This window comes from Roseomonas sp. E05, from assembly GCF_030063475.1.
In the GTDB taxonomy this organism is placed as follows: Bacteria; Pseudomonadota; Alphaproteobacteria; order Acetobacterales; family Acetobacteraceae; genus Pseudoroseomonas.
The window spans coordinates 54256-110742 of sequence record NZ_JASIRT010000001.1 but is presented as its reverse complement, the minus strand read 5'-3'; the positions used below and the strand labels follow the sequence as shown (position 1 = coordinate 110742).

Annotated in this window: 49 protein-coding genes (1 of these 49 only partly in view); 29 read left to right on the top strand and 20 right to left on the bottom strand. The window is 70.5% G+C overall.

What is annotated here, in order from left to right; all coding sequences use genetic code 11:
- Window positions 1-461 carry the 5' portion of a DUF1489 family protein gene (locus QMO56_RS00530; RefSeq protein ID WP_283523063.1) on the bottom strand. The gene continues 13 nt to the left of window position 1, outside the view, so 461 of the gene's 474 nt are visible here — the first part of the coding sequence; the start codon lies at window positions 459-461; its stop codon lies off the left edge, out of view.
- Between the two features lie 132 nt (window positions 462-593).
- Here QMO56_RS00530 and QMO56_RS00525 point away from each other — a divergent pair, with 132 nt between their 5' ends.
- From QMO56_RS00525 to QMO56_RS00500, 6 genes are all read left to right on the top strand, one after another.
- Window positions 594-1628, top strand: a complete 1035-nt coding sequence (locus QMO56_RS00525; RefSeq protein WP_283523062.1) for an aspartate-semialdehyde dehydrogenase — start codon at window positions 594-596, stop codon at window positions 1626-1628.
- Between the two features lie 124 nt (window positions 1629-1752).
- Complete coding sequence (locus QMO56_RS00520; RefSeq protein ID WP_283523061.1) at window positions 1753-2046, top strand: hypothetical protein; 294 nt, start codon at window positions 1753-1755, stop codon at window positions 2044-2046.
- A gap of 198 nt (window positions 2047-2244) precedes the next feature.
- The gene (gene sdhC / locus QMO56_RS00515; protein WP_283523060.1) at window positions 2245-2691 is read left to right on the top strand and encodes a succinate dehydrogenase, cytochrome b556 subunit; all 447 of its coding nucleotides are present in this window, start codon (window positions 2245-2247) and stop codon (window positions 2689-2691) included.
- A gap of 10 nt (window positions 2692-2701) precedes the next feature.
- The gene (gene sdhD / locus QMO56_RS00510) at window positions 2702-3097 is read left to right on the top strand and encodes a succinate dehydrogenase, hydrophobic membrane anchor protein (protein WP_283523059.1); all 396 of its coding nucleotides are present in this window, start codon (window positions 2702-2704) and stop codon (window positions 3095-3097) included.
- A 128-nt stretch (window positions 3098-3225) separates the two neighbouring features.
- A complete protein-coding gene (gene sdhA / locus QMO56_RS00505; RefSeq protein ID WP_283523058.1) occupies window positions 3226-5034 on the top strand; it encodes a succinate dehydrogenase flavoprotein subunit in 1809 nt (602 codons plus the stop codon).
- 17 nt (window positions 5035-5051) lie between these two features.
- Window positions 5052-5834, top strand: a complete 783-nt coding sequence (locus QMO56_RS00500) for a succinate dehydrogenase iron-sulfur subunit (protein WP_283523057.1) — start codon at window positions 5052-5054, stop codon at window positions 5832-5834.
- Between the two features lie 197 nt (window positions 5835-6031).
- Here QMO56_RS00500 and QMO56_RS00495 read toward each other — a convergent pair whose 3' ends face one another.
- Window positions 6032-6304 carry a DUF2171 domain-containing protein gene (locus QMO56_RS00495; protein ID WP_283523056.1) on the bottom strand — a complete coding sequence of 91 codons (273 nt, stop codon included), beginning with the start codon at window positions 6302-6304 and terminating at the stop codon, window positions 6032-6034.
- Window positions 6305-6461: 157 nt separating this feature from the next.
- On the opposite strand from QMO56_RS00495, the gene zapE reads away from it, so the two are divergent.
- The 7 genes from zapE (at window position 6462) to odhB (ending at window position 15773) form a co-directional block, all read left to right on the top strand.
- Window positions 6462-7649 (top strand): cell division protein ZapE, encoded by a 1188-nt coding sequence (gene zapE / locus QMO56_RS00490; protein WP_283523055.1) that lies wholly within the window; start codon window positions 6462-6464, stop codon window positions 7647-7649.
- 36 nt (window positions 7650-7685) lie between these two features.
- Complete coding sequence (locus QMO56_RS00485) at window positions 7686-8102, top strand: hypothetical protein (protein ID WP_283523054.1); 417 nt, start codon at window positions 7686-7688, stop codon at window positions 8100-8102.
- A 140-nt stretch (window positions 8103-8242) separates the two neighbouring features.
- Window positions 8243-9196 carry a malate dehydrogenase gene (gene mdh / locus QMO56_RS00480; protein WP_283523053.1) on the top strand — a complete coding sequence of 318 codons (954 nt, stop codon included), beginning with the start codon at window positions 8243-8245 and terminating at the stop codon, window positions 9194-9196.
- Window positions 9197-9275: 79 nt separating this feature from the next.
- Window positions 9276-10472 (top strand): ADP-forming succinate--CoA ligase subunit beta, encoded by a 1197-nt coding sequence (sucC, locus tag QMO56_RS00475; protein ID WP_283523052.1) that lies wholly within the window; start codon window positions 9276-9278, stop codon window positions 10470-10472.
- A 2-nt stretch (window positions 10473-10474) separates the two neighbouring features.
- Window positions 10475-11365 (top strand): succinate--CoA ligase subunit alpha, encoded by an 891-nt coding sequence (gene sucD / locus QMO56_RS00470; protein ID WP_283523051.1) that lies wholly within the window; start codon window positions 10475-10477, stop codon window positions 11363-11365.
- A 207-nt stretch (window positions 11366-11572) separates the two neighbouring features.
- A complete protein-coding gene (locus tag QMO56_RS00465) occupies window positions 11573-14446 on the top strand; it encodes a 2-oxoglutarate dehydrogenase E1 component (protein WP_283523050.1) in 2874 nt (957 codons plus the stop codon).
- A gap of 49 nt (window positions 14447-14495) precedes the next feature.
- Window positions 14496-15773, top strand: a complete 1278-nt coding sequence (odhB, locus tag QMO56_RS00460) for a 2-oxoglutarate dehydrogenase complex dihydrolipoyllysine-residue succinyltransferase (RefSeq protein ID WP_283523049.1) — start codon at window positions 14496-14498, stop codon at window positions 15771-15773.
- Window positions 15774-15914: 141 nt separating this feature from the next.
- Here the strand turns inward: odhB and QMO56_RS00455 are convergent, their stop codons facing one another.
- Window positions 15915-16898 (bottom strand): tripartite tricarboxylate transporter substrate binding protein, encoded by a 984-nt coding sequence (locus QMO56_RS00455; RefSeq protein ID WP_283523048.1) that lies wholly within the window; start codon window positions 16896-16898, stop codon window positions 15915-15917.
- 225 nt (window positions 16899-17123) lie between these two features.
- On the opposite strand from QMO56_RS00455, the gene lpdA reads away from it, so the two are divergent.
- The 3 genes from lpdA (at window position 17124) to QMO56_RS00440 (ending at window position 19420) form a co-directional block, all read left to right on the top strand.
- Window positions 17124-18515: a dihydrolipoyl dehydrogenase gene (gene lpdA / locus QMO56_RS00450; protein ID WP_283523047.1), complete on the top strand. Its 1392-nt coding sequence runs from the start codon at window positions 17124-17126 to the stop codon at window positions 18513-18515.
- Between the two features lie 102 nt (window positions 18516-18617).
- Window positions 18618-19088: a Cys-tRNA(Pro) deacylase gene (ybaK, locus tag QMO56_RS00445; RefSeq protein ID WP_283523046.1), complete on the top strand. Its 471-nt coding sequence runs from the start codon at window positions 18618-18620 to the stop codon at window positions 19086-19088.
- 83 nt (window positions 19089-19171) lie between these two features.
- Window positions 19172-19420: a PGPGW domain-containing protein gene (locus tag QMO56_RS00440; protein WP_283523045.1), complete on the top strand. Its 249-nt coding sequence runs from the start codon at window positions 19172-19174 to the stop codon at window positions 19418-19420.
- Window positions 19421-19502: 82 nt separating this feature from the next.
- On the opposite strand, the gene QMO56_RS00435 is transcribed toward QMO56_RS00440, so the two are convergent.
- The 3 genes from QMO56_RS00435 to fsa form a co-directional block, all read right to left on the bottom strand.
- Entirely contained in the window at window positions 19503-20414 is a 912-nt protein-coding gene (locus QMO56_RS00435; RefSeq protein WP_283523044.1) for a tyrosine recombinase XerC, read from the bottom strand.
- Window positions 20411-21010, bottom strand: a complete 600-nt coding sequence (locus QMO56_RS00430) for a DUF484 family protein (protein ID WP_283523043.1) — start codon at window positions 21008-21010, stop codon at window positions 20411-20413. Before QMO56_RS00430 ends, QMO56_RS00435 begins: the two co-directional genes overlap by 4 nt.
- A 78-nt stretch (window positions 21011-21088) precedes the next feature.
- Entirely contained in the window at window positions 21089-21745 is a 657-nt protein-coding gene (fsa, locus tag QMO56_RS00425; protein WP_283523042.1) for a fructose-6-phosphate aldolase, read from the bottom strand.
- A gap of 117 nt (window positions 21746-21862) precedes the next feature.
- Here fsa and QMO56_RS00420 point away from each other — a divergent pair, with 117 nt between their 5' ends.
- The 10 genes from QMO56_RS00420 to QMO56_RS00375 all read left to right on the top strand — a co-directional run bounded on the left by QMO56_RS00420 (window position 21863) and on the right by QMO56_RS00375 (window position 32852).
- On the top strand, window positions 21863-24049 hold the full coding sequence (locus QMO56_RS00420; protein WP_283523041.1) for a primosomal protein N': 2187 nt from the start codon (window positions 21863-21865) through the stop codon (window positions 24047-24049).
- Window positions 24050-24258: 209 nt separating this feature from the next.
- Window positions 24259-24840 (top strand): F0F1 ATP synthase subunit delta, encoded by a 582-nt coding sequence (locus tag QMO56_RS00415; protein WP_283523040.1) that lies wholly within the window; start codon window positions 24259-24261, stop codon window positions 24838-24840.
- Between the two features lies 1 nt (window position 24841).
- Window positions 24842-26377 (top strand): F0F1 ATP synthase subunit alpha, encoded by a 1536-nt coding sequence (atpA, locus tag QMO56_RS00410; RefSeq protein ID WP_283523039.1) that lies wholly within the window; start codon window positions 24842-24844, stop codon window positions 26375-26377.
- Window positions 26378-26398: 21 nt separating this feature from the next.
- The gene (locus QMO56_RS00405) at window positions 26399-27283 is read left to right on the top strand and encodes a F0F1 ATP synthase subunit gamma (protein ID WP_283523038.1); all 885 of its coding nucleotides are present in this window, start codon (window positions 26399-26401) and stop codon (window positions 27281-27283) included.
- Between the two features lie 17 nt (window positions 27284-27300).
- Entirely contained in the window at window positions 27301-28731 is a 1431-nt protein-coding gene (gene atpD / locus QMO56_RS00400) for a F0F1 ATP synthase subunit beta (RefSeq protein ID WP_283523037.1), read from the top strand.
- Window positions 28732-28753: 22 nt separating this feature from the next.
- Window positions 28754-29167: an ATP synthase F1 subunit epsilon gene (atpC, locus tag QMO56_RS00395; protein WP_283523036.1), complete on the top strand. Its 414-nt coding sequence runs from the start codon at window positions 28754-28756 to the stop codon at window positions 29165-29167.
- A gap of 109 nt (window positions 29168-29276) precedes the next feature.
- Window positions 29277-30131, top strand: coding sequence for a ferritin-like domain-containing protein (locus QMO56_RS00390; protein ID WP_283523035.1), 855 nt, complete (start codon window positions 29277-29279; stop codon window positions 30129-30131).
- Between the two features lie 44 nt (window positions 30132-30175).
- Entirely contained in the window at window positions 30176-31249 is a 1074-nt protein-coding gene (locus QMO56_RS00385; protein WP_283523034.1) for an endo-1,4-beta-xylanase, read from the top strand.
- An 89-nt stretch (window positions 31250-31338) separates the two neighbouring features.
- Complete coding sequence (locus QMO56_RS00380) at window positions 31339-32394, top strand: alanine racemase (RefSeq protein ID WP_283523033.1); 1056 nt, start codon at window positions 31339-31341, stop codon at window positions 32392-32394.
- Entirely contained in the window at window positions 32391-32852 is a 462-nt protein-coding gene (locus tag QMO56_RS00375) for a RidA family protein (protein WP_283523032.1), read from the top strand. Before QMO56_RS00380 ends, QMO56_RS00375 begins: the two co-directional genes overlap by 4 nt.
- A 97-nt stretch (window positions 32853-32949) precedes the next feature.
- Here the strand turns inward: QMO56_RS00375 and QMO56_RS00370 are convergent, their stop codons facing one another.
- From QMO56_RS00370 to QMO56_RS00360, 3 genes are all read right to left on the bottom strand, one after another.
- A complete protein-coding gene (locus QMO56_RS00370) occupies window positions 32950-33945 on the bottom strand; it encodes a tripartite tricarboxylate transporter substrate binding protein (protein WP_283523031.1) in 996 nt (331 codons plus the stop codon).
- 213 nt (window positions 33946-34158) lie between these two features.
- Window positions 34159-35235: an aminotransferase class I/II-fold pyridoxal phosphate-dependent enzyme gene (locus QMO56_RS00365; protein ID WP_283523030.1), complete on the bottom strand. Its 1077-nt coding sequence runs from the start codon at window positions 35233-35235 to the stop codon at window positions 34159-34161.
- A 5-nt stretch (window positions 35236-35240) separates the two neighbouring features.
- Window positions 35241-37019, bottom strand: coding sequence for a S9 family peptidase (locus QMO56_RS00360; RefSeq protein ID WP_283523029.1), 1779 nt, complete (start codon window positions 37017-37019; stop codon window positions 35241-35243).
- 101 nt (window positions 37020-37120) lie between these two features.
- Here QMO56_RS00360 and thrC point away from each other — a divergent pair, with 101 nt between their 5' ends.
- Window positions 37121-38527: a threonine synthase gene (gene thrC, locus QMO56_RS00355; RefSeq protein ID WP_283523028.1), complete on the top strand. Its 1407-nt coding sequence runs from the start codon at window positions 37121-37123 to the stop codon at window positions 38525-38527.
- Window positions 38528-38646: 119 nt separating this feature from the next.
- Here the strand turns inward: thrC and QMO56_RS00350 are convergent, their stop codons facing one another.
- Window positions 38647-39102 (bottom strand): septal ring lytic transglycosylase RlpA family protein, encoded by a 456-nt coding sequence (locus tag QMO56_RS00350; RefSeq protein ID WP_283523027.1) that lies wholly within the window; start codon window positions 39100-39102, stop codon window positions 38647-38649.
- 212 nt (window positions 39103-39314) lie between these two features.
- Window positions 39315-39803 carry a septal ring lytic transglycosylase RlpA family protein gene (locus QMO56_RS00345; protein ID WP_283523026.1) on the bottom strand — a complete coding sequence of 163 codons (489 nt, stop codon included), beginning with the start codon at window positions 39801-39803 and terminating at the stop codon, window positions 39315-39317.
- Window positions 39804-40028: 225 nt separating this feature from the next.
- Between QMO56_RS00345 and QMO56_RS00340 the strand changes: the two genes are divergently transcribed.
- Together QMO56_RS00340 and QMO56_RS00335 are read left to right on the top strand one after the other, a co-directional pair.
- A complete protein-coding gene (locus QMO56_RS00340) occupies window positions 40029-41294 on the top strand; it encodes a pitrilysin family protein (RefSeq protein WP_283523025.1) in 1266 nt (421 codons plus the stop codon).
- Window positions 41291-42616 carry a TldD/PmbA family protein gene (locus tag QMO56_RS00335; protein ID WP_283523024.1) on the top strand — a complete coding sequence of 442 codons (1326 nt, stop codon included), beginning with the start codon at window positions 41291-41293 and terminating at the stop codon, window positions 42614-42616. Before QMO56_RS00340 ends, QMO56_RS00335 begins: the two co-directional genes overlap by 4 nt.
- Before the next feature lie 59 nt (window positions 42617-42675).
- Here QMO56_RS00335 and QMO56_RS00330 read toward each other — a convergent pair whose 3' ends face one another.
- The 9 genes from QMO56_RS00330 to QMO56_RS00290 form a co-directional block, all read right to left on the bottom strand.
- On the bottom strand, window positions 42676-44355 hold the full coding sequence (locus QMO56_RS00330; protein WP_283523023.1) for a methyl-accepting chemotaxis protein: 1680 nt from the start codon (window positions 44353-44355) through the stop codon (window positions 42676-42678).
- Window positions 44356-44479: 124 nt separating this feature from the next.
- Window positions 44480-44950 (bottom strand): RNA pyrophosphohydrolase, encoded by a 471-nt coding sequence (locus QMO56_RS00325; protein ID WP_283523022.1) that lies wholly within the window; start codon window positions 44948-44950, stop codon window positions 44480-44482.
- Between the two features lie 3 nt (window positions 44951-44953).
- Window positions 44954-46159 (bottom strand): divergent polysaccharide deacetylase family protein, encoded by a 1206-nt coding sequence (locus QMO56_RS00320; protein ID WP_283523021.1) that lies wholly within the window; start codon window positions 46157-46159, stop codon window positions 44954-44956.
- A gap of 40 nt (window positions 46160-46199) precedes the next feature.
- Window positions 46200-47582 (bottom strand): S41 family peptidase, encoded by a 1383-nt coding sequence (locus QMO56_RS00315; protein ID WP_283523020.1) that lies wholly within the window; start codon window positions 47580-47582, stop codon window positions 46200-46202.
- Between the two features lie 144 nt (window positions 47583-47726).
- Window positions 47727-49019: a murein hydrolase activator EnvC gene (locus QMO56_RS00310; protein ID WP_283523019.1), complete on the bottom strand. Its 1293-nt coding sequence runs from the start codon at window positions 49017-49019 to the stop codon at window positions 47727-47729.
- Window positions 49019-50554 (bottom strand): 2,3-bisphosphoglycerate-independent phosphoglycerate mutase, encoded by a 1536-nt coding sequence (gene gpmI / locus QMO56_RS00305; protein WP_408906489.1) that lies wholly within the window; start codon window positions 50552-50554, stop codon window positions 49019-49021. Before gpmI ends, QMO56_RS00310 begins: the two co-directional genes overlap by 1 nt.
- Before the next feature lie 113 nt (window positions 50555-50667).
- A complete protein-coding gene (locus QMO56_RS00300) occupies window positions 50668-52968 on the bottom strand; it encodes a glycosyl hydrolase (protein ID WP_283523017.1) in 2301 nt (766 codons plus the stop codon).
- A 692-nt stretch (window positions 52969-53660) separates the two neighbouring features.
- The gene (locus tag QMO56_RS00295; RefSeq protein WP_283523016.1) at window positions 53661-54689 is read right to left on the bottom strand and encodes an ABC transporter substrate-binding protein; all 1029 of its coding nucleotides are present in this window, start codon (window positions 54687-54689) and stop codon (window positions 53661-53663) included.
- Between the two features lie 77 nt (window positions 54690-54766).
- Window positions 54767-56359: an ABC transporter substrate-binding protein gene (locus QMO56_RS00290; RefSeq protein WP_283523015.1), complete on the bottom strand. Its 1593-nt coding sequence runs from the start codon at window positions 56357-56359 to the stop codon at window positions 54767-54769.
- Between the last annotated feature and the right edge of the window lie 128 nt (window positions 56360-56487).

The following is a 56487-nucleotide window of genomic DNA, read 5'->3' as shown; positions in this document are numbered from 1 at the left end:
AGAAGCTGCAGTTCGCGCCGCAGCGCGGGTGGCAGGGCGGCGATGCCGGAGGCATCCTCGGCGGGCGCGGCGAGGTCGGGCGGGGCGGCTTCCGCCTCCAGGTAGCGCCAGCCCTGGAAAGGCTTCACCGGCCGCCCGGCGACGGCGACCAGGGCGGCATCCAGCACCAGCGCGGTGCGCGCCGAGCCGTCCGCCGCCGCCTCGGCGCGGATGTCCAGGATGCGCTGGCGGACGCAGACGAAGCCGGCCACCACCCAGTAGAGCGAGCCGCCGTCCAGCACCTCCGCGGCCCGCTTGGGCGCCATGCGGGTGAGGTGGCGGAGCGGCGGGTCGAGCTGGGCGCGGCGCTCCTGGCCGGCCTGGAGGGTGGCCACGTCGCGCGGGCCGACGCAGAGCTTGATGAGGTGCAGCACGGCCGGAGATGTACGCCGCCGCGCCGGCGCCACAAGGGGCGGCGGCATGCGCCGGCCGGCCGGCGCGGCGGGTGTGGCGTAAAACAGTTGCGCGCGCCGCCGCGCGAGCGGTAAGGCAGCGCACTTTTCGGTCCCGCGCGGGCGGGCCTGCAGGAACCCCCAGGGGAAGGAAGTAAAGCGATGGGCTACCGCGTCGCGGTCGTCGGCGCCACCGGCAATGTGGGTCGCGAGATGCTGAAAACCCTCGCGGAACGGGAGTTCCCGGTCAGTGAGGTCATCGCGCTGGCCTCCGGCCGGTCGGCGGGGCAGGAGATCTCCTTCGGCGAGAAGACCGTGCTGAAGGTGCAGAACCTGGAGAAGTTCGACTTCGCCGGCACCGATATCGGCCTGTTCTCCCCCGGTGCCTCGGTCTCGGCGGTGCATGCGCCGCGCGCGGCGGCGGCCGGCTGCGTGGTGATCGACAACACCAGCCAGTTCCGCATGGACCCCGACGTGCCGCTGGTGGTGCCGGAGGTGAATCCGCGGGCGCTGAAGGGCTTCCGCAAGCGCAACATCATCGCCAACCCGAACTGCTCGACCATCCAGATGGTGGTGGCGCTCAAGCCGCTGCACGAGATCGCGCGGATCAGGCGGGTGGTGGTCTCCACCTACCAGTCGGTCTCCGGCGCGGGAAAGGAGGCGATGGACGAGCTGTTCACCCAGACCCGCGGCGTCTACGTGAACGACGCGGCGGCGCCCGAGGTGTTCACCAAGCCGATCGCCTTCAACTGCATCCCGCATATCGACAAGTTCATGGACGACGGCTTCACCAAGGAAGAGTGGAAGATGGCCGTCGAGACCCGGAAGATCCTCGACCCGGACATCCAGGTGGTGGCGACCTGCGTGCGCGTGCCGGCCTTCATCGGCCATGGCGAGGCGGTGCATGTCGAGTTCGAGCAGCCGATCACCGAGCAGCAGGCCTGGGAGGCGCTGCGCGAGGCGCCGGGCATCACGGTGCTCGACCGGCGCGAGGACGGCGGCTACGCCACCCAGGTGGACATCGCCGGCGAGGACCCGGTCTTCGTCTCGCGCCTGCGCAAGGACCCGACGGTGCCGAACGGCCTGGCCTTCTGGTGCGTGGCCGACAACCTCCGCAAGGGCGCGGCGCTGAACGCGGTGCAGATCGCCGAGGAGCTGGTGCACAGCGGTCTGCTGGAGCGGGCGGCGGCTGGCTGAAGCGCGGCCTTTCACGCAAGCGTGTTGAATTGTGGCGGCGGCGACATGCCGCCGCCACACGGCGGACCTGCATCCCCGCCATGCCTCCTGGCGTTCCAAGGGAACAACAAAGGAGGTTCGAGTCATGCGAAAGACCATCATGCGGCTGGGCCTGGCGGGCGGCGTCATGCTGGGCCTGGCGGCCTGCAGCGACCCCTACAGCCCAGGCCAGCGGGCGGTTGGTGGCGGCCTGCTGGGGGCGGGCGTCGGCGCGGGGGTGGGCTCGCTCTCCGGCAATGCCGGCACGGGCGCGCTGCTTGGCGGCGCGGTCGGCGCGGCCGGCGGGGCACTGACCACGCCGGAACGCCCGCGTGACCCCTATTACGGCGCACCCTATGGCGCGCCGCCGCCCGGCGCCTATCGCGGCTACGGGTACTGAGTCCGGCGCCGGGAGCGCATGGCGGCGGCGGCCTGTCCTGCCGCCGCGGGCGCGGCCTTTGCAGGCCGCAGGGCCCCGGGGCGCCCCGGGGCGCGTTGACGCTACAGGGCACCGCACCATAAAAGATCCCCACTGCCTCGCCCGCCGCTGCCCCGGCGGGAGTCGGGGCGTTTGGAAATTGCGGAGCGGGATCGGTCCATGTCGATTGAGAACAACGCGCGCGACGCGACCATGGTGGGCCGCCGCACGGACGGGACGGCGATCCGCCGCCCGCTGTCGCCCCACATGCAAGTCTACGACATGTTCCAGATCACCAGCGGCATGTCGATCGCGCATCGCATCACCGGCTCGATCTGGGCGGTCGGGCTGCTGTTCCTGGTGTGGTGGCTGGTGGCCGCCGCCTCGGGACCGGAAGCCTTCGCCACGGCGCAATGGTTCTTCAGCTCCTTCATTGGCATGCTGGTTCTGTTCGGCCTCTCGGCGGTGGCCTGGTACCACACGCTGGCGGGCGTGCGGCACCTGATGTGGGATGCCGGCTACGGCTACGACATCCCGACCGTGCACCGCACCGGCCGCATCGTGCTGATCGGCACCGGGGTGCTGACCGTGCTGACCTGGTTCATCGCCATCATCGCCTGGGCCTGAGGAGCGGATCATGAGTGACAAGAACGTATCGATCCGCCTGCGCTCGCCCCTCGGGCGCGCGCGCGGCATGGGCTCGGCCAAGCAGGGCTCGCACCACTGGTGGATGCAGCGCGTCTCCTCCATGGCGCTGCTGCCGCTGATGCTCTGGTTCGTGATCTCGGTGGCGAGCCTGGCCGGGCACAGCTATGCCGACACCATCCTCTGGATCGGCCACCCGTTCAACGCCACCCTGCTGCTGCTGACCATCGCGATCGGCTTCCAGCACACCGCCTCCGGCCTGCAGGTCGTGCTCGAGGACTACGTCGCCGACGAGATGTCCCGCACGGCCTATATCCTGGTGGTGAAGGCGGCCTGCGCGCTGTTCGGCGTGCTGGCGGCCCTGGCCGTGCTCAAGATCGCGGTCTGAGGCGCCCCACACGCATGGCAGGGTGGAGGCTGGCAAGGTACAACTCCGCCCTATCTTCACGATGACAGCTTTCTGCAAAGGCGGCGCCTTCCTCTGCGCGCCGCGCAAGTGACGGACGGATCGGGACGATGAACGCGATCACCATGCCTTCCTCGGGCGCCTACCGCGTCGTGGACCACACCTATGACGTGGTCGTCGTCGGCGCCGGCGGGGCCGGGCTGCGCGCCACCTTCGGCATGGGCGCCGCGGGGCTGAAAACCGCCTGCATCACCAAGGTCTTCCCGACCCGCAGCCACACCGTGGCGGCACAGGGCGGAGTCGGCGCCGCGCTCGGCAACATGGGCGAGGACGACTGGCGCTGGCACATGTACGACACCGTCAAGGGGTCGGACTGGCTGGGTGACCAGGACGCCATCGAGTACATGTGCCGCGAGGCCGTCCCCTCGATTATCGAGCTGGAGCACTTCGGCGTGCCCTTCAGCCGGACCGAGGACGGCAGGATCTACCAGCGGCCCTTCGGCGGCCACATGCAGAACTACGGCAAGACCCCGGCGATGCGCGCCTGCGCCGCCGCCGACCGCACGGGCCATGCCATCCTGCACACGCTCTACCAGCAGTCGCTGAAGCACCAGTGCGAGTTCTTCGTCGAGTATTTCGCGCTCGACCTGATCATGGAGGAGGGCGCCTGCCGCGGCGTCGTCGCCTGGTGCCTGGAGGACGGCTCGATCCACCGCTTCCGGGCGCAGACCGTGGTGCTGGCCACCGGCGGCTATGGCCGCGCCTACTTCTCCTGCACCTCCGCCCACACCTGCACGGGCGATGGCGGCGGCATGGTGCTGCGCGCCGGCCTGCCCCTGCAGGACAATGAGTTCGTGCAGTTCCACCCGACCGGCATCTACGGCTCGGGCTGCCTCGTGACCGAGGGCGCCCGCGGCGAGGGCGGCTACCTCACCAACTCCGAGGGCGAGCGCTTCATGGAGCGCTACGCGCCGACCGCCAAGGACCTGGCGAGCCGCGACGTCGTCTCCCGCGCCATGTCCATGGAGATCCGCGAGGGGCGGGGCGTCGGCCCGCACAAGGACCACATCCACCTGCACCTGGAGCATCTCGGCGCGGACCTGCTGCATGAGCGGCTGCCCGGCATCTCCGAGACGGCGAAGATTTTTGCGGGTGTGGACGTGACGAAGGAGCCGATCCCGATGCTCCCGACCGTCCACTACAACATGGGCGGCATCCCGACCAACATCCACTGCGAGGTGCTGGCCGCGACCGGCACCGACCAGGACCGGGTGGTCCCCGGCCTGATGGCGGTGGGGGAGGCGGCCAGCGTCTCGGTGCATGGCGCCAACCGCCTGGGCACCAACTCGCTGCTCGATCTCGTGGTCTTCGGGCGCGCCGCCGCGCTGCGCGCCGCCGAGACGATCAAGCCGGGCGCCAGCCAGGCGCCACTGCCGCCGAAGGCCGGCGAGATGGCGCTGGACCGCCTGGACCGCGTCCGCCACGCCAAGGGCAGCACCGCCGTGGCCGAGCTGCGCGGGCAGATGCAGCGCACCATGCAGACCCATGCTGCCGTCTTCCGCACCTCCGATCTGCTGAAGGAAGGCTGCGAGAAGATGGCGAAGGTCGCCCAGGGCTACAGCGACATCCGTATCGCCGACCGGGGCCTGATCTGGAACAGCGACCTGATGGAGGCGCTGGAGCTGGACAACCTGATCGGCAACGCGCTGACCACCGTGGTGGGGGCCGAGGCGCGGCACGAGAGCCGTGGCGCCCATGCCCATGAGGACTACCCCGAGCGCGACGATCAGAACTGGATGAAGCACACCCTCGCCCGGGTGAACGAGAAATACGAAGTCTCCCTCGACTACCGTGACGTGAAGATGCGGACCCTCACCAACGAGGTTCAGGTCTTCCCGCCCAAGCCGCGCGTGTACTGAGGAAAGAGCCGCATCCCATGGCCACTTTCACGCTTCCGAAGAACTCGACGATCGGCACCGGCAAGACCTACAAGGCCGAGCCGGGCGCGAAGAACGTCAAATCCTTCAAGATCTACCGGTTCGACCCGGATACCGGCGAGAATCCGCGCTACGACACCTACGAGATCGATCTCGACAAGTGCGGTCCGATGGTCCTGGACGCGCTCATCAAGATCAAGAACGAGGTGGACACCACGCTGACCTTCCGGCGTTCCTGCCGGGAGGGCATCTGCGGCTCCTGCTCGATGAACATCGACGGGATGAACACCCTCGCCTGCCTCAAGCCGATCGAGGATGTGAAGAAGGACGTCCGCATCACTCCGCTGCCGCACATGCCGGTGGTGAAGGACCTGGTGCCCGACCTGACGCATATCTACGCCCAGCTCCGCTCGATCGAGCCCTGGCTGAAGAGCGACACCCCGCCGCCACCGGATGAGGAGCGCCGCCAGTCCAAGGAGGAGCGCGCCAAGCTGGACGGGCTGTGGGAGTGCATCCTGTGCTTCTGCTGCTCCACGGCCTGCCCCTCCTACTGGTGGAACGGCGACCGCTACCTGGGCCCGGCGGTGCTGCTCCAGGCCTATCGCTGGATCGCCGACTCGCGCGACGAGTACACCGGTGAGCGCCTCGACAACCTCGAGGACCCGTTCCGCCTGTACCGCTGCCACACCATCATGAATTGCGCCGCCACCTGCCCGAAGGGGCTGAACCCGGCGCAGGCGATTGGCGAAATCAAGAAGCTGATGATCGAGCGGCAGGGCTGAACCACCCTCGCCGCACAAGAAAACGGCCCGCCGGGGAAGCCTGGCGGGCCGTTTTGCATGAAAAGGCCCGGCGGAAGAAATTCCCCCCGGACCCCGGTCTTCCTTTTTGTCAGCTTGTGGCTGTGCTCGCCGGCAGCGCGGAAAACGCAAAAGAAAAAAGAAGGGGGTCTGGGGGAATTCATTCCCCCAGCCTTCTTTCAGGAACCAGTAACGAAATTGCTGCCCGGCTCGCCGGGTTCCGGGCTGTCCTGCAACAGGGACTGTGCGGCGGCGTGGTTCATCAGGGTGGTCAGCTTACCGTCGGTCTGCTCGGCCACGGCGCTGGCGGGCAGGTAGTGGTGCCGGCCATCCGCGGAGTCGCCCTTCGTCAGTTTGATGAAGTCGCCCTCCACCCCGTCCACGGTCCCGATATGGATGCCATCGGAGCCGACGATCTCGGTGTGCGGCGCGATCTGTGACTTGTCGATCATGGCGGAGGCCCTCGCTGCTCTGAAGGTTAACGGTGAAGATGGCGCGGGGATGCAGCAACGCGCCGTAAGCCCTTGCCGGCCAAGGCCGCGCTGCGGTGCAAAAAGGCTGCGGATGCCCGGTTGTCGGGTTGCGCATTAACCTTTAAGCCGCACTGCGATGGATGGCCCCATGAAGCCGGGGCAGGCCGCGGGCCTGCCCTGTTCCGCCGACGGTCCGCTGCCCGCCTACCGCGCGAAGGTGGCGGCGGGCGAACTGCGTTCCGACCCTGCCCAGGCGCAGGCGGCCGAGATCCTGCAGGATCTCTGGCGCCGGTTGCGCGGCTATGAGCCGAAGCAGGAGCCCCCGACGCCCGAGGGTGGCGGCTTCATGAGCCGCTTCTTCCGCCGCAAGCCGGTGGACGAGGCGCCGGGCAACGCGCCGCAGGGCCTTTATCTCGTGGGCGAGGTAGGGCGCGGCAAGTCCATGCTGATGGACCTTTTCTTCGCCTGCGCCGACGTGCCGCGGAAGAAGCGCATCCACTTCCACCAGTTCATGCAGCAGTCGCACCAGCGCATCCATGCCTGGAAGAAGCAGCATGGCGACAGCGCGGACCCCATCCCGCCGCTGGCCGACCAGGTGACGGCCGAGGCCTCGCTGCTCTGCTTCGACGAGTTCCAGGTGCATGACATCGCCGATGCGATGATCCTGGGCCGGCTGTTCGAGGCGCTGTTCGCCCGCGGCACGGTGGTGGTGGCCACCAGCAACACGGCGCCGGACGACCTGTTCAAGGGCCGCCCCGGGCGGGATGCCTTCCTGCCTTTCATCGCGCTGATCAACCGGCATGTCGCGGTGCTGCACCTGCAGTCGGCGCAGGACTACCGGCGCGGCCGCATTCATGGCCTGCCCACCTGGCACAGCCCTGTGGACGGGCGGGCCGAGCGGGCGCTGGACGCCGCCTTCAAGGAGCTGACCGGCAAGGCGCATGGCGAGAAGCAGGCGCTGACCGTGCTGGGCCGCCGTGTCGAGGTGCCGCAGGCGCTGGGCGGCGTGGCGCGGGCGGATTTCGAGCAGCTCTGCGGCCTGCCGCTCGGCCCGGCCGACTATCTGGCGCTCTCCACCCACTTCCACACCCTCATCCTGGACGGGGTGCCGCGCCTCGGGCCCGACAATTTCGACAAGGCCCGCCGCTTCATCACGCTCGTGGACACGCTTTACGAGCACCGCTGCAAGCTGGTCGCCTCCGCCGCCGCGGAGCCGGACCGGCTCTACGAACAGGGCGAGAACGCGGCGATGTTCCAGCGCACCGCCTCCCGCCTGATCGAAATGCAAAGCCACGACTATCTCGGCCTGCCGCACCTCACCTGAGGGGCGGGCGCGCCACAACCGGAAGAAGGAGCTGCCATGCGACGACTGATCCCGCTCTGCCTGCTCGGCCTCCTGAGCATCGCCCTGGTGCCCACGGCGGATGCCGCCACCGGCCGCCGTGAGAGCCATGCCGCCGGCAGCAAGTCGGCCAAGGCCAGCACCCCCAACCGCACCGCCGCAGCCCGGCCGGCCGCGCAGCCGCAGCGCAGCGCGTCCCGCCAGTCTGCCGCCAGTGTCCGCTCGGCCAAGGCCCGGCCGGCGCAGATCCTGCGCAAGGGCAAGGTGCAGCGCACCGCCAGCCGCGTGGCGCAGCGCCCGGCCGCCGGTCCGCGCCTGACCTCCTGGCAGGCCGGCCTGCCCGCCGCCGCGGGGGAGCAGCGCGAGTGCCCGGTCGGCACCATGTCCACCCTGGCGCGCGGCCATGATGACGTGGTGCGCTGCCTGCCGCTCTGACGCCGCCTGACCCGATCCGCCGCGCCGGTCACCGAATAGGCTCGCGCCCCGCCTTGCCGGGGCGGTTGGGCAAGAGTAGGTAGCCGGTGCAAGACCTCCCAATTCCGCCTTCGTTCGCAAGCTCGGGAAGGAGCCTCCTCATGGCCCGCAAGAAGATCGCGCTGGTTGGCGCTGGTAACATCGGTGGCACGCTCGCCCATCTGATCGGCCTCAAGGAGCTGGGCGACGTCGTCATGTTCGACGTCTTCGCCGGCGTCGCCGCCGGCAAGGCGCTCGACATCATGCAGTCCGGCCCGGTCGATGGCTTCGACAGCAAGATGGTCGGCACCAGCGAGTATTCGGCCATCGAGGGCGCCGATGTGGTGATCGTCACCGCCGGCTTCCCGCGCATGCCCGGCATGAGCCGCGACGACCTGCTGACCAAGAATGCCGGCGTCATCGGCCAGGTGGCCGAGGGCATCAAGACCTATGCCCCGAACGCCTTCGTCATCTGCATCACCAACCCGCTCGACGTGATGGTGTGGGTGCTGCAGCAGAAGTCCGGCCTGCCGCCGGAGAAGGTCGTCGGCATGGCCGGCGTGCTGGACAGCTCGCGCTTCCGCCTGTTCCTGGCCGAGGAGTTCGGCGTCTCCGTCGAGGACGTGACGGCCTTCGTGCTGGGCGGCCATGGCGACACCATGGTGCCGCTGACCCGCTACTCCACCGTCGCCGGCATTCCGGTGCCCGACCTGATCAAGATGGGCTGGACCACCCAGGAGAAGATCGACGCCATCGTGGCGCGCACCGCCAATGGCGGCGGCGAGATCGTCAAGCTGCTGGAGAAGGGCTCGGCCTTCTACGCCCCGGCCGCCTCGGCGATCGCCATGGCCGAGAGCTACCTGAAGGACAAGAAGCGCGTCCTGCCCTGCGCCGTGCTGCTGCGCGGCGAGTACGGCATGAGCGACTTCTATGTCGGCGTCCCCGTCGTGATCGGTGAGAAGGGCGTGGAGAAGATCGTCGAGGTCCAGTTCACCCCTGAGGAGAAGGCCGCCTTCGACAAGTCCTGCGACGCGGTGAAGAAGCTGATCGCGGACTTCAAGAAGCTCGGCGTCTGATTATCCGGGGCCGGGGCGGGCGCCCCGGCCCCCGTCCCGGCCGCGTTTTGGCCGTCCAGCCCATGCGAAGGGTGAGCGGATGAACATCCACGAGTATCAAGGTAAGGAGCTGCTGCGGCGCTATGGCGTCGCGGTGCTCGACGGGCATGTGGCCTGGACGGCCGACGAGGCGGTCGAGGCGGCGAAGAAGCTGCCCGGCCCCGTCTATGTCGTGAAGTCGCAGATCCATGCCGGTGGCCGCGGTGCCGGCTGCTTCAAGGAGGACCCGAACGGCAAGGGCGGCGTGCGCGTCGTCAAGTCGGTCGAGGACGTGAAGGCGGCCGCCGAGGCGATGATCGGCAAGACGCTGGTGACCAAGCAGACGGGCCCGGCCGGCAAGGTGGTCAGCCGCGTCTATGTCGAGGACGGCTGCGACATCAAGCGCGAGCTGTATCTCTCCCTGCTGGTGGACCGCGAGACCTCCCGCATCACCATCATGGCCTCGACCGAGGGCGGGATGGAGATCGAGGAGGTGGCCGAGAACCACCCCGAGAAGATCCTGAAGGTCGCCGTGGATCCGGCCTCCGGCATCTCCGGCTGGCATGCCCGCAAGCTGGCCTTCGGGCTGGGCCTGGAAGGCAAGCAGATCGGCGCCTTCGGCAAGTTCGTGGCGGCCATGTACCAGGCCTTCACCGAGCTCGACTGCGCCATCGTCGAGATCAACCCGCTGGTGGTGACCGGCGCGGGGGACGTGGTGGCGCTCGATGCCAAGGTCTCCTTCGACGACAACGCGCTGTTCCGCCACAAGGACCTTGAGGCGCTGCGCGACGAGTCCGAGATGGACCCGAAGGAGCTCGACGCCACCAAGCACGACCTGAACTACGTCGCGCTGGACGGCGAGATCGGCTGCATGGTGAACGGCGCCGGCCTGGCGATGGCCACCATGGACATCATCAAGCTCTACGGCTCCTCGCCCGCGAACTTCCTCGACGTCGGCGGCACGGCGACGGCCGAGCGCGTCACCGAGGCCTTCCGGATCATCACCTCCGACAAGAACGTCAAGGCGATCCTGGTCAACATCTTCGGTGGCATCGCCAAGTGCGACATGATCGCCAACGGCGTCGTCGCCGCCGCGAAGAACCTGACGCTCTCCGTGCCCCTGGTGGTGCGCCTGGAGGGCACGAATGTTGAACTCGGCAAGAAGATCCTGGCCGAATCCGGCCTGAAGATCATCCCCGCCGACAATCTGGCCGACGCCGCCGAGAAGGTGGTCCGCGCCGTGAAGGAGGCCGCATAACCATGGCCATTCTCGTCGACGCGAACACCAAGGTGATGACCCAGGGCTTCACCGGCTCGCAGGGCACCTTCCACGCCGAGCAGGGCATCGCCTACGGCTCCAAGTATGTGGGCGGCGTGACGCCGGGCAAGGGCGGGCAGACCCACCTGAACCTGCCGGTGTTCAACACCGTGGCCGAGTGCGTGGAGCAGACGGGCGCCGACGCCTCCGTCATCTACGTGCCGCCGCCGTTTGCCGCCGACTCCATCCTGGAGGCGATCGACGCCGAGGTGCCGCTGATCGTCTGCATCACCGAGGGCATCCCGGTGATGGACATGATCCGGGTGAAGCGGGCGCTCTCCGGCTCGAAGTCCCGCCTCGTGGGGCCGAACTGCCCGGGCGTGATCACCCCGGACGCCTGCAAGATCGGCATCATGCCGGGCCACATCCACAAGCGCGGCTCGGTCGGCATCGTCTCCCGCTCCGGCACGCTGACCTACGAGGCGGTGGCGCAGACCACGGCGGCCGGCCTCGGCCAGTCGAGCTGCGTCGGCATCGGCGGCGATCCGGTGAAGGGCATGGACTTCATCGACGTCCTGGAGCTGTTCCTGAAGGACGACGAGACCAAGCAGCTGATCATGATCGGCGAGATCGGCGGCCAGTCCGAGATCATCGCGGCCGAGTTCCTGGCCCGCGAGAACAAGCCGGGTTCGGCCAATTACAAGCCGGTGGTCGGCTTCATCGCCGGCGCCACGGCGCCTCCGGGCCGCCGCATGGGCCATGCCGGCGCCGTGATCTCCGGCGGCAAGGACACCGCGGAAGCCAAGATGGACGCCATGCGCAAGGCCGGCATCCATGTGGCGGAAAGCCCGGCGGCGCTCGGCTCGACCATGGTGAAGGCCCTCAAGGGCTGATGCATGCTGCGGCGCAGCAGAATGCGGCGATGAGGCCGGCGCGCGGGTCTGTCATGCAGACCCGCCGCGGATCGTCGCAATGTTGCGCAAATAACCTCTGTGTTAATCAGCGCCGTCCCTATATCGGGGGCGGCGCTGCATTTTGTGACGCCCGGTTGGTGAGATGACGCTGCCGCGCCAGGACAGGGCGCGAGCGAGGAGGAGATGATGGCCGGTATCGACATCCTGGCAAGCGCGATGACGGGGGCGAATGCCACCTTCCTCGCCGACCTGTATGCGCGCTGGGTGGAAAATCCGGACAGCGTGGACGCCTCGTTCCAGGAGCTGTTCGCCGCACTGAACGACGATGCGCGCGCCGTCCTGCACGACGCCGTCGGCGCCTCCTGGGCGCCGCGCCCGCGCGGCGGCTTCGCCCCCGAGGAAGCGCCCGCGCCCGAGAAGAAGGGCGCCAAGGCGGCCCCGGCCGCCGAGGCCGGCATCGGCCGCCAGCAGGTGCTGGACTCGCTGCGCGCCCTGATGCTGATCCGGGCCTATCGCGTGCGCGGCCATCTGGAGGCCCAGCTCGACCCGCTGCACCTGCAGACGCCGAAGCCGCACCCGGAGCTGGACCCGAAGACCTACGGCTTCAGCGCCGCCGACCTGGACCGGCCGATCTTCATTGACGGCGTGCTCGGCAAGGAGACGGCGACGGTCCGCGAGATCCTGCAGATCCTGCGCGCGACCTATTGCGGGCCGATCGGCGTCGAGTTCATGCACATCCAGGACCCAGGCCAGAAGGCCTGGATCCAGCAGCGGGTGGAGGGCGCGCCCTGGACCCGCGCCTTCGACGCCGGCGCGCGCCGCGGCATCCTGCAGCAGCTCACCGAGGCCGAGGGCTTCGAGGCCTTCTGCGCCCGCAAGTATGTCGGCACCAAGCGCTTCGGCCTTGAGGGCGGCGAGGTCACCATCCCGGCGCTGCAGACCATCATCGCCGCGGCGGTCGATGGCGGCGTCAGGGAGATCGCGATCGGCATGCCGCATCGCGGCCGCCTGAACACGCTGGTCAACGTGGTGAAGAAGCCCTTCACCCAGGTCTTCTCCGAGTTCAAGGGCACGCCCGCGCATCCGGATGACGTGCAGGGCTCGGGCGACGTGAAGTACCACCTCGGCACCTCGACCGATGTCGAGATCAACGGCCGCCAGGTGCATCTCTCGCTGCAGCCGAACCCCTCCCATCTCGAGGCGGTGGACCCGGTCGTGGTCGGCAAGGTGCGCGCGCGGCAGGACATGGCGGGCGACACCAAGGGCCGCCGCAGCGTCATGGGCATCCTGCTGCATGGCGATGCCGCCTTCGCCGGCCAGGGCGTGGTCTATGAGACCCTGGCGATGAGCCAGCTCATCGGCTACCGCACCGGCGGCACCGTGCATGTCGTGGTGAACAACCAGATCGGCTTCACCACCGTGCCGGCGCATGCCTATTCCGGCCTCTACTGCACGGACGTGGCCAAGAGCGTGCAGGCGCCGATCCTGCACGTGAACGGCGACGACCCGGAGGCGGTGGTCTTCTGCGCGAAGCTCTGCGCCGACTACCGCATGGAGTTCGGCGCCGACATCGTGCTCGACATCGTCTGCTATCGCCGCCACGGCCACAACGAGACGGACGAGCCGGCCTTCACGCAGCCGATCATGTACGGCCGCATCAAGGAGACCAAGACCACCCGCACGCTTTATGCGGAGCGGCTGGCGCAGTCCGGCGCCATCCCGGCCGAGGACAGCAAGGCGATGCTCGACGCCTTCAATGCCCGGCTGGAGGAGGCCTATCAGGCCGCGCAGACCTTCAAGCCGAACAAGGCGGACTGGCTGGAGGGCCACTGGGCCGGGATGAAGGCCGCCGGGTCCGACTGCGAGGAGAAGGAGGACGGCACCGCCGTCTCGCTCGACATGCTGCGCGAGGTTGGCGCCGCCCTGGCCCGCGTGCCGGAGGGCTTCAACGTCAACTCCAAGATCGCCCGCCAGCTCGAGGCCAAGCGGCAGGCGATCGAGAGCGGCGAGGGCATCGACTGGGCGACCGGCGAGGCGCTGGCCTTCGGTTCGCTGCTGGCGGAGGGCCACCGCGTCCGCCTCTCCGGCGAGGACGTGCAGCGCGGCACCTTCAGCCATCGCCACGCCGTGCTGGTGGACCAGCAGACCCAGGCCGAGTACGTGCCGCTGAACAACATCCGGGAGGGGCAGGCGCGCATCGAGGCCTTCAACTCGCTGCTCTCCGAGTTCGGCGTGCTGGGCTTCGACTACGGCTACTCCCTGGCCGACCCGCACTCGCTGGTGCTGTGGGAGGCGCAGTTCGGCGACTTCGCCAATGGCGCGCAGGTCATCATCGACCAGTTCATCGCCAGCGCCGAGACCAAGTGGCTGCGCATGTCCGGCCTCGTGATGCTGCTGCCGCACGGCTATGAGGGCCAGGGGCCGGAGCACTCCTCCGCCCGCCTGGAGCGCTACCTGCAGCTCTGCTCCGAGAACAACATGCAGGTCTGCAACTTCACGACGCCGGCCAGCTACTTCCATGCGCTGCGCCGCCAGCTCAAGCGCAACCACCGCAAGCCGCTGGTGGTGATGACGCCGAAGTCGCTGCTGCGCCACAAGCTGGCGGTCAGCTCGCTGGCCGATTTCGCGCCGGGCAGCACCTTCCGCACCGTGATCCCCGAGATCGACGCCATCGCGCCGGCCGAGCAGGTCAAGCGCGTGGTGCTCTGCACCGGCAAGGTCTATTACGACCTGCTGCAGGAGCGCCGGGACAAGGGCGTGCGGGATGTGGCGATCATCCGCCTGGAGCAGCTCTATCCTTTCCCCGCGGTCAGCCTCGCCAAGGCGCTGGCCGAGTACAAGCAGGCCGAGGTGGTGTGGTGCCAGGAGGAGCCCGAGAACATGGGCGCCTGGAACTTCGTCGACCGGCGGATCGAGAAGGTGCTGAAGGAGTTGGACATCAAGGCGAAGCGCCCCGACTACGTCGGCCGCGCCGATGCGGCGAGCCCCGCCACCGGCCTCGCCAAGGTCCACCAGCAGCAGCAGGAGGCCCTGGTGCGCGACGCCCTGGGGCTCTCCTGAGCCTTCCCTGAATTCCTCAGCATCGCACCGGTAAAGAGGCGACGGCAGAATGACTGAAATCGTGGTGCCCACCCTGGGTGAAAGCGTGTCCACCGCCACGGTGGCCAAGTGGATGAAGAAGGCCGGTGACGCCGTTGCCGCCGACGAACCGCTGGTGGAGCTGGAAACCGACAAGGTGACGGTGGAGGTGAACGCCCCCGCCGCCGGCGTGCTGGAGGCGATCGCCGCCGATGAGGGCGCCGAGGTCGAGCCGGGCGCGGTGCTCGGCACCATCTCGGCCGGCGAGGGCAAGGTCTCCCCCAAGGCGACCGAGAAGCCCGGCACCGAGAAGCCGCCGGCGCCGCCGGCCTCCGGCGCCACCGCCGGCACGCCCGCCGGTTCCGCTCCGGCGGCGCCGAAGGTCGAGGAGCCGCGCCGCGAAACCGGCCCGGTCGCGCGTCCGGGCGGCGCTCCGGCGCCGCTGCCGGCCGCCACCAAGATGATGGCCGAGAACAACCTGTCCGCCGGGCAGATCGGCCAGGGCACGGCGAAGGACGGCCGCATCAGCAAGGGCGACGTGCTCTCCTACCTCTCCCGCCCGGCGCCCGAGGCGCCGAAGCCCGCGGCCAAGGCGCCGCGCGCGCTGGAGGGCGGCGAGGAGCGGGTGAAGATGACCCGCCTGCGCAAGACCATCGCCAACCGGCTGAAGGAGGCGCAGAACACCGCCGCCATGCTGACCACCTTCAACGAGGTGGACATGGGCGCGGTGATGGCGCTGCGCAGCGAGTACAAGGACGTCTTCGAGAAGAAGCAGGGCGTGAAGCTCGGCTTCATGTCCTTCTTCGTGAAGGCCTGCATCGCCGCCCTGAAGGAGTTCCCGGCCGTCAACGCCGAGATCGACGGCGACGACCTCGTCTACAAGAACTTCGTGCATATGGGCATCGCGGTGGGCGGCCCGTCCGGCCTCGTCGTGCCGGTGGTGAAGCACGCCGATCAGATGTCCTTCGCCCAGATCGAGAAGGCCATCAACGGCTTCGGCAAGAAGGCGCGCGACGGCCAGCTCAAGCTCGATGAGCTGTCGGGTGGCTCCTTCACCATCACCAATGGCGGCATCTACGGCTCGATGATGTCCACCCCGATCCTCAACCCGCCGCAGTCCGGCATCCTCGGGATGCACGCGATCAAGGAGCGGGCGATGGTGGTCGGCGGCAAGGTCGAGATCCGCCCGATGATGTACCTGGCGCTCTCCTACGACCACCGCATCGTGGATGGGAAGGAGGCGGTCTCCTTCCTGGTCCGCGTGAAGGAGAGCATCGAGGACCCGCGCCGGCTGATGCTGGACATCTGATCGCCCCAGGGGCGGCAGCTCGGGGGCCAGGACCGGAAGCGGTCCTGGCCCTTTCTTCTTTCCGGATGGCGGGGTCCGGGGTGGCACGGCCACCCCGGCGGGAGGGGGTCGGGGAGGGCGGCGCCCTCCCCGGAGGCGGGCTCAGCCGTCGGTGCTGAGCTTCAGCCGCTCCACCATGGCCTTTTCATAGGCCGCCCGCTGCATCGTGAAGTCCCGGTAGGCTTCGGTGTCCATGTAGCTCAGCGGCATGTCCCATTTTTCCCGGATGGCGGTGTTCTCCGGACTGAGCAGGGCGGCCTTGAAGGCGTCGTGCAGCACCCGCACCACGCCCGGGTCCATCCCCTTCGGCCCGGCGATGCCGTAGGGCGAGGTCACCACCAGATCGATGCCCAGGTCACGCAGGGTCGGCACCTCCGGGAAGCGCTTCGCCCGCTCCGGGGACCAGACGCAGAGCAGGCGGAACTTGCCGGCCTCCACCTGCGGCACCCAGGCGGAACTGTCGGCGATGCTGTCGATCTGCCCGCCCAGCAGGGCGGTGACCCCCTCCGTGGTGCCGCGGAAGGGCACATGGGTCATCTCGATGCCCAGCCGGGCGCAGAGATCCTCCATGGCGATGTGGTTGCTGGTGCCGATGCCGCTGGTCGAATAGGTCATCCGCCCCGGCTTCGCCCTGGCGGCCGCGACGTAGCCGGCCCAGTCACGGATCGGGCTGTCGCTGCGCACCACCACGCCGAAGAGCCAGCCGGTCAGGCCGATGACGGGGGTGAAGTCCTCCACCGGGTCCCAGGACCTGGCCTGCGTCATGAAGGGGTGGCGCAGGACGGAAAGATGGTGCTGCGAGAGCATATAGCCGTCGGGCGCCGCCTGCAGCAGTGCCTGGGCGCCGAGCAGGCCGCGCGCGCCGGAGCGGTTCTCCACCAGCACGGTCTGGCCGAGCGCCGTGGTGGCGAGGTCGGCCAGCGAGCGGAGCTGGGAATCGGCCGAGCCGCCGGGCGGCCAGGGGACGATGAGCCGGATCGGGCGGCTGGGGAAGCGCTCGGCGCGGGCGATGGCGGGGGCAGCCAGGGTGGCGGTGCCCAGGGCCAGCGCAGCACGCCGGGACAGGCCGGGCGCGGAAGGCGGCATGGACGTTGGTTCTCCCTTGCATCGGGGCGCCCTCTTGGGCGGGGCGCCGCCTTGTCCGCGAGGGTGGCAGAGTGGGGCGGCCACCTGCAAGCATCCCGCCAGGCAGGCCGGTCGCCGGACGAAGCGCCGCCCCGCGAATGGCTGCCCGGCACCCGCCCCCCCTTGCCGGCTGCGCCCGGGCGGGCCAGTTTGCCGCACCGTCCATTGCGAGCAGGTTGTTTGTCCATGCCCGAGAGCTTCGACGTTATCGTCATCGGCGCCGGCCCCGGCGGCTATGTCTGCGCCATCCGTGCTGCCCAGCTCGGCATGAAGGTCGCCTGCGTCGAGAAGCGCGCGACGCTCGGCGGCACCTGCCTGAATGTCGGCTGCATCCCCTCCAAGGCGCTGCTGCAGTCCTCCGAGAACTTCGAGGAGACCCGCCACAAGTTCGCCGAGCACGGCATCATCGTGGATGGCGTGAAGCTCGACCTGGCGCGGATGCAGGCCCGCAAGGGCGAGGTCGTCGGCGCCAACGTCAAGGGCGTCGAGTTCCTCTTCAAGAAGAACAAGGTCACCTGGCTGAAGGGCGCCGGCAAGATCACCGCCCCCGGCAAGGTCGAGGTCGAGGGCCAGACCTACGAGACCAGGAACATCGTCATCGCCACCGGCAGCGACAGCACGCCGCTGCGTGGCGTCGAGGTGGACGAGAAGCAGGTCGTCACCTCCACCGGCGCGCTGGAGCTGGAAAAGGTGCCGGGCCACATGGTGGTCATCGGCGGCGGCGTGATCGGGCTGGAGCTGGGCAGCGTCTGGCGCCGCCTGGGCTCGGAAGTCACGGTGATCGAGTATCTCGACCGCATCGTGCCGGGCATGGACAACGAGATCGCCCGGCAGTTCGAGCGCGTGCTGACCAAGCAGGGCATCAAGTTCAAGCTGAAGTCCAAGGTGACGGCGGCGAAGAAGGATGCCTCCGGCGTCACCCTGACCGTCGAGCCCGCCGCCGGCGGCGCGGCCGAGGAAGTGAAGGCGGATGTGGTGCTGCTTTCCATCGGCCGCCGTCCCTATACCGAGGGGCTGGGGCTGGCCGAGGCGGGCGTCGAGCTGGACGAGCGCGGCCGGGTCAAGACCGACAGGCACTACGCCACCAACGTGCCGGGCATCTACGCCATCGGCGACGTGATCGCCGGCGCCATGCTGGCCCACAAGGCCGAGGATGAGGGCGTCGCGCTCGCCGAGATCCTGGCCGGGCAGGCCGGGCATGTGAACTACGGCGTCATCCCCGCCATCGTCTACACCTGGCCCGAGGTGGCCAGCGTCGGCGAGACCGAGGAGGAGCTGAAGGCGCGCGGGCAGGCCTACAAGGTCGGCAAGTTCCCCTTCACCGCCAATGGCCGCGCCCGCGCCATGGGCGACACCGACGGCTTCGTGAAGATCCTGGCCGACAAGGAGACGGACCGGGTGCTCGGCTGCCACATCCTGGGGCCGGACGCGGGCGGGCTGATCGCCGAGGTCGCCATCGCCATGGAGTTCGGCGCCAGCGCCGAGGACGTGGCGCGGACCTGCCACGCCCACCCGACCCTCAGCGAGTCCGTCAAGGAGGCGGCGCTCGCGGTGGACGGGCGCGCACTGCACATCTGAAGGCCGCATATCTGAAGACCGGCCAGGGAGGGCGCCGCCCTCCCTGGACCCACCCGCCGGGGGGATCGTATCCCCCCGGACCCCGCCGTCAGTGTGAGCCCCATGTCCAAGGCGACGCGGGCGACGCAGGCGCTGCAACAGGCCGGCATCGCCTTCACCCTGCACAGCTATGATTACGACCCGAACGCCGAGCGCATCGGGTTGCAGGCCGCCGAGGCCATCGGCGAGCCGCCGCACCGCGTGCTCAAGACGCTGATGGCCGAGGTGGACGGCAAGCCCGTCTGTGTCGTCATTCCCGCGGACCGCGAGGTCAGCATGAAGCGGCTGGCCGCGGCCTTCGGCGGCAAGTCGGCGCAGATGATGCGCCCCGCGGAGGCCGAGCGCCTCACCGGCTATCACGTCGGCGGCATCAGCCCCTTCAGCCAGAAGCGGAAACTGCCCACGGCCATCGAGGAATCGGCGCTGGAGCCCTATGTCTTCGTCAACGGCGGGCAGCGCGGGCTGCAGATCCGGCTGGCGCCGGAGGCGGCGCGTGCCGCGCTCGGCGGCAAGGCGGCGCCGCTGGTCGCCTGAGCCGGATGCTGCACTTGAGGATGGCGGGACGGAGCGCCATCTCAGCATCCATGCAGCTGCAGCGCTCGTCCTGGAAACGCAAGGTGGCCGGCTGGTCACTGCTGACGGTCGGCGTGGCCGGAATCGTCCTGCCGCTCCTGAACGGCACGGTCTTCCTGCTGCTGGGCCTCTTCGTCCTGCGGGACCAGCACGGCTGGTCACGGCGCTGCCTGGACTGGTGCGACCGCCGCTGGCCCGGCCAGATGGGCCGGCTGGAGAAGCTGGAGGCCAAGGCCGCCGCCCGTTTCGATACCAGCTCCCGCTGGCTGCGCCGCAAGCTCGGCAGGGCGTAACCCCCGCCTTCCCGTGACTCAAACTGATAGAGAAAAGATGGGGGGGTCGGGGGGAATTCCTTCCCCCCGGCCTTTCCTTCCGTCACTCCGCGCGCGGATGCGCTTTCCGCCAGGTCTCCAGCAGCCTCACCGCGTCCACGCTGGTGTAGCGCTGCGTGGTCGAGAGGCTGGCATGCCCGAGCAGCTCCTGGATCGCCCGCAGGTCGCCGCCGGCGCCCAGCAGATGGGTGGCGAAGGAGTGCCGCAGGGCATGCGGCGTGGCGCTTTCCGGCAGCCCGGCGAGGCGCCGGTAGTTGCGCAGCGCGCGTTGCGCCACCGCCGGATCGAGCCGGTCCCCGCGTGCGCCGAGGAACAGCGGCTGCCCTGGCGGCGGCCCGCCCCGCGCGCGCAGATAGGCCGCCACCGCCGCCTCGACGGCCGGCAGCACCGGCACGATCCGCTCCTTGTCGCCCTTGCCGCGCACCTTCAGCCCGGTGCCGGCGCGTGGCGCCTCGCCCACGTCGAGGTCCAGCGCCTCGGAGATCCGCAGCCCGCAGCCATAGAGCAGGGTGAAGAGGGCGGTGTCGCGCAGGGCCAGCAGGGCGGAGTTCTCCACGCTGCCCGCTTCCGCGGCCACGTCCCGCGCCTGCTCGGGCGTGAGGGCGCGCGGGGCAGGGGGGCGCACCCGGGGGCCGCGCAACCCGGCCAGCGCCAGAGGGGTGAGCCCGTGCCGCTTGGCCAGGAAACGCAGGAAACCGCGGATCGCGGCCAGTTGCCGGGCGCGGGTGGCGTTGCCGACGCCATCCTTCACCGCCCGCTCGGCGAGGAAGGCGCGCAGATCGGCCGGGCGCAGCGCGCCGAGCGCGGCGAGGTCCGGCTCGGCGCCCAGATGCCGCGCGAGAAAGCCAAGAAAGTCGGCCAGGTCGGCGCCATAGGCGGCGAGGGTGCGGGGGCTGGCCCGGCGCTCCCGCGCCAGCCAGTCCAGCCAGGCCGCGCGCGCCCCGGCCCCGGTCATCGTTCCAGCGCGGTGGCCACGGCGCGGGCCAGGAACAGCAGGTGCGGTGCCGCCCCCCGGCTGGGGAGCGCGGCGGCATGACGGGCGCCAAGCACCAGCAGGGCGGGAGCCTCCGCCAGGGGCACGCGGGCCAGGGCGTCGCGGCAGACCAGCCCCGCCGCCTCGGCATGCAGCAGGGCGAGCTCGGTGGGGGAGGCGCGCACCATGGTGTCGCGCCCGGTGGGCAGCAGCCGCGCCACGCTGCCCGGCGGCAGCGCCAGGCGCTGCGCCGCGGGCACGCCCTCGGCGGCCAGGGCGCAGTGCTCCAGCCCGAGCAGCGCCGGCCACTCGTGGCTGATCGTCTCCAGCGGATCGCGGCTGGCGATCAGCGCCAGCACGGCGTCATGGGTGCGGGCGGCGAAGCCGTCGCCCTCCCGCGCCGCCTCGGCGAGGCTGCGCGTCGCGGCGCGCTCGGCGGAGAGCATGGCCGCCATGTGGTCGGCCAGCTCCTCGCCATGGACGCGCCGCGGCGGGGTGAGCATGCGGTAGAGGTCCGGGCGCGAGGCCAGGAAGCCCGGATGCGCCCGCAGCCAGGCCGCGATGTCCTCCTCGGTCATCCGCCGGCCGCACCCAGGAGGCCGGGAACGCCCATCCTGGGCGCCTGCCGCGTCATGCCGCGCCTGGTCCCGCTGACCTCAGAGGATGCTCTGGCCGGTCTTCTTCCAGTCGGCCAGGAAGGCTTCGAGGCCACGGTCGGTCAGCGGGTGCTTGATGAGCTGGCGGATCACCGCCGGCGGCAGGGTGGCGACATGGGCGCCGAGCTTGGCCGCCTGCAGCATGTGCAGCGGGTGGCGGACGGAAGCCACCAGCACCTCGGTCTTGAGGTGGGGATAGTTGCCGTAGATCTGCATCACGTCGGCGATGAGCTGCATGCCATCCTGCGCCAGGTCGTCGAGGCGGCCGACGAAGGGCGAGATGTAGGTGGCGCCCGCCTTGGCGGCGAGCAGCGCCTGGGTGGCGGAGAAGCACAGCGTCACGTTGACCGGGGTGCCCTCGTTGGAAAGCGCGCGGCAGGTGCGCAGCCCGGCCTCGGTCAGCGGCACCTTGACGGCGACGTTCTTCGCGATGTCGCGGAGGTAGCGGCCCTCGGCCAGCATGCCCTCATAGTCGGTGGCCGTCACCTCGGCCGAGACATGGCCCGGCGTGAGCTCGCAGATCTCGGCAATGACCTCGGCCATCTTGCGGCCGGACTTGGCGATCAGCGAAGGATTGGTGGTGACGCCATCGACCATGCCGATTTCGGCAAGTGCCCGGATCTCGGACACCTCGGCGGTGTCGACGAAGAACTTCATAATGGGATTCCTGTGATGCGGCGCATGTCGGAGGCGCCTAGGCGGTTTCCGTTCGGGGAGCAGTTGTAGCGGATGGCGGTTGTCCAACGAAAGGCTGCAACACCGGAGAGGGCGGGCATGGCTCGTCTGCGCGTGCTGCTGCCCCTGCCGCTGGCCGGCGCCTATGACTACCGCGTGCCGGCCGGCATGCCGGTGCCGCCGCCGGGCAGCTTCGTCGCGGTGCCGCTGGGCAACCGCGGCAGCATCGGCGTGGTCTGGGACGGCGAGGCGGACCCCGCCCTGCCGGAGAAGCGGCTGCGGGACATCGAGGGCGTCTTCGACGTGCCGCCGATGACCGAGAGCCTGCGCCGCTTCGTCGAATGGGTGGCGGCCTACACGCTGAGCCCGCCCGGCGCGGTGCTGCGCATGGCGATGAGCGCGCCGGCCGCGCTGGAGCCGCCCGCCGCCAAGGCCGGCTGGCGCCTCTCGGCGGCCGGGCAGCGGGCGCAACGCGGGGAGGGCGGGCGACTGACGGAAAGCCGCCGCCGGGTGCTGGATGCGATGGAGCCGGGCACCGTCTATGCGCCCGCGCCGCTGGCCGCCGAGGCGGGTGTCTCGCCCGGCGTGGTGCGCGGCATGGCGGATGCCGGGTTGCTGGAATCCGCCCTGCTGCCCCCCGGCGAGAGCTTCCCGGTGCCCGACCTGGAACGCCCCGGCCCTGAGTTGGGCCCGGAGCAGGCCGAGGCCGCCGCGGCGCTGCGCGAGGCGGCCGCCGCGAAACGCTTCGGCGTCACGCTGCTGACCGGCGTCACCGGCTCGGGCAAGACGGAGGTCTATCTGGAGGCGGTGGCGGAGTGCCTCCGGCAGGGGCGGCAGGCGCTGGTGCTGCTGCCGGAGATCGCCCTCTCGACACAGTGGCTGGAGCGCTTCGAGCGCCGCTTCGGCGTGCCGCCGGCGCTGTGGCACTCGGAACTTGGCAGCCGCCGCCGGCGCGACACCTGGCGGGCGCTGGCGGAGGGGCGGGTGCAGGTGCTGGTCGGCGCCCGCTCGGCGCTGTTCCTGCCCTTCCCCGATCTCGGCCTGATCGTGGTGGACGAGGAGCACGAGACCGCCTTCAAGCAGGAGGAAGGCGTCGTCTACAACGCGCGGGACATGGCGGTGGTGCGCGCCCGGCTGGCCGGGGCCTCCTGCGTGCTGGTCTCCGCCACGCCCAGCCTGGAGACCATCACCAACGCCGAGACCGGCCGCTACGCCGCGCTGCACCTGCCGGTGCGGCATGGCGGGGCGGAACTGCCTGATGTCGAGATCATCGACCAGCGCCGCGCGCCGCCCGAGCGTGGCCGCTTCCTCAGCCCGCCGCTGGTGCAGGCGGTGCGGGACACGCTGGCCGAGGGGCAGCAGGCCATGCTGTTCCTCAACCGGCGCGGCTATGCGCCGCTGACCCTCTGCCGGGCCTGCGGCCACCGCATGCGCTGCCCGAACTGCACGGCCTGGCTGGTGGAGCACCGGGTGCAGCGCCGCCTGCAATGCCACCACTGCGGCCATGCCGAGCCGATTCCCGAGACCTGCCCGGAATGCGGCGCCGAGGCCAGCCTGACCCCCCTCGGCCCCGGCGTGGAGCGGGTGCAGGACGAGGCGGCGGCGCTGTTCCCCGAGGCGCGGCTGCTGGTGATGGCCAGCGACACCATCCCTGGCCCCGCCGCCGCCGCCGAGGCGGCCCGCGCCATCGCCGCGCGGGAGGTGGACCTGATCATCGGCACGCAGATCGTCGCCAAGGGCTGGCACTTCCCGCATCTGACGCTGGTGGGGGTGGTGGATGCCGATCTCGGCCTCGCCGGCGGCGACCTGCGCGCCGCCGAGCGCACCGTGCAACTGCTGCACCAGGTGGCCGGACGCGCCGGGCGCGCCGAGGCGCCGGGGCGGGTGTTGCTGCAGTCCTGGAATCCTGAGCACCCGGTCATGCAGGCCCTGGTCTCGGGCGACCTGGAAGGCTTCATGGCCGCCGAGGCGGAGCAGCGCCGGCCCGGCCACTGGCCGCCCTTCGGCCGGCTCGCCGCGCTGATCGTCAGCGCCGAGGACGAGCGGGAGGCGGACCGCACGGCGCGCGACCTCGGCCTCGCTGCGCCGCAGGGGGAGGGGGTGGAGGTGCTCGGCCCGGCTCCGGCGCCGCTGGCGCTGCTGCGTGGCCGGCACCGCCGCCGGCTGTTGCTCAAGACCCGGCGGGACGTCGCGGTGCAGCCGATTCTGCGCGAGTGGCTGGGGCGGGTGGCGGTGCCGGCCAGTGTGAAGGTGCAGGTGGACGTCGACCCTGTCGGATTCCTCTGATGCTTTGCGACGAATTGTGCCGGTACGGTGAAACCACGGTAAGGAATCGCGCCCGCCCCCCGTTGCCGCCCTGTAAGACACTGTGTTAATGCCCGGGCACCGCGGCGGGCTCCGTCCGCCGCATTCATATGATGTCCAGCCGCGCGGCCCGGTCGGCGACGACCGGGGCGCGCGGCAGGGCGCCGGGATAGCAGAGAACGGGATCCTCCGTGGCCTCCGAAGCGACCAACGTCTCGCCCAGCACGACCCATCCCTCCGGCCTTGCCCAGCGCTATGCGCTGGCCCTGCTGGAACTGGCGAAGGAAAAGAAGGCAGTGGACGCCATCGCCGGCGACCTGGATCGCCTGCAGGATCTCGTGGCGGAGGATGCGGGCTTCCGCGCCTTCATTCATGACCCGCGCCTGGACGCTGCCTCGCAGCAGCGCGGCGCCTTCGCCGTGCTCGATCGCATCAAGATCGGCGGCGACGTGCGCAAGCTGGTCGGCGTGCTGATCGCCAACCGCCGCCTCGGCACCCTGCCGGACGTCATCGCCGCCTTTGGCGGGCTGCTCGCCGAGCAGCGCGGTCAGCAGACCGCCGAGGTCGCCACTGCCCACCGGCTGACCGACGTGCAGCGCACGCAGCTCACTGCGCGCCTCACCGAGGCCGGCTATTCCAACGTGAAGCTGGTCGAGCGCGTCGATCCCACCCTGCTGGGTGGGCTGGTCGTCCGCCTCGGATCGCGCCTCTACGACAGCTCGATCAAGTCCAAGCTGCAGCGCCTGCAGTACGCCATGAAGGGGGCCGCCTGATATGGAGATCCGTCCCGCCGAGATCTCGGAGATCCTGAAGCAGCAGATCGCCGGCTTTGACGCCGAAGCGAATGTTGCCGAGGTCGGCACCGTGCTAACCGTGGGCGACGGCATTGCCCGCGTCTATGGTCTGCAGAACGTCATGGCCGGCGAGCTGGTGGAGTTCCCCTCCGCCGGCCTGAAGGGCATGGCGCTGAACCTCGAGACCGACAATGTCGGCGTCGTGATCTTCGGTGACGACAGCCACATCCGCGAGGGTGACACCGTCTCCCGCACGGGTGACATCGTGCAGGTTCCGGTCGGCAAGGGGCTGCTCGGCCGCGTGGTCGATGGCCTTGGCAACCCGATCGACGGCAAGGGCCCGCTGACCGACGTCAAGCAGGCGCTGGTCGAGGTGAAGGCCCCGGGCATCATCCCGCGCAAGTCCGTGCACGAGCCGATGCAGACCGGCATCAAGGCGATCGACGCCCTGATCCCGATCGGCCGCGGCCAGCGCGAGCTGGTGATCGGCGACCGCCAGACCGGCAAGACCGCCGTGCTGGTGGACACCATCATCAACCAGAAGCCGATCAACGCCGGCGACGACGAGGCGAAGAAGCTCTACTGCATCTACGTCGCCATCGGTCAGAAGCGCTCCTCGGTCGCCCAGCTGGTCAAGACGCTGGAGGAGAACGGCGCGATGGAATATTCCATCGTCGTCGCCGCCACCGCCTCCGACCCGGCGCCGATGCAGTTCCTGGCGCCCTATGCCGGCTGCGCCATGGGCGAGTTCTTCCGCGACAACGGCATGCACGCGCTGATCATCTATGATGATCTGTCGAAGCAGGCCGTCGCCTATCGCCAGATGTCGCTGCTGCTGCGCCGTCCGCCGGGCCGCGAGGCCTATCCGGGCGACGTCTTCTACCTGCACTCCCGCCTGCTCGAGCGCGCGGCGAAGATGAACGACGACCACGGCGCCGGCTCGCTGACCGCGCTCCCGGTCATCGAGACGCAGGCCGGTGACGTCTCCGCCTATATTCCGACCAACGTGATCTCGATCACGGACGGGCAGATCTTCCTGGAGACGGAACTCTTCTTCAAGGGCATCCGCCCCGCCGTGAACGTCGGCCTCTCGGTCTCCCGCGTCGGTTCCGCCGCGCAGATCAAGGCGATGAAGCAGGTCGCCGGCAAGATCAAGCTGGAGCTGGCGCAGTACCGCGAGATGGCGTCCTTCGCCCAGTTCGCCTCCGACCTCGACGCCTCCACCCAGGCCCTGCTGGCGCGCGGCGCGCGGCTGACCGAGCTGCTGAAGCAGCCGCAGTTCCAGCCGGTGCCGGTCGAGGAGCAGGTGATCTCCCTGTTTGCCGGCGTGCGCGGCTATCTCGACAAGATCGAGGTGGGCAAGGTCGGCGCCTTCGAGCGGCAGCTGCTCTCCTCGGTGAAGGCCAATGCGCCGGAGATCCTGGCGAGCGTCCGCGAGAAGCGGGAGATCACCAAGGAGAACGAGGCGAAGCTGGTGTCCTTCATGGACGACTTCGCCAAGTCCTTCGCGGGCTGAGGCCGGGCCAGGGAAGGCAGCATGGCCAACCTCAAGGAACTCCGGGGGCGCATCAACAGCGTCAAGTCCACCCGGAAGATCACCCAGGCGATGAAGATGGTCGCGGCGGCGAAGCTCCGCCGCGCCCAGTCCCAGGCCGAGGCGGCCCGCCCCTATGCCCAGCGCATGGCGCGGATGCTGGCCTCCCTCGGCGCCGCCGTCGTCGGCGATCCGGATGCGCCGAAGCTGCTGGTCGGCACCGGCCGCACGCAGGTGCATCTGCTGGTCGTCGTCACCGGCGACCGCGGTCTGGCCGGGCCGTTCAACACCAATGTGGGGCGCTTCGCGCGCAACCGCATCCGCGAACTCGAGGCCGAGGGCAAGACGGTCAAGGTCATGACCGTCGGCCGCAAGGGCGCCTCCTACCTGAAGCGTGAATTCGCCTCCCGCTTCGTCGGTGAGATCACCTTCCAGGGCAAGCGGCGCGTCGGCTTCAAGGAGGCGGACGAGATCGCGCAGCGCCTGACCGGCATGCTGGAGGCGGGCGAGTTCGACGTCTGCACGCTGATCTACAACCAGTTCCGCAGCGTCATCAGCCAGGTGCCGACGGGCCAGCAGCTGATTCCGGCCGAGCTGCCCCAGGCGGGCTCGGCCGAGGCGAACGGGGCGGCGACCTGGTACGAGTACGAGCCGGACGAAGCCACCATCCTGGCCCAGCTGCTGCCGAAGAACCTGGCCATCCAGATCTACCGCGCGGTGCTGGAGAATGCGGCCGGCTTCTTCGGGTCGCAGATGAACGCGATGGACAACGCGACCCGCAACGCCGGCGACATGATCAACAAGCTGACCCTGACCTATAACCGCACGCGTCAGGCGAACATCACCCGCGAGCTGATCGAGATCATCTCCGGGGCCGAGGCGCTCTGAGGGGAATGAGCACAGCCATGAAGAACAACGTTGGCAAGGTCACGCAGGTGCTGGGCGCCGTCGTGGACGTGCAGTTCCCCGCCGAACTGCCTTCCATGCAGAACGCGCTGCAGGTGAAGATCGGCGATCGTACGCTGGTTCTGGAGGTCGCGCAGCATCTCGGCGAGCGCACCGTCCGCACCATCGCCATGGACACGACCGACGGCCTGATCCGCGGCGCCGAGGTGGTGGACACCGGCAAGGGCATCGCCGTGCCGGTGGGCGAGGGCACGCTGGGCCGCATCCTGAACGTCATCGGCGAGCCGATCGACGAGCGCGGCCCGGTGAAGGCCGAGAAGACCTACACCATCCACCGCGAGGCCCCGGCCTTCGAGGACCAGGCCACCTCGGCCGAGATCCTGGTCACGGGCATCAAGGTCATCGACCTGCTGGCGCCCTACCTGAAGGGCGGCAAGATCGGCCTGTTCGGCGGCGCCGGCGTCGGCAAGACCGTGACGATTCAGGAGCTGATCAACAACATCGCCAAGGGCCATGGCGGCGTGTCGGTCTTCGCCGGCGTGGGTGAGCGCACCCGCGAGGGCAACGACCTCTACCACGAGATGATCGACGCCGGCGTCATCAAGCTGAACGACGACGGCTCGACCGACGGTTCCAAGGTGGCGCTGGTCTATGGCCAGATGAACGAGCCGCCGGGCGCCCGCGCCCGTGTCGCGCTCTCCGGCCTCTCCATGGCGGAGTATTTCCGCGATGAGCAGGGCCAGGACGTGCTCTTCTTCATCGACAACATCTTCCGCTTCACCCAGGCGGGCGCCGAGGTCTCGGCGCTGCTGGGCCGCATCCCCTCTGCGGTGGGCTACCAGCCGACGCTGGCCACCGACATGGGCGCGCTGCAGGAGCGGATCACCTCGACGAAGAAGGGCTCCATCACCTCGGTGCAGGCCATCTACGTCCCCGCGGACGACCTGACCGACCCGGCGCCCGCCACCTCCTTCGCCCACCTGGACGCGACGACCGTGCTCTCCCGCTCGATCGCCGAGCAGGCGATCTTCCCGGCCGTCGATCCGCTGGACTCCACCAGCCGCGCGCTCGACCCGCGCATCGTCGGCGAGGAGCACTACGCGACCGCCCGCGAGGTGCAGCGCATCCTGCAGACCTATAAGTCGCTGCAGGACATCATCGCCATTCTCGGCATGGACGAGCTCTCGGAAGAGGACAAGCTGGTGGTGGCGCGCGCGCGCAAGCTCCAGCGCTTCCTCTCCCAGCCCTTCCACGTGGCCGAGGTCTTCACCGGCACCCCCGGCGTCTTCGTGAAGCTGGAGGACACGGTCCGCTCCTTCGCCGCCATCTGCAAGGGCGAGTACGACCACCTGCCGGAGGCCGCCTTCTACATGGTCGGCACCATCGAGGAGGCGGTGAAGAAGGGCGAGTCCCTGAAGGCCGCGGCCTGAGCCCAGGGGAGGGAACCGATCCATGGCGAGTTTCGACCTGGAACTGGTCAGCCCGGAGAAGCTGCTGCTCTCCCGCCCCGTCGAGATGGTCATCATCCCGGCGGCCGAGGGCGAGATGGGCGTGCTGCCCGGTCAGGCGCCGATGATCGTCGCCCTCAAGGGCGGCGTCATCCGGGTGCAGGAGAACGGGCAGGTCACCGAGCGGCTGTTCGTCATGGGCGGCTTCGCGGAGATCACCCCGGCCCGCGTCACGGTGCTGGCGGACGAGGCGACTCCGGTCGCCCAGCTCTCCCGCGCCGCGGCGGCGACCCGGGTGCAGGAGGCCGAGGCCGCCTATGCCGCGACCACGGCCGAAACCGTGCCCGAGGAGCGCGAGGCCATCATGGCCCGCCTTCTTGCCGCGCGGGAGATGGCGGGAGCGGCTGAGGCCGCCTGACACGCGCCCCCGCGTTCCGGGGGCATGACTTGATTTCCGGCGCCATTCGCGGATCATCCCGCGAATGGCGCTTTGTTTTTTCGCGCCCTTGGGACCTGATGGGAGCGGCATGAAGCACTGGCACATCGAGCAGGTGGCGTGGAACCGGTTCGACCCCGCGCGGCTCGATCCGGGCATCGTCCCGCTGGTGAAGGCCGCGGCCATGGTCGAGAAGAACGGCCTGGACTATGCCGTCTACCTCAACCGCGTCTTCGTGGATGACCCGGACTTCCGGCAGGCCGCCGACAACTGGGCGGTCGAGGAGGTCCAGCACGGCGATACCCTCGGCCGCTGGGCCATGCTGGCCGACCCGAACTGGGATTTCGACGCCGCCTTCACCCGCTACCGGGAGGGCTACAAGATCGACGTCAACGCCGATGCTTCGGTCCGCGGCAGCCGCACCGGCGAGCTGATCGCCCGCTGCATGGTCGAGACCGGCACCTCCTCCTACTACACCGCGCTCGGCGAGGCGGCCGAGGAGCCGGTGCTGAAGGAGGTCTGCAAGCTGATCGCGGCGGACGAGTACCGCCACTTCAAGCTCTTCTACGACCATATGAAGCGCTATCTGGCGCGCGAGAGGCTCTCCTTCCCGCAGCGCCTGCGGGTGGCCGCCGGCCGCATCGGCGAGTCGGAGGATGACGAGCTGGCCTTCGCCTTCCACTGCGGCAATGAGGCCGAGGGCGCGCCTTTCGATCACAAGCGCTGCACCGCCGCCTATATGGGCCGCGCCATGGGCTACTACCGCTTCCGCCACATCGAGCGCGGGATGGGCATGATCTTCAAGTCGGTCGGGCTGACACCGCGCGGGCGGATGGCCGACCTCGCCGCCAAGGGGGCGTGGCGCCTGCTGCAATGGCGGCATGGCCGCTATCAGCGCGAACTCGCCGCCGCTCCGCCGGCCGGCGCGCAGCAGGTGGCCGCCTGAGCCCGCGCCTGACGCGCCGCGCGGCCGGCGGCTTTCTCGCGACAGTGGCGGCCGGCCTGACGCCTGGGGTGCTGCGCGCGCAGCCGGAGGCCTCCGGCCTCGGCGCCATCGCGCGGCAGCACGGCGTCACCTTCGGTGCGGCGGTGCAGGACTCGCTGCTGCAGAAGGATGCGGACTATGCGCGCGCCTTCGCCACCGAGCCGGCCATGCTGGTGCCGGAATGGGCCGCCAAATGGGCCGCGCTGCAGCCTGAGGAAGGCCGCTTCGAGACCGCCGCCCTGGACACCATCCTCCGCTGGGGCCAGGCGCATGCGCAGCCCGTGCGCGGCCATGCGCTGGTCTGGCACAACTCCCTGCCGGACTGGGTGGTCGCGGCGCTGGGGGAAGGGCGCGAGCGCGCCCTCTCGGTGCTCGGCGCCCATCTGGACCATGTGCTGGCCCATACCCGCACGCAGATCCGCGACTGGGACGTGGTGAACGAGCCGATCGCCAATCCGCCCGGCAGCGACGAGCCGCAGACTGCCCCCGGCGACCTGCGCGACACGCCCTGGCTGCGTGCCCTCGGCCCCGGCTATGTCGAAACGGCGCTGCGCATGGCGCGCGAACGCGACCCCACGCTCCGCCTGACCCTCAACGAGTATGGCGTGGCGGAGGACACCCCCGCCGCGGCCGAGAAGCGGCGCCGGCTGCTGGCCCTGGTGCGCGGCCTGCTGTCGCGCAATGCGCCGCTGGATGCGGTGGGCATCCAGGCGCATCTGCAGCTTGCCAATCCCTTCCGCCCCGAGCCCTTCGCCGCCTTCCTGGGCGCGCTGCGCGAGATGGGGCTGGCCGTCCTGATCACCGAACTCGATATCCGCGAGTCCTGGCAGGCGCCGCAGGACCTCGCCGCGCGGGACGCCCTGGTCGCCGAGCGGGCCAGTGCCTTCCTCGCCTGCGCCCTTGGTGCGGGGGTGCGGACGGTGCTCACCTGGGGCCTGACGGACAAGTATTCCTGGCTGGCCACCGAGCCGGCCGTCGCCCTGCCAGGCGGGCGTGCCCATCGCGGGCTGCCGCTGGATGCCGCGTTCCGCCGCAAGCCGATGTGGGATGCCATGGCGCGCGCCTTCCGGGGCGCATGAGGCCCGCGGCCGGATTTGAGGGGGAGGGGGAGGCGACAAGACGCCCCATCCGGTGTTTTCTGGCCACCACACGGACAGCCGGAGCGCCCATGGACCTTGCCAGCCTAGAAACACCCGTTCCCGTCGTCGATCTCGACATCGTCGAGGCCAACCTGAAGCGGATGCAGGACTACTGCGATGCGCATGGCCTCGCCCTGCGCCCGCACATCAAGACGCACAAGATTCCGGCCCTGGCGAAGCGCCAGGTGGAGCTGGGCGCCAAGGGCATCACCTGCCAGAAGCTGGGCGAGGCCGAGGTGATGGCCGATGCCGGGCTGGACGACATCCTGATCTCCTATCCGCTGATCGGCGAGGCCAAGGCGGAGCGGCTCGCCGCCCTGGCGCGCCGGGTGCGGATGCGCGTCTCGATCGACAACCCGCTGGCGCTCGAAACCGTCGCCCGCGCCGGGCGCCATGGGCATGAGATCGGCGTGCTTGTCGAGTTCGACAGCGGCAATGGCCGCACCGGCGTCACCAGCATCGACGGCGTCGTCGAGCTGGCCCGCGCCATCCGCGCCACCCAGGGGCTGCGCTTCGACGGGCTGATGAACTACCCCGTCAGCGCCCGCACCGGCGAGATCCTGCGCGACATGCTGCCGCGCCTGAAGGCCGAGGGGCTGGAGCCGGCGGTGATCTCCGGCGGCGGCACGCCCAACGCCTTCCGCACGCACGAGATGGCGCCGGTGACGGAGCTGCGCGTCGGTACCTATATCTACAACGACCGCATGACGGTCGGCGCCGGCCATGCCCGCTGGGACGACTGCGCGCTGACGCTGCATGTCACCGTCATCAGCCGGCCGGAGCCGCACCGCGCCATCGTCGATGCCGGCTCCAAGACCTTCGCCGCCGACATCATGCCGGGCGGCCCGGGCGAGGGGCATGGCTACTTCCCCGCCTATCCCGGCGCGAAGCTGCACAAGCTGAGCGAGGAGCACGGCATGGTGGATCTGTCCGCCTGCGAGCGCAGGCCCGCGCTGGGCGAGCGGCTGCGCGTGGTGCCGAACCATGTCTGCCCCGTCAGCAATCTGGCGGACCGCGTCGCCTTCACGCGCGGGGAGGTCTTCCAGGGCTTCACCGACGTCGCCGCCCGGGGGCGCAGCCAGTGAGCCCGGCGGAGGAGCGCCTGAAGGCGCTGGGCCATGCCCTGCCCACGGTCGGCAAGCCGCTGTTCAGCTACGTGCCGTTCCGCCGTGCCGGCGACGTCGCCTACATCTCCGGCCAGGTGCCGCGCCACCCCGACGGCTCGCTGACCACCGGCAAGGTGGGCGAGGCTCTCGGGCTGGAGGAGGCGCGCGCGGCGGCGGTGCTGTGTGGGCTGCACATCCTCGCCGTGGCGAGGGAAGCGGCCGGCTCGCTGGAGAAGGTCGAGGTGCTGAAGGTCTTCGGCATGGTCAACGCCGTGCCGGATTACGGCGACCAGCCCAAGGTGATCGACGCCTGCTCCAACCTGCTCGTCGAGGTGCTGGGCGAGCGCGGGCGGCACGCCCGCTCGGCCGTCGGGATGGGCTCGCTGCCCTCCAACGTGCCGGTCGAGATCGAGGCGGTGATCCGCATCCTCGACTGACGGCGGGGTAAAGGTCGGGGGAAGGAATTCCCCCGAACCCCCATCTTCTTTTTGGCAGGGAGGGATCAGGAGCGGGCCTGCCCGGCGGCGGGACGGGCTACGAGTCCGCGGTGATGCCGGCCTTGCGGATCACCGCGCCCCATTTCTCGATCTCGGCCGCCAGGAAGCTGCCGCACTGGTCGGGGCCGGAGGCAACGACGTCAGCGCCCTGCTCCTCGATCTTGCTTTTCACGGCCGGCTCGCGCAGGACCTGGGTCAGGGCCGCGTTCATCCGCTCGACAATCGGAGCCGGCGTCCCGGCACGGCCGAGCATCGCCCACCAGGTCAGCGCCTCGAAGCTCCCGAAGCCCTGTTCGGCGAAGGATTTCGTGCCGGGAACATGGGGGCTCTCCCCGCGCGTCGTGACGCCGAGCGGTCGCAGCAGGCCGGACTTCAGGTGCTGCGAGACGGCGGGAAGGTTCGTCATGAAAAGCGGAACATGCCCCGCAACGGCATCCTGCGTCGCCGGCCCCGCCCCCTTGTAGGGGACATGGACCATGCGGAAGCCGCCCTCCTGCTGCAGCAGCGTCGTTGATACATGGGCGAGGCCGCCGACGCCGCTCGTCGCATAGTTCACCGTGTCCGGCGCCTGTTTCGCGGCCGAGACGACGTCTCCGAAGGTCCGGTAGGAGGTCGAGTGGTGCGTCACCATGGCGAGCGGGCCGGTGGCGATCAGGCTCACGGGAACAAAGGCCTCAAGCGTCCGGAAGGGGAGCTTCATGACGCTCTCATTCGTCGCCTGGGTATCGTAGACCACGATCCAGGTATTGCCGTCGGGCGCCGCGCGGGCGGCCTCGATGGCGCCGATGGAGCCTGAGGCGCCGCCACGGTTCTCGATGACGACGGGCCTGCCCAGCACCTCCTGCAGCCGGGGCTGCAGGATGCGCGTGACGGTATCGACCGATCCGCCGGGCGGCCAGGGCACGATCATGCGGATGGGCCGGTCAGGCCAGGCGGTCTGGGCGCGCAGCACCGCCGGGGCGAAGAGCCCGGGGACGGCAGCGGCGAAGAGGCCACGGCGGCGGAATGCGGATGCACGCGCAATACCAGCCATCTGGATCGAGTCTCCCGGTATTTTCATTGCGTGGGAGAGTGCACTCTGCTCTGCCGGTTTGGGAACGACCAAAGAGGCTGACCAGCCTTCGGTGCCGCGAACGGCATTCATCGGCTCCGGCGGCGCTTCACTCGTGGCGGGCCGTTGGGCCGGGTTTCCCGGCCGGGGCCGCATCGCCAAGCCGGCAGAAAAAAGAAGGGGGTCTGGGGGAATTCATTCCCCCAGAACTTCCGCCAGGATGCGCAGCCCGGCTTCCAGCCGCGCCGGATCGGCCTCTCCGCCCAGCGAGAGGCGGAACAGCGGCGCCTCGCGGTCCAGATGGTGGAAATGCTTGGCGGGCGCGATCGAGACGCCCGCCGCACGCGCCCGCGCCAGGAAGTCGGCCTCGGTCTCGCCCTCCGGCCGGCGCATCCAGATGTGCCAGCTCGCGCCGGGGTCAGCGGCGAAGCGGCGCGTGCCCAGGATGTCGCGCGCCATGGCGCGGCGGCGCTCCCCTTCGGCGCGCTTCTCCGCCACGATCCGCGCCGCGCACCCGTCTGTCGCCATCGCGGCGGCCGCCGCGGCGACCACCGGGTTGGCGGTCAGGCCGCGGATGCGGACCTGCTCCGCCACGGCATCGGCCAGTGCCGGCGGGTGGCTCAGCGCGCCGAGCCGCAGGGAGAGCGAGAGGATCTTGGAGAGACTCCACATCACCAGCGTGCGCTCGGGGATCAGGCTGGCGAGGGTGGGCGGCCGCTGCTCCGGCGCCGCGAGGAAGGCGTAGGCCTCGTCCTCCACCACCCAGAGCCCGTGGCAGCGCGCGATGGCGGCGATGCGCTGCAGCCGGGCGGCGCTGTAGGTCAGGCCCAGCGGGTTGTGCAGCACCGGCATCAGGTAGAGCACGCCCGGCGGGTCGGCGGAGGCAAGGGCGCGCTCCAGGGCATCCGTCTGCAGGCCCTCGGCATCCACCGGCAGTCCGAGGGTGGGGATGCCCTCCATGCGGAAGAAGTTCCGCGCCATCGGGAAGGTATAGGCCTCCACCGCGACGCGCCGCCGCGCCGGGCTGGTGGCGCCGAGCGCGGCCAGCAGCGCCACCGAGAGGGCCGACTGCCCGCCGCAGGTCAGCGCCAGGTCCTGGCCAGGCGCCATGCCCAGCAAGGGGGCGAGCGCCGCGCGGCTGCGCGGGTCGCCCGGCGGTGGGCCGAAGCCGGCGGGCAGCGCCTCCGGGTCAGCCGCCAGGCCGCGCAGCGCCTCGGCCACCGCTGCCTGCTGCGCCGGCACCGCCGGGTAGTTGACCCAGAGGTCGTACATTGCCTTCAGCCCTGCAGGTGCCGGTGCAGGAAGGCGATCACGGCGGCATAGACGCGGCGCCGGTTGTCGCGCTTGGTGAAGCCATGGCCCTCGTCGGGGAAGGTCAGGTACTCCACCGGCACGCCGCGCTGCCGGAGCAGCTCCGTCATCTGCTCGCTCTCATAGGGTGGCACGCGGGGGTCGGTCAGGCCCTGGGCGATCAGCATGGGGCAGCGGATGCGGTCGGCGTAGTTGAGCGGGGAGAGCCGCTCCAGCAGCTCGGCATCCTGCACGGGGTCGCCGTATTCGGCGGCGCGATGGCCGACGCGCCAGGGGCCGGTGCGCTCGAAGAAGGTCTTCCAGCGGGCGATGCCGTAGAAGTCCACGCCGGCGGCCCAGAGCTCCGGGTATTCGGTGACGGCGGCCAGCACCATCCAGCCGCCATAGCTCTGGCCCATGATGCCGATGCGGCTGCCGTTCACGTCCGGCCGGGCGGAGAGCCAGGCATGGGCGGAGGCGAGGTCGGCCACGCTGTCCAGCCGCTTCTCGCGGTCGTCCAGCTCGGCATAGGCACGGCCATAGCCGGTGCTGCCGCGCACGTTCGGCACCAGCACGCCGAGGCCCATGGCCAGGAAGGCCTGCAGGTCGGCCCGCCAGTTCGGCAGCGCCTGCATCGCCGGGCCGCCATGCACCCAGACCAGGACCGGCCAGCCGCCTTCCGGCGCCTTGCCCTCGGGCAGGGCGAGGAAGGCCGGAAGCTGCCGCCCGTCATGGCTGGGGAAGGCGACCGTCTCCCAGCTGTGCAGGCCCGGCTGCGCCGGGGTGGCGTGCACCGGCTGCGTCTCCGCCGCGTCGGGGCGGGCGAGATGGACGCCGGAAGGGAAGGGGAAGCCGGCGAGGTCGAAGGCGAGGCTCCGCCCATCCGCCGCCCAGGTGATCTTGGTGATGACGCCGCGCGGATGCACCGGCTCGCCGCGCAGCGCGCCGGTGGCGGCGTCGAGGAAGCGCAGGCGGGAATAGCCGCCCTCGTTCACCACCACGGCCAGCAGGCGCTGGTCGGGCGAGACCTCCAGCTTCTCCACATCCGCCTCGGGGGCGTAGAGCCATTCGGGCGCGCCCCCCGGCTTCAGGAGAGCAAGTCCGAGATAGTCCCGTCCGCGGTCGGTCAGCAGCCAGAAGCCGCTGCCGTCCTTGCGCCAGCGGGGGTTCATGTGGCGGGCGTCGCCGTCATGCGGCGTCAGTTCGGTGCGGGCGCCGCCGTCCAGCGGCACGAGGTAGAGGTTATTCTCGAAGGTACGAGGGGCGGTGGCCAGCACCACGGCCTTGCCGTTCGGATGCCAGGCCGGCAGCTCATGCGGCCCTTCCACCTCCGCCACGCAGCGGGCTTCGCCGCTGGCGATCTCCATCACCCAGGCATCGGTATGGGCGGGATCGCGGGCATTGGCGGTGTAGGCGATGCGCTTGCCGTCCGGGGAGATGGCGCCCCAGCCATGGATGACCTGGGGCGCGGTGGTGAGGGGGCGCGCCTCGCCCTCCGCCGGCAGGTAGTAGAGCTGCACCCGCTCGTCGCCCGCCGCGTCGCGGCCGAAGATGGCGCCGCCCTCCGGCAGGCCGGCGACGAAGGCGACCGCGTCGCGGTGGCTGGTGCGGGCCAGGGGTGCGCCGCCGCCGGCGGGCACCTCCCAGACCTGCGCCGAGCCCTCGGCGTCATGCAGGAAGAAGAGGGACCCGTTCCCGGCGAAGGCGGGGAGGGTGGCGGCATGGGTGGAGAGCAGGCGCTCCAGCAACGCGGCGGCATCGGTCATGCGCAATTCGTGGACCCATTCGCACCGCGCGCCAAGGGGGGCAGGGATGGGGCCACGGGCGGCATGGCTTCCCGCGGCGCGGCGGCCTATTCTCCGCGACCATGCGCTATGTCTCGACCCGGGGCGAAGCCCCCGCACGCGATTTCGAAGGTGTCCTGCTGGCCGGGCTGGCCGAGGATGGCGGCCTGTTCCTGCCTGAGTCCTGGCCGCTGCTCTCGGCGGCCGAGTGGCGCGGGCTGCGCGGGCGGCCTTATCCGGAGGTGGCGGCGCGGCTGATGGCGCCTTTCGCCGAGGGCTCGCTCCGGGAGGAGACGCTGCTGGAACTGGCGCAGGCCGCCTATGCCGGCTTCGGCCATGCCGCCACCGCGCCACTGGTGCAGGTGGCGCCGCGCCTGTTCTCGCTGGAGCTGTTCCACGGTCCGACGCTCGCCTTCAAGGACATGGCGATGCAGATTCTGGGCCGGCTGTTCGACCATGTGCTGGCGAAGCGCGGCGAGCGCGTGACCATCGTCGGCGCCACCTCGGGCGACACCGGCTCGGCCGCCATCGAGGCCTTCCGCGGCCGCGCTGCCATCGACGTCGCCATCCTGCACCCGGAGGGCCGCACTTCCGAGGTGCAGCGGCGGCAGATGACCACGGTGCTTTCGCCGAACATCCGCAACATCGCCGTGCAGGGCAGCTTCGACGACTGCCAGGACCTGGTGAAGGCGATGTTCAACGACGCGCCCTTCCGCCGGGAAATGCACCTCTCCGCGGTGAACTCGATCAACTGGGCCCGCATCGCCGCGCAGGTGCCCTACTACGCCTATGCCGCGCTGGCGCTCGGCGCGCCGGACCGCCCGGTGGCCGTCGCGGTGCCCACCGGCAATTTCGGCAATGTGCTGGCGGCCTGGGTGGCGCGCCGGATGGGCCTGCCGATCGAGCGGCTGATCATCGGCGCCAACCGCAATGACATCCTGACGCGCTTCCTGGCGGCCAACGACATGCGGGTGCAGTCCGTGGAGCCCTCGCTCTCGCCGAGCATGGACATCCAGGTCTCCTCGAACTTCGAGCGCCTGCTGTTCGAGCTGCTGGGTCGCGACCCGACGGCGACGGTGGAGATCATGCGCCGCTTCCGCGCCGAGGGGCACATGCCGGTGCCCGACGCCGCCTGGAAGAAGGCGACCACGCTGTTCCACGGCTTCACCCTCAGCGACGAGGGCACGCTGGAGGAAATCCGCCGGCTTTGGAAGGAAAGCGCCTACCTGGCCGACCCGCACACCGCCATCGGCATGGCCGCAGCGCGGGCACAGATGCCGGAGGAGGCGGGCATTCCGGTGATCGTCGCCGCCACCGCGCATCCGGCCAAGTTCCCCGATGCGGTGGAGCGCGCCACCGGCTTCCGGCCGCCATTGCCGGAGCGCCTCGCGGATCTCTACACGCGGGAGGAGCGCTTCAGCGTCCTGCCGGCCGAGCTGGGCGCGGTGGAGGATGCCGTTCGCCAGCACACGCGGCGCAACGCAGCCTGAGGCCAGGGGAAACGAATTCCCCAAACCCCTCATCTTTCGTCTTCAAGCTGGCGGGCGCCTTAACTGACAGAAAAAAGAAGGGGGTTCGGGGGAATTCCTTCCCCCGACCTTGCCCGGGCTCAGCCTGGAGCGCTCGGGATGTTCAGCGGCACGACCTCCACCATGGCGACCCCGTCATCCATCATGCCGAGCTTGCGGGCCGTGCTCGGGCTGAGATCGATGATGCGGCCCTTCTTGTACGGTCCGCGATCCTGGATGGTGACCACGGCGGTGCGGCCGTTCTCCAGGTTCTTCACCTGCGCGCGGGTCCCGAGTGGCAGGGTGCGACTGGCGGCGGCATTCGAGTTGCGGTTGAAGCGCTTGCCGTTGGCCATGCGCTTGCCGTGGAAGTGATTGGCGTAATAGGAGGCGCGGCCGCGCCGTACCTGGCGGGGCTGGGCGTGTGTCGTACGGTTCTGCGCGGTCGTCTCGCGCCGGTGGTCGCGCGCATCCGCGGGAGCGAAGGCGCTGCTCAGGCCAAGGGCGACGAGGATCGCGGCGAGCTTGATGCCTCGCATGATGAACGACCCTTCCATGCTGTTCTTCTGGCGCGCCGGGGCTGCAGAGCGCACCGGCGGCGGAGGGAGGGGCGCCCCACGGCTTTTCGGCAGAAGCGCCCCGTTCCGAGGAGGTCAACGCCCCGCAGGGGCCGGGGATGCGCTGACATCCTGTCTCAAGTTTTGGCCGGAAGGTGTTGATCGAGAAGCGTCGGTTACGCAGGCCGGCCTTGTCGGCCTGCGCCGGCTGGTCACTTGCCTCCGCTGCGGCCCAGCGGCTTCACCTCGACGCGCGCCGTCCCATCCTCCACCATTTCCAGCCGCTTCGCGGTCTGCTTGCTGACATCGATCACCCGCCCGCCGACATGCGGGCCACGATCCTCGATGGTGACGACGGCGGTGCGACCATTCTCCAGGTTCTTCACCTCCGCCTTGGTGCCCAGTGGCAGGGTCTTGCTGGCGGCCGAGTCGGAGCTTTGCGCGAAACTCTCGCCATTGGCCATGGTCCTGCCTTCGAAATGGTCGGCATAGAAGGAGGCCTCGCCGCGCTGCGCGCGCGGGGCTCTGCTCTCCGGCGCGGGTGGGCGCCCGCCGGCATCGGAGAGGGCCGGCCCGGCCGCCGGGGGCGGGGCGCCAGGAGCGCAACCCACCATGGCAAGCAGCAGCAGGGTTGGGATGGCGGCACCGCGCAGACGCCGGCACGCGCCAGGAGAGCGGGAAATCAGCGACAGGCTGGACAAGGGATTACCTCCGGTTGCTGGAACCAGTTGTTTTGTAGAAAGACATTCGCCGCAGCAGCGGCCTGGCGGCGGACAAACGTGACGGGGCTGTTCCGGTTTCGGCTGGCCGGGGCGTGCCGCCGGGGTCGTATCCCCGGCACTCCCGCATTACATTCGTTGGGAACCACGACAGTGTGCCCGGCGGGAGGCGCCCTTCCGCGGGCCGACCACAGGAAATGTACCCCTATGTCTGATGCGGTGCGGCTGACGCGCCTTCCGAATGGCCTGACGATCGTTTCCGAGACCATGCCCCGGGTGGAGACGGTCTCCATCGGCGCCTATGTCCATGCCGGCACGCGGGACGAGACGGTGGCCGAGAACGGCGCCTCGCACTTCCTCGAGCACATGGCCTTCAAGGGCACGGAGAAGCGCGACGCCGCCGCCATCGCCCGCGAGATCGAGAATGTCGGCGGGCACCTGAACGCCTACACGGCGCGCGAGCAGACCGCCTACTACGCCAAGGTGCTGAAGGAGGACATGCCGCTGGCCTCCGACATCCTCGGCGACATCCTGACGCATTCCAGCTTCGTGCCCGAGGAGCTGGAGCGTGAGCGCGGCGTCATCCTGCAGGAGATCGGCCAGGCGAACGACACGCCGGACGACATCGTCTTCGACCACTTCCAGGCCACCGCCTTCCCCGACCAGCCGATGGGCCGCCCGACGCTCGGCACCGAGGCCAGCATCGGCGGCATGGGCCGCGAGGTGCTGACCGGCTACATGCGCCGCCACTACGGCCCGAGCCGCATGGTGGTGGCGGCCGCCGGCGCGCTGGAGCACGACAACCTGGTCGATCTGGTGAAGCGCCACTTCGCCGATCTGCCGGCGGTCAATCAGACCCCCGCCGAACCGGCCCGCTACGGCGGCGGCGAGTTCCGCGAGGAGCGCGACCTCGACCAGGTGCATGTGGTGCTCGGTTTCGAGGGGCCGGCGGTGGCGACGCCGCTGCATTACCCGGCCATGCTGCTCTCCACCCTGCTCGGCGGCGGCATGTCCTCCCGCCTGTTCCAGGAGATCCGTGAGCGGCGCGGGCTGGTCTATTCGATCTACTCCTTCGCCCAGCCCTTCCGAGATGGCGGGCTTTTCGCCATCTATGCCGGCACCGGCGAGCAGCAGGCGGCCGAACTGGTCCCCGTCGCGCTCGAGGAGCTGCGCCGCGTGCAGCATGACGTGACGGAGGATGAGCTGAACCGCGCCAAGGCGCAGCTTCGCGCCTCGGTGCTGATGTCGCTCGAATCCACCGGCAGCCGCTGCGAGCAGCTTGCCCGGCAGATCCAGGTGCATGGCCGCGTCATCCCCGTCGAGGAGACCAAGGCGAGGATCGCCGCGGTGACGGTGGAGCAGGTGCAGCAGGCGGCGGCGCAGATCTTCCGCTCGCGCCCGACGCTCGCCGCGCTCGGCCCGGCCGGCAAGGTGCCCTCCCTCCCCACCATCGCGGAGAAGCTCGCGGCATGAACCGGCTGGAGCGTCTGGAATCCCTCGTGGCCGCCGCCCGCGCGGCCGGTGCCGATGCGGCCGACGCGCTGCTTGCCACCGGCACGGCCCTCTCCGTGCAGCGGCGGCTGGGCAAGGTGGAGCATCTGGAACGCTCCGAGGGGATGGATCTCGGCCTGCGCGTCTTCATCGGCCAGCGGCAGGCCATCGTCTCCACCACCGATCCGGACCCGAAGGGCTTCACTGCTCTGGCGGAGCGCGCCGTGGCCATGGCGCGCTCGGTGCCGGAGGACCGCTTCGGCGGCCTCGGCGAGTTCCGCCCGCTCCAGCCGCAGGACCTCGACCTGGAGGACAGCGCCGAGCCGGATGCCGAGGCGCTGATCGCCCGCGCCGCCGCCGCCGAGGAAGCGGCCCTCGCCGTCTCCGGCGTGACCAACAGCGAGGGGGCCGAGGCCGGCTTCTCCCGCACCGCCATCGCCCTGGCCGCCTCCAACGGCTTCGCCGGGGAATATGCCCGCAGCGGACACTCGATCTCCGTCACCGCGCTGGCCGGCAGCGGCACCGGCATGGAGCGGGACTACGACTACAGCAGCGCCGTCCACCTCGCGGACCTGGAGGATGCGGCGGAACTGGGGCGCCGGGCCGGCGAGCGGGCCATCGCGCGGCTGAACCCCACCCGGCCGAAGACCGGAAAGCGGACGGTGGTCTATGATCCGCGCGTGGCCGGCTCGCTGGCCGGCCACCTGGCCGGGGCGCTGAATGGTGCCTCCGTTGCGCGCGGCACCTCCTTCCTGCGCGACAAGATGGGCCAGCAGGTGCTCGCGCGCGGCCTCAGCCTGCGCGACGACCCGCTGCGCCGCCGCGGCCTGCGCTCCCGCCCCTTTGACGGGGAAGGGATGCCTGGTCAGCCGCTCGCCCTGGTCGAGGACGGCGTCCTGCACCACTGGGTGCTCGACTGGCGCAGCGCCCGGCAACTCGGCCTCGTCTCCAACGGGCATGGCAGCCGCGGCATCTCCTCGCCGCCCTCGCCCTCCACCACCAATCTCTGGCTGGATGGCGGCACCCTGCCACCCGCCGAGCTGATGGCGGATATCAAGGAGGGCATCTACGTCACCGAGATGATCGGCTCCGGTGTCAACGGCGTCACCGGCGACTACAGCCGCGGCGCCGCCGGCTTCATGATCCGCGACGGCGCGCTGGCCGAGGCGGTGAGCGGCATCACCATCGCCGGCAACCTGAAGGACATGTTCCTCAACATGGCCGCCGCCAACGACCTGCGCTTCCGCCGCGGCACCGACGCGCCGACGCTGCGGGTCGAAGGCATGACCATCGCAGGGGCCTGAAGGAAAGGCCGGGGGAAGGAATTCCCCCGGACCCCCATCTTCTTTCTGCTCGTTGGCGGTTACGCCGCCCGCACCTGCGCGATGAAGCTGCGCACCTCCCCGCTGAGCTGCTCGGACTGGCGCGACAGCTCGCCCGAGGCCGTCAGCACCTCGCCCGCCGCCGCGCCGGTGTTGCCGGCGCCCTCGCTCACCGCCGCGATGTTCTCCGTCACCGCGCCCGTGGCCTGCGCCGTCTCGGCCACGGTGCGGGCAATCTCGGCCGTCGCCGCGCCCTGCTGCTCCACCGCCGAGGCGATGGTGACGGTGATGCTGCTCACCGCGTCGATCGTGCCGGTGATCGCCTGGATGTCGTTTACCGCCTGCTGGGTCGCCGCCTGGATCTGCGTGATCTGGCTGCGGATCTCCTCCGTCGCCTTGGCGGTCTGGGCGGCCAGCGACTTCACCTCGGAGGCCACCACGGCGAAGCCCTTGCCGGCCTCGCCGGCCCGCGCCGCCTCGATGGTCGCGTTCAGCGCCAGCAGGTTGGTCTGCCCGGCGATGTCGTTGATCAGCCCGACCACCTCGCCGATGCGCGTGGCGCTTTCGGCCAGCGCGCGCACGGTGGCATCGGTGCGCTGGGCGTCCTGCACGGCGCGCGCGGTCACGCCGGTGGCCTGTGCCACCTGCCGGCTGATCTCGCCGATCGAGGCCGTCAGCTCCTCGGCCGCGGTGGCCACGGTCTGCACCCCGCCGCCCGCCTGTCGCGCCGCCGACAGCACGGCGTCCGACTGCTGGCCGGTCTGGCTGGCGATGCCGGACATGGAGCGGGCAGTCGATTCCAGCTCCGTCGAGGCCGCGGCGAGCATGCCGACCATGTCCCCCACCTTCTGCTCGAACTGCCCGACCAGCTCGCCGAGCCGGGTGGCGCGGCGCTCCTTCGCGGCCCGCTCCGCCTCCTGCGTGGCGGCGAGGGCGTCGGCCTGCTGCAGGCCGCTCCGGCACTCGTCCAGCGCCTGGGCCATGCCGCCGATCTCATCCTCGCGCCCCTGGCCCGGCAGATCGAAGGCATAGTCGCGGCGCGCCACGCGGCGCAGCGCCTCGGAAAGGCGCACCACGTCACGGGTGATGTTGCGGTCCAGCCACAGCGCGGCGCCAAGCCCGGCCAGCAGCGCCAGCAGCACGGAGATGCCGGTGCCCAGCAGTGCCTGCTGATAGGCGGCGTCGGCCCGGCCACCCGCCGCGGCGACGCCGCGCTCGTTCAGCTTGATCAGCTCGTCCAGGGTGGCGAGCACCTTGCGCATGGACATGGCCGAGCTGGTGTTGAACGCCTGCAGGGCCTCCGCCCCGGTTGTGGCCAGCAGCGGCCGGGTCAGTTCTCCATAGGCGCGGTACTCGGCCTGGAAGCGCTCGAAAACCTGCCGCTCCTCGGAAGAGGAGATCAGTGGGATGTAGGCGGCGATGGCCTCCGCCACGTTCCGTTCCATGGAGGCGATATCCGCCTCGATCGGGCGCCGCTCCTGCGGGTCGGCGGTCGCCATCAGGCGGGCGGCGCGGGTGCGCTCGCGCGAGACCATGAGCTGGATGTCGCCCAGCCGCTTGACCGATGGCAGCCAGTTCTCCCGGATGTTGAGCATGCTGGCGTTGAGCTGCCGGAGCTGCGTCGCCCCGTAGATGCCGTTGCCGAGCGAGATCACCAGCAGGATGCCGAAGGCGGCCAGCATCTTGCTGCGGATGTTCAGGCGGTTGAGGAAGCCTCCCATGGCCCCGCTCCTCTCGTGGAAAGCGGCATCAGGACCCAGGCGCCTTTCCAGGGGATTGAGAGCGTCACGGGAAGGCAGCAATATCACGAAAACGTGATAATCGTAACGGCCTGCGCGCTGGCGTCTAGGTGGCGGCGAAGGGCGCGAAGGCCTCGGCCAGCCGTTCGTAGATCGGGCGCCGGAAGGCGATGACGACGCGTGGCACCTCCTCCAGCCGCTCCCAGCGCCAGGCGTTGAACTCCGGATGCGGGTCGAGGTCCAGCCGGATGTCGGAATCCGCTCCCCGGAACCGCAGGGCGAACCACTTCTGTGTCTGGCCGCGGTACCTGCCGCCCAGTGCGGTGCCCACCAGCTCCGCCGGCAGGTCATAGTGCAGCCATTCCGGCACTTCGCCGATGATCTCGGCCTTGTCGGTACCGATCTCCTCGCGCAGCTCGCGCAGCACGGCCGCACGCGGGTCCTCGCCCTCGTCCAGCCCGCCCTGCGGAAGCTGCCAGGCGTCCTGCGCCACGTCGGCGCGGCGGGCGATCAGCACCCGGCCCTGGTCGTTGAACAGCACGGCGCCGACATTGCGGCGATAGGGAAGCTCAGGCATCGGTCATCTCACGGCAGCGGAAGCACCGCCATCCTGCGGCGGCTGGACCACCGCGCTCAAGGGGGCGAGAACCAGCCCCTCGGCCGCCAGCCCCTCCGCCCAGGCGGCGATCCGGTCCACCAGCAGAGGCGCCGGCTCACCCGCCAGCCCGACGGCGCTGCCCTGCTCGCGGGCGAGACGCTCCAGCAGGCCCAGGCGGTGCTCCAGCTCGCCCCGGGTCAGCGGCTCATCCAGCACCAGGTCGGCGGTGGCGCCCCAGGCCGCGGCGGGGCTGGGGGCATGCAGCCGCGGGTCCAGATAGAACAGGCCGCGCCGGCGCAGCTCGGCCTGCAGGGCCTCCAGCTGGTCGGTTTCGGCGGCGAAGCGCTCGCCGCGCTCCCCGCCGAGCGCCCCGACCGCCCCGGCATAGCCGGCGAAGCGCCCGAGGGCACGGAACAGCCGGTCACGGTTTTGCTCCCAGGTCAGGCCGGCGCTCAGCAGGGCCTCGGCGGGCTCGGCCGCGGCCGCTTCCAGCGGCAACGCCAGCACCACCTCCATGCCGCGCCGCCGCGCCTGCTCCAGCAGCAGGTCGGAACGCGGTCCCTGCGGGTTGAAGGCCAGGGTGACGGCGGGCGGCAGCCGGCGGATGGCCTCCGCCGAGCGGGCGGCGGAGTTCCCCAGCCCACCGACCACCAGCGCGATGCGGGGACGCCTATCCCCGGCGTCAAAGGGCCTGGCATAGGCCTGGCGTGGCTCGCGCCCCTCCGGGCCGATGTGGGGCAACGGACCGAAGGGGGAGGACTCCAGCAGCGCCGGGTCGGGTGGCGCGATCGGGGTGGCGCTGTCCTGCCCGGCGGCGGCGGCAGGCAGAGGCGGCGGCGGCGGCGCCTCCGGGGGGGCCAGGGGGGGGGCTGCCGGCTCCGGCAGCGGAGCCAGCGGCGCGGCGGTCAGGCCGGATTCCGGCGTGAGCCCCATTTCGGCCGGCGGCGGGATGGCGGCCGATGGGGTGACGGCAGGCGGCGCGGGTTCCGCAGGCGGGGGTGGAGTGGCGGCCTCCGGGGCCGGCAGTGCCGCCGGGGCCTCCGCCATCAGGGGGGGCGCGGCCGGCGCGGGCTGCGGCGGCCCGAGACCGTCCAGCAGCAGCACCGTGCCGACTGCGCCGGCGGCCACCAGCGCCCAGAAGGCTCCCAGGGCGCGCCAGGCACGGCGCGCGTGGCGCTGACCCGTCATTGGTCCCGCCCCGGTGACTGCGGCCTTGCTCAGTCGGCGCTCAGCGGGCGGCCCGGCGCTGCGGCTCGGCCGCCGACCAGGCCCGCAGCAGCGTGGCCGCCTGCTGCAGCTGGAAGTCGGTCTCCGGCTTGGTCGGGTCGAAGGCCGGGGCGCCCTCGGGTGGCAGGCGGGAGACCTTGTCGGTCACGCCCGCCGGCAGCTTCAGTGGCGGCAGGGGGGCCACCTCGTGGGTGCCGTTGTCGTTGCTCAGCGCGCCGCGCAGGTCGGCCTCGCGGTCGCGCAGCGGCGCCTTGTCTTCCTGCCGGGTCGCCAGCACCTCGATGTCGGGCGTGATGCCGAGCCCCTGGATGGAGCGGCCGGAGGGCGTGTAGTAGCGCGCCGTGGTCAGCCGGATGGCGCCGTTGCCGGGGATCGGGATGACGGTCTGCACGCTGCCCTTGCCGAAGGACTTGGTGCCGAGCACGATGGCGCGGCGATGGTCCTGCAGCGCGCCGGCGACGATCTCGCTGGCCGAGGCGCTGCCGCCGTTCACCAGCACCACCACCCGCTCGCCGCTGGTGATGTCGCCGGGCTTGGCGTTCCAGCGCTGCGAGTCATCCGGACGCCGGGCGCGGGTGGAGACGATCTCGCCCTGCTCCAGGAAGTCGTCCGAGACCTGCACGGCCTGGTCGAGCAGCCCGCCCGGGTTGTTGCGCAGGTCGAGGATCAGGCCCTTGAGGGTGCCGCCGGCCTGCTTGCGCATGGTGCTGACGGCGTTGCGCAGCGCGTTCTCGGTCTGGTCGTTGAAGGAGGCGAGGCGGACATAGCCGACATCGTTCCCCTCCAGGCGGAAGCGCGCCACCTGCGGCCGGATCACGTCGCGGGTCAGGGACAGCTCGATCGGCGTATCGGCGCCCGGGCGGCGGATGGTCAGCTTGATGCTGCTGCCGCGCTCGCCGCGCATCTGCTCGACCGCCTCCTGCAGGGTGAGGCCCTGCACGGACTTGCCGTTGAGGTGGGTGATGAGGTCGCCCGGCTTGACGCCCGCCCGCGCCGCGGGGGTGTCGTCGATCGGGCTGATCACCTTCACGTAGCCGCCTTCCTGGCTGACCTCGATGCCGAGGCCGCCGAACTCGCCGCGGGTCTGCACCTGCATGTCGCGGAAGGAGCGGGCGTTCATGTAGCTGCTGTGCGGGTCGAGCCCCTGCAGCATGCCGTTGATCGCGTTCTCGATCGCGTCCCGGTCGTTGACCGGCTCGACATACTCGTTCCGCACGCGCCCGAACACGTCAGCAAACAGGTCGAGCAGGCGGTAGGTCTCGGCGTTCTTGCCGGTTTCCTGGGCGACGGCGGAGACCACCGGCGGCATGACCACCGGGCCCAGCACCGTGCCGGCAAGGAACGCGGCCCCGACCACGCCCGCCATGCGCATTCCAGACTTCATGCGGCGACCTCTCATTCGGTCAGCTATCCTTTCGCAGCGGCAAGGCCCGCCGCTTCCGATGGCACCCTAGAGCCTTTTCGGGCGGAAGGGGCAAGCTGAAACCTTTTTCGACAATTCACCCTGGCCCCTAACCCCGGGCCCGAGTCAGCTCCTGACCCGGAACCAGCCCTTCGGATCGACCGGCTTCCCGTCGCGGCGCAACTCCACATAGAGTGCGGCGCGGCCATTCTCTCCTCCGTCGCCCAACTGCCCGACGGCCTCGCCGGCCAGCACCCGTGCGCCCAGCTCCGCATCCAGCCGCTCCAGGCCGGCCAGGACGAAATGGTACCCTCGGCCGCAATCCACAATCAACAGCTGGCCGTAGGAGCGGAAGGGACCGGCGAAGGCGATGCTGCCGCCGCAGGGGCTGACCACCCGCGCGCCGGGCGGCGCCGCATAGGTCAGGCCGCGCGCCGGTCCGCCGGCGCCGCTGTCGCCGAAGTCGCGGGCGATGCGGCCGGCCACGGGCACCGCCCGGCCGCCCTGCGGCACCGGCACCACGGGGGCGATGCTGGCCCGCTGCCGAGGCTCCGCCTCCGTCTGCCCGCGCGCCGCCTGGGTCCGTGCCGCGGCGGCCTCCGCCTCGCGCTCGGCCCGCACCTTCGCCTCGGCTTCCGCCTTGGCGCGCGCCTGCTCCAGCCGCTCCAGCATGTCGCGCAGGTCGGAGGCATGGGCGGCGGTGGAGGCGGCCTGCTGCGCAGCCGCCATGCGCTCCTGCTCCAGGGCGGTGTGGCGGCTGCGGGCCTCGGCCAGGGAGGCCTCCACGGCGGCGGCGGCGGCCCGCACCTCGGCCCGCGCCTGGTCCAGCTCCGCCGCCTCGGCCTCGGCCCGGCGGGTGGCCTCGGCGGCGACCGCCTGGGCCTGGCGCAGCGCCTCGGCTTCCGCCGAGAGATGGCGCATCAGGCTGCGCAGCACCAGCACGCCGCGCAGCGTCGTCTCCGGGTCGCCCGGCACGGCCAGCAGGGTCTCGGACGGCCATTGCTGCAAGCGGCGCATCAATGGCAGCAGCGGCGCCATGGCCTCCGCGCGACGGCCGAGATCCACCAGCGCCGCATCGCGGATGGCGGCCGCCTCCTTGGCCCGCCTGGCGGCGGCATCGGCGGCGGCATCGGCGGCCACGGCGCGGCGGCCGGCGGCGGCGCGCTGCTCGGCCAGCTGCTCCTCGGTCCGGGCGGCCTCATGCGCGGCGCGCTCCGCCTCGGCGGCGGCTTCCTTCGCGGCGCGGGCGGCCACCTCCGCCTCCCGCAGCGAGCGGCGGGTGGGCGGCGGCGCCTCGCCCAGCGCCGGTGCCTGGGCGAGCGGCAGCAGCAGTGCCAGCAGTGCCAGCAAGGCCCAGGGCCGCAGGGCAGGGGGCTGGGCGGCGCGCGCGACGCAGCGGCGCGGCCGCCAGGGCGGCATCAGTCGCCCTTCCGCAGCAGGCTCCGCCCGGTCATCGCGGCGGGCTGCTCCAGGCCCAGCAGCGCCAGCAGGGTGGGCGCCACGTCGGCCAGCCGGCCTTCCTGCAGCGCCGCCCCCTGCGGGCCGCCCATCAGCAGGACCGGCACCGGGTTGGTGGTGTGGGCGGTATGCGGACCGCCGGTCACCGGGTCCTTCATCAGCTCGGCATTGCCGTGGTCGGCGGTAACGATCAGCGCGCCGCCCTGCGCCCGCACCGCCTCGGCGATGCGGCCCAGGCCGGTGTCCACCGCCTCGCAGGCCTTGATGGCGGCGGGCAGGCTGCCGGTATGGCCGACCATGTCGGCATTGGCGAAGTTCAGCACGATCATGTCGAACTTGCCGGTGCCGATCGCCGCCACCGCCTTCTCGGTCAGCTCGGGGGCGGACATCTCGGGCTGCAGGTCGTAGGTGGCGACCTTGGGGGAGGGCACCATGATGCGCTCCTCGCCGGGGAAGGGGGTCTCCTCGCCGCCGTTCAGGAAGTAGGTGACGTGCGGGTACTTCTCCGTCTCGGCCATGCGGAGCTGCTTCAGCCCGGCGGCGGAGACCACGGCGCCGAGGATGTCCTTCATCGTTTCCGCGCCGAACAGCGCGGTGAGATGCGCGTTCAGCTCGGTGGAGTATTCCGTCATGCCGGCGGCGCCGGCGAAGCGCGGGCGGCGCGGCGGGGTGAAGCCGTCGAAGCCGGGGTCGAGCAGGGCGGCGAGGATCTGCCGCACACGGTCGGCGCGGAAGTTGAAGCAGAGCAGGCCGTCGCCGTCGCGCATGCCGGCATAGTCGCCGATGACGGTGGCGGGAATGAACTCGTCGGTCCTGCCGGCCTTGTGCGCGGCCTCGATGGCGGCGGCGGCGCTGTCGGCATGCCCGCCCTTCGCCTCCACCATGGCGTCATAGGCCTGGCGCACGCGCTCCCAGCGCTTGTCGCGGTCCATGGCGAAGTAGCGGCCGATGACGGTGGCGATGCGCGCGCCCTGCGGCAGCTCCGGCTCGAAATTCGCCAGATAACCGGGGCTGGCCTCGGGCGGGGTGTCGCGGCCGTCGGTCCAGGCGTGCACGGCGACGGGGATGCCGGCCTCGGCGAAGACTTTTGCCAGCGCGAGGCCGTGGTCCTGATGGCTGTGCACGCCGCCCGGCGAGAGCAGGCCCATCAGGTGCAGCGTGCCGCCGCTCGCCTTCAGCCTGTCGATCAGCCCGGTCACCGCTGGCAGGCTGGCGATGGAGCCGTCCCGCACCGCCTTGCCGATGCGCGGCAGGTCCTGCATCACGACGCGGCCGGCGCCGAGATTGAGGTGGCCCACCTCGGAATTGCCCATCTGCCCCTCGGGCAGGCCGACATCCTCGCCGCAGGTGTGCAGGAAGCTGTGCGGGCACTCGGCCCAGAGCCGGCCGAAATTCGGCGTGCGGGCCTGGCGGACGGCGTTGTCGGCCTCCTCCTCGCGCCAGCCCCAGCCATCGAGGATGACGAGCATCACGGGCTTGGGACGGGGCATGGGCATTCTCCGGCGCTGGCTAAGGGAGGCAAGGGATAGCGCCGGAGGGGGCGGCTTGCCCAGGGGGAGCGAGGTTGGGGTGGGGATGGGTGTGCCACTCATCCCCGCTGTCGTCCCGATCAGGAGAAGAGGTAGTCGCCGTCCGCGAGGCTGCTCACGCCGGAGAGGGTGAAGCTGGTGGTTTCGCCATCGGCGGCGGTGACGGTCCAGAGGCCGCCCTGATGCGTCAGGCTGGCGCCGTCGCCGAAGCCCTGGAGCTGCAGCTGGTCGCCCTCCGTGGCGGAGAAGTCGGTGATGGTGTCGCCGCCCTCGCCCATGGCGACGACGAAGGTGTCGGCGCCGCCGCCACCGGTCAGCAGGTCGGCGCCGCCGGCGCCATTGATCGTGTTGGGCGAGGCATTGCCGGTGATGCGGTTGTCCAGCGCATTGCCGGTGGCGGCGGTCCAGGAGGTGCCGGTGATGACGAGGTTCTCGACGTTGTCCGGCAGGGTGTAGCTGGAGAGCCAGGTCTGCACGGTGTCGGTGCCGGCGCCGGTGTTCTCCACGACGGTGTCGCTGGCGGAATAGATGACGTAGGTGTCGTCGCCGAGGCCGCCCGCCATGGTGTCGCCGCCGCCGACCGACTTGTAGCCGTCATTGCCGGAGGTGCCGGTCCAGCTCTCGGTGGCGCTGGTGCCGTAGAACCAACGGCTCGGATCGGCACTGGCCGCCAGGGTGGCCGGATCGGTTGTCGTGCTCGCCGCGACGGTGGCGTCGGCCGTGCTTGCATCGGCCGTCGCGGCGGTGGAGGCCGTGGTGCTCGCCGCCATGACGCTGGCGGAGCCCGTGAAGCTGTAGGTGCCGTCCGCGAGGCTGCTCACGCCGGAGAGGGTGAAGCTGGTGGTTTCGCCATCGGCGGCGGTGACGGTCCAGAGGCCGCCCTGATGCGTCAGGCTGGCGCCGTCGCCGAAGCCCTGGAGCTGCAGCTGGTCGCCCTCCGTGGCGGAGAAGTCGGTGATGGTGTCGCCGCCCTCGCCCACGGCGATGACGAAGGTATCGGCGCCGCCACCACCGGTCAGCAGGTCGGCGCCGCCGGCGCCATTGATCGTGTTGGGCGAAGCATTGCCGGTGATGCGGTTGTCCAGCGCATTGCCGGTGGCGGCGGTCCAGGAGGTGCCGGTGATGACGAGGTTCTCGACGTTGTCCGGCAGGGTGTAGCTGGAGAGCCAGGTCTGCACGGTGTCGGTGCCGGCGCCGGTGTTCTCCACGACGGTGTCGCTGGCGGAATAGATGACGTAGGTGTCGTCGCCGAGGCCGCCCGCCATGGTGTCGCCGCCGCCGACCGACTTGTAGCCGTCATTGCCGGAGGTGCCGGTCCAGCTCTCGGTGGCGCTGGTGCCGTAGAACCAACGGCTCGGATCGGCACTGGCCGCCAGGGTGGCCGGATCGGTTGTCGTGCTCGCCGCGACGATGGCGTCGGCCGTGGTGGTGTCGGTCGTGGTGTCCGTCGTGGCTGCGGTGTCGCTCGTGCTGTCGGCCACCACGGCGGTGGTGTCGGCCGTGGTGCCGGAGGCGGGCGTGTCGTCGCTCGTCTCGCCACTGCCGGCGAAAAGCTCCTGATAGGCCGCGCCGCTATCGGCGTTGGAACCGTCCGACAGCTTGCCCTCGTAGGCGGCGTCGGAGTCCCAATAGGACTGATAGACGACGTCGTGGCTGTCGAACCACTCGTTCACCAGCTCGATGTATTCCGCCGCGTTGTCGGTGCTGACGCCCCATTCGGAATAGGCGGTCGGCTTGCCGTGCGCGGCGGCGAAGTCCTCCAGCCACTGCAGGCCGTATTCGCGGTAGGCCATGTCCTCGAAGGCGGCCACCGGGTCGGTGCCGCTGTATTCCGTCTTCCAGTAGAAATCCATGCCGATGATGTCGACATAGTCGTCGCCGGGATAGGCGGTGGAAGGGTCCATGCCGCCGGAGGCGGCGTCCACGCACCACTCGAAGACGAAACGGTCCGAGACGCTGCGGAAGGTGTCCACGAACTGGCGGTAGGCCTCGATATAGGCTTCCTCGTTCCCCTCGGCGGACCAGGCGAACCAGTCGCCGTTGAACTCCCAGCCCGTGCGAATGTAGATCGGCCCATCGCCGTCGGTGCTGCTGGCCAGCGTCTCGGCGACGCTGCGGTAGTAGTCGTTGTAGGCGCCGGTCGCGGCCGTCGCGAGGCTCGCCGAGCCGTCATCCACGATCAGCGGGACGGACCAGAGCAGGTCGGCATCCACGCCGCTCCAGAGCGTGTTGATCATCCAGGAGGCGCTGCTGGTGAAGTCGGTCCAGCTGGCGCTGCCCACCACGGCATGGACCAGATCAACGTCGCTGCCGAGCCAGGATTCGAACTCATCGACGGCTTCGGCGTCGTTGCCGACGTATACGCCCAGTAGAGTCATCATCTCACCTGCGTTTATCTTGCAGGGATTCACTAAAAAGTGATTATCAACCGGATGTTAACGCAGAATGGATTCGCAGATACCGGAAATCCGTTTTGATCTGACTGGTGGGAAAAAAACCCATACTATGGGATGTTGTCGCCCTCTGAGAGCAGGCGGAAGGGCGCCTTCCAGAAGGAGGAGTGCCGCCGCACCGGCGCGGCCTCTGAGCGTCCGTCTCCAGACCTGAAGCCGGCGCCGGATCGCGCAGCGCGGGCGCCAGGCGAGGCGCAGGCGGAGGGAGAGTGTGGGACGTACTCTGGCGGCAAGAGGGCGGAGCGGGCGTTTCGGGTCCGGGCGCGTCCGCCGCCTTTCGGAGGCGTGGCGCGGTGGCCAGCCCAGAGCGGGGAATGATGGGCCGCCTCGCGCGGCCGGGTGGCCCTGGTGGGACCCACGGCCTGATGCGGCTGCAGGATTAGACCCGGGTCCGCAACAGCAGGGCTGAGCGGGTCGTTCCCAACTGCCGGATCAACCCGGATGGCGAGGCGGGCCCGTGCGCGTGGCCGGGCGGAGACGGCCCAGGCCGCAGCTTGCCCCCGCGGCTGGGCCAGAAGGGCCTGCGCGCCGTGCCGAGAACGATCCGGCGCGCCTGTCGGGGTCTGGGGTGGTTCAACCACCCCAGCGGGGGTTCCGGGGGCGGCGCCCCCGGGACGGCGTCAGGCCGGAAGTTTCAGCGCCGCCGCCTCGGGCAGGTAGCGCGGCGTGTACATCGTGCTCGCCTCGAGCCCGGCCGTGAGGTTGAAGGCGTCGCGGATGGTGTCGATCGCCGCCTGGACCTGGCTTTCCGGCAGGTTGCCGAAGCCGCCCGAGAGCACCTGCGGCGTGCGGATGAAGGCGAAGTTGGCGAGCATGCGCGCCTTTTCGAGGTCCTTCGGCGCGGTGGCGTCGCGCTTCGCCAGGGAAGCGATGGCGGCGTCCGGGTCCTTCCAGGCCTCGGCATGGCCGCGGGCGATGGCGCGGATCATGCCGGTGACGAGTTTCGGATGCGCCTCGGCATAGGGGCGCTTCACCAGCAGCGCGGTGGAGAGCAGCGCCACCCCGGCATCGGAATAGCGCATCGAGACGATGTTCTCCTGCGGCACGTTCAGCGCGCGCAGGCTGAACACGCCGGAGACCTCGAAGCCGGTGATGGCATCGGCCTCGCCGCGCGCCAGCATCGGCTCGCGCAGTTGCGGCGTGACGGTGAGCCAGCTGATCCTGTTGAGGTCGATGCCGGTGGCCTTGGCGAAGGCGGGGAAGAGCTGCCGCCCGGCATCCGTCTCCGGCGCGGCCAGCTTCCTGCCTTCCAGGTCCTTGGGCTTGCTGATGCCGGTCTTCTTCAGCGTCATCACCGCGAGCGGGCTGCCCTGCTGGATGACGAAGGGGGAGAAGATGTCGGCGCCCGGGGTGGCCAGCCGCAGCCGGATGGCGGGCGAGAGATCGGCGATGCCGAAATCATAGGCACCGCTGGCCACCTTCACCGGCGTGTCACCGGAGCCGAAGCCGCGGTCCACCGTGACGTCGAGCCCTTCCTCGCGGAAGAAGCCGCGGTCGGCGGCGAGCAGATAGGGCGCCTGCGGGCCCTGGAAGGCCCAGTCCAGGCAGAACTTCACCGGCGTCAGGGCGGCCTGCCCGCGCGCCAGGCGGGGCGCGGCGAGCAGGCTGGCGGCGGAGCCGAGCATGAGGCTGCGGCGGGTGGCGAGCATGCGGATCTCCCGGTTCCGCGCCGGGCGCCTGTCGCGCGCCGGCGTCGGAACGGTCCAAGCAACCCGCATGCCGGGGGTCAGGCCTTCTTCACGCCCCAGAACAGCGGGAAGGGCGCCTTCACCACGCCGGAGAGCTTGGCCCGCCAGGCCGTGTGGCCGAGGAAGAAGCCGGTGGGCAGGTAGGTGACGTTGTCCATCGACTCGCGGTTGAGGTCGTCGATGATCCTCTTCTCGGCGGCGAGGTCGGGCGCCTCGTACCAGTCGGCGATCAGCGCCTCGGCCTTGGCGTCGCTCGGCCAGCCGAACCAGGCCTTGTCGCCGCTGGCGGAGATGCCCTTGTAGGGCGCCGGGTTGATGCAATCCACGCCGCTGTGCCAGCTGAAGAAGATATTCCAGCCGCCCTCGGAGACCGGCTTCTTGCTGGTGCGGCGGGAGCCGACGGTGCCCCAGTCGAGCGACTGGTAGTCCACGTTCACGCCGATCCGCTTCAGCATGTCGGCGGTGACGTCGCCCTGCACCTTGGTGGTCGGCACGTCGGCGGCCACCAGCATCACCACCTTCTCGCCGTTGTAGCCGGCCTGCTTCAGCATCTCGCGCGCCTTGTCGTACTGGCGCGGACCCTTCAGCCGCTCGCCGCCCGCCTCGGTGTAGAGCGGGGTGCCCGGCGTGAAGAAGCCGGGCAGCGTCTTCCAGAGGGATTCGTCGTCGCCCACCAGGGCGCGCATGTAGTCCTCCTGGCTGGCCGCCAGCTGCAGCGCCTGGCGGGCCAGGACGTTGTCGAAGGGCGGCAGCAGGTGGTTGATCCGCATGGCGCCGATATTGCCCAGGGGGTCGGCGATCTCGACCGTCACGCCGCGGTTGGTCTTCAGCACCGGCACGAGATCGGCGATCGGGTTCTCCCACCAGTCCACCTCGCCGTTCTGCAGCGCGCCGAGGGCGGTGGCGGGGTCGGGCATGGTGATCCACTCGATGCGATCCACCAGCATCCGCTTGCCGCCGGCCAGCCAGTCCGGCGCCTCGTCGCGCGGCTGGTAGTCGGCGAACTTCTCGAAAACGGCGCGCGAGCCGGCCATCCACTCGTCGCGCTTGAAGCGCATCGGGCCGGAGCCGACGTACTCCTTGATCTGGGTATAGGAGTCGGTGCTGGCGATCCGCTCCGGCATGATCACCAGCAGCGGCGTGTTGCTCTTGCCCAGCGCGTAGAGCAGCTTCGGGAAGGGCTGCTTCAGGCGGAAGCGGAAGTTGCGGTCGTCCACCGCCTCCAGCGCCTCCAGCCGGGCCTGGATCATCTGGCCCATGCCGTCGCGCGGCATCCAGCGCTTGATGCTGGCCACCACATCGGCGCTGCGCACCGGCTCGCCGTCATGGAACTTCAGGCCGGGGCGCAGGCGGAAGCTCCAGGTGAGGCCGTCGGCGCTGGTCTCGTGGCCCTCGCACATCTGCGGCTTCGGCTGCAGGTCGGCGCCAAGGCCGTAGAGCATGTCGAAGACCAGCAGGCTGGCGTTGCGCACCACGAGCTGGGTGCCGGCGACGGCGTCCAGGTTGGGCAGGTCGGCCTGCGGGACGAAGCGCAGCACGCCCGAATCCTGTGCGCGTGCCAGGCGCGGCGCGGCGAGGAGGCCGCCGGCCAGGGCGGCCCCGGTGGAGAGCAGGAAATCGCGACGTTGCATGCAGGCTTCCTTCCAGAGGCACGGAGCGCGGCGGCTCCTGCAAAGGGAAGCGGCGGCATACTCCATTTCGGCGGGAAGTGCACAGCGCCATGGCTTATTTCCTGCGCTGACGGGCCATGGAAGCCCGC

Excerpts from the sequence above, each read along its gene's own strand:
- mdh (WP_283523053.1), top strand. The coding sequence starts at position 8,243 with ATGGCCCGCAAGAAGATCGCGCTGGTTGGCGCTGGTAACATCGGTGGC.
- sucC (WP_283523052.1), top strand. The coding sequence starts at position 9,276 with ATGAACATCCACGAGTATCAAGGTAAGGAGCTGCTGCGGCGCTATGGC.
- QMO56_RS00315 (WP_283523020.1), bottom strand. The coding sequence starts at position 47,582 with ATGAAGTCTGGAATGCGCATGGCGGGCGTGGTCGGGGCCGCGTTCCTT.
- QMO56_RS00520 (WP_283523061.1), top strand. The coding sequence starts at position 1,753 with ATGCGAAAGACCATCATGCGGCTGGGCCTGGCGGGCGGCGTCATGCTG.
- QMO56_RS00380 (WP_283523033.1), top strand. The coding sequence starts at position 31,339 with ATGGACCTTGCCAGCCTAGAAACACCCGTTCCCGTCGTCGATCTCGAC.
- fsa (WP_283523042.1), bottom strand. The coding sequence starts at position 21,745 with ATGAAGTTCTTCGTCGACACCGCCGAGGTGTCCGAGATCCGGGCACTT.
- sdhD (WP_283523059.1), top strand. The coding sequence starts at position 2,702 with ATGAGTGACAAGAACGTATCGATCCGCCTGCGCTCGCCCCTCGGGCGC.
- QMO56_RS00435 (WP_283523044.1), bottom strand. The coding sequence starts at position 20,414 with ATGACCGGGGCCGGGGCGCGCGCGGCCTGGCTGGACTGGCTGGCGCGG.
- gpmI (WP_408906489.1), bottom strand. The coding sequence starts at position 50,554 with ATGCCCATGCCCCGTCCCAAGCCCGTGATGCTCGTCATCCTCGATGGC.
- odhB (WP_283523049.1), top strand. The coding sequence starts at position 14,496 with ATGACTGAAATCGTGGTGCCCACCCTGGGTGAAAGCGTGTCCACCGCC.
- QMO56_RS00500 (WP_283523057.1), top strand. The coding sequence starts at position 5,052 with ATGGCCACTTTCACGCTTCCGAAGAACTCGACGATCGGCACCGGCAAG.
- QMO56_RS00495 (WP_283523056.1), bottom strand. The coding sequence starts at position 6,304 with ATGATCGACAAGTCACAGATCGCGCCGCACACCGAGATCGTCGGCTCC.
- QMO56_RS00340 (WP_283523025.1), top strand. The coding sequence starts at position 40,029 with ATGTCTGATGCGGTGCGGCTGACGCGCCTTCCGAATGGCCTGACGATC.
- zapE (WP_283523055.1), top strand. The coding sequence starts at position 6,462 with ATGGATGGCCCCATGAAGCCGGGGCAGGCCGCGGGCCTGCCCTGTTCC.
- QMO56_RS00335 (WP_283523024.1), top strand. The coding sequence starts at position 41,291 with ATGAACCGGCTGGAGCGTCTGGAATCCCTCGTGGCCGCCGCCCGCGCG.
- QMO56_RS00290 (WP_283523015.1), bottom strand. The coding sequence starts at position 56,359 with ATGCAACGTCGCGATTTCCTGCTCTCCACCGGGGCCGCCCTGGCCGGC.
- QMO56_RS00295 (WP_283523016.1), bottom strand. The coding sequence starts at position 54,689 with ATGCTCGCCACCCGCCGCAGCCTCATGCTCGGCTCCGCCGCCAGCCTG.
- QMO56_RS00325 (WP_283523022.1), bottom strand. The coding sequence starts at position 44,950 with ATGCCTGAGCTTCCCTATCGCCGCAATGTCGGCGCCGTGCTGTTCAAC.
- QMO56_RS00310 (WP_283523019.1), bottom strand. The coding sequence starts at position 49,019 with ATGCCGCCCTGGCGGCCGCGCCGCTGCGTCGCGCGCGCCGCCCAGCCC.
- QMO56_RS00430 (WP_283523043.1), bottom strand. The coding sequence starts at position 21,010 with ATGACCGAGGAGGACATCGCGGCCTGGCTGCGGGCGCATCCGGGCTTC.
- sucD (WP_283523051.1), top strand. The coding sequence starts at position 10,475 with ATGGCCATTCTCGTCGACGCGAACACCAAGGTGATGACCCAGGGCTTC.
- QMO56_RS00390 (WP_283523035.1), top strand. The coding sequence starts at position 29,277 with ATGAAGCACTGGCACATCGAGCAGGTGGCGTGGAACCGGTTCGACCCC.
- atpC (WP_283523036.1), top strand. The coding sequence starts at position 28,754 with ATGGCGAGTTTCGACCTGGAACTGGTCAGCCCGGAGAAGCTGCTGCTC.
- QMO56_RS00405 (WP_283523038.1), top strand. The coding sequence starts at position 26,399 with ATGGCCAACCTCAAGGAACTCCGGGGGCGCATCAACAGCGTCAAGTCC.
- QMO56_RS00465 (WP_283523050.1), top strand. The coding sequence starts at position 11,573 with ATGGCCGGTATCGACATCCTGGCAAGCGCGATGACGGGGGCGAATGCC.
- QMO56_RS00370 (WP_283523031.1), bottom strand. The coding sequence starts at position 33,945 with ATGGCTGGTATTGCGCGTGCATCCGCATTCCGCCGCCGTGGCCTCTTC.
- QMO56_RS00320 (WP_283523021.1), bottom strand. The coding sequence starts at position 46,159 with ATGACGGGTCAGCGCCACGCGCGCCGTGCCTGGCGCGCCCTGGGAGCC.
- QMO56_RS00360 (WP_283523029.1), bottom strand. The coding sequence starts at position 37,019 with ATGACCGATGCCGCCGCGTTGCTGGAGCGCCTGCTCTCCACCCATGCC.
- QMO56_RS00485 (WP_283523054.1), top strand. The coding sequence starts at position 7,686 with ATGCGACGACTGATCCCGCTCTGCCTGCTCGGCCTCCTGAGCATCGCC.
- sdhC (WP_283523060.1), top strand. The coding sequence starts at position 2,245 with ATGTCGATTGAGAACAACGCGCGCGACGCGACCATGGTGGGCCGCCGC.
- ybaK (WP_283523046.1), top strand. The coding sequence starts at position 18,618 with ATGTCCAAGGCGACGCGGGCGACGCAGGCGCTGCAACAGGCCGGCATC.
- QMO56_RS00350 (WP_283523027.1), bottom strand. The coding sequence starts at position 39,102 with ATGGAAGGGTCGTTCATCATGCGAGGCATCAAGCTCGCCGCGATCCTC.
- atpA (WP_283523039.1), top strand. The coding sequence starts at position 24,842 with ATGGAGATCCGTCCCGCCGAGATCTCGGAGATCCTGAAGCAGCAGATC.
- thrC (WP_283523028.1), top strand. The coding sequence starts at position 37,121 with ATGCGCTATGTCTCGACCCGGGGCGAAGCCCCCGCACGCGATTTCGAA.
- QMO56_RS00420 (WP_283523041.1), top strand. The coding sequence starts at position 21,863 with ATGGCTCGTCTGCGCGTGCTGCTGCCCCTGCCGCTGGCCGGCGCCTAT.
- QMO56_RS00525 (WP_283523062.1), top strand. The coding sequence starts at position 594 with ATGGGCTACCGCGTCGCGGTCGTCGGCGCCACCGGCAATGTGGGTCGC.
- QMO56_RS00300 (WP_283523017.1), bottom strand. The coding sequence starts at position 52,968 with ATGATGACTCTACTGGGCGTATACGTCGGCAACGACGCCGAAGCCGTC.
- QMO56_RS00455 (WP_283523048.1), bottom strand. The coding sequence starts at position 16,898 with ATGCCGCCTTCCGCGCCCGGCCTGTCCCGGCGTGCTGCGCTGGCCCTG.
- QMO56_RS00330 (WP_283523023.1), bottom strand. The coding sequence starts at position 44,355 with ATGGGAGGCTTCCTCAACCGCCTGAACATCCGCAGCAAGATGCTGGCC.
- atpD (WP_283523037.1), top strand. The coding sequence starts at position 27,301 with ATGAAGAACAACGTTGGCAAGGTCACGCAGGTGCTGGGCGCCGTCGTG.
- sdhA (WP_283523058.1), top strand. The coding sequence starts at position 3,226 with ATGAACGCGATCACCATGCCTTCCTCGGGCGCCTACCGCGTCGTGGAC.
- QMO56_RS00365 (WP_283523030.1), bottom strand. The coding sequence starts at position 35,235 with ATGTACGACCTCTGGGTCAACTACCCGGCGGTGCCGGCGCAGCAGGCA.
- lpdA (WP_283523047.1), top strand. The coding sequence starts at position 17,124 with ATGCCCGAGAGCTTCGACGTTATCGTCATCGGCGCCGGCCCCGGCGGC.